Origin of the sequence: Pseudomonas sp. IT-P2, from assembly GCF_949767575.1 — a bacterium.
GTDB classification, from domain to species: domain Bacteria; phylum Pseudomonadota; class Gammaproteobacteria; order Pseudomonadales; family Pseudomonadaceae; genus Aquipseudomonas; species Aquipseudomonas pharyngis.
The window spans coordinates 115,344-171,026 of sequence record NZ_CATKQA010000022.1; the positions used below are offsets into that span (position 1 = coordinate 115,344).

The window sequence follows — 55,683 nt, forward strand, 5'->3', positions numbered from 1 at the left end:
CGTCTCAAGGGCGAAGCCATTCCCATGGGCTCGCGCCTGTTGAAACTGGCGGTGGATTTCGTCGAATTGCAGCGCGGGTTGATTCTCGAACGGCAGATGAACAGCGATGAAGCGCTGTTGTACCTGCGCCAGTACGCCGGCAAAGTCTATGATCCCGAGCTGATCGAGGACTTCGTCAAGGTGTGTGCGACGGTCAGCGATATCACGCTGACCGATCCGAGCGTCAGGGTGCTGGGCACCCGGGAGCTGGCGGCGGGGATGATCCTGGCGCGCAACCTCAATGCCGACAACGGCATGTTGCTGCTCAACGCCGGCAAAGTGCTGAGCGCTCCGCTGGTTGAAAAACTGATCAGTTTCGAGGCCATGGAGGGCGGCAAATACAAGGTATTCGTAAAGGTGCCGCAAGAGCCCGAGACGACGCTCGCGGCCCAGGGTGGATGACGCTGGCGCGGCCGGCATGGGATCCTTGCGGCTTTTCTCAAGGCCGGTGGCTGACCTATGACTTCTGTATCCGCAGTTTCCCCCCGCATCATCCGTATCGCCGCCGCGCTGCTGATCGGTCCCGACGGCCAGACCCTGCTGGTGCGCAAGCGCAATACCACGGCGTTCATGCAACCGGGCGGCAAGATTGAAGCCGATGAACTGCCGGTGCATGCACTGGCCCGTGAGCTGGAGGAAGAACTGGGACTGGTGATCGATCCGGCGCAGGCTAGCTTTCTCGGCCAGTTCTCGGCACCCGCTGCCAACGAGCCGGGATTCGTCGTGCAGGCCGACATCTTTCAACTGACCATCGACGCCAGGGTGTCTCCGGCCGCCGAGATCGAAGAGGTGATCTGGATCGACCCGGCCACCGACGGCGATGTGGTTCTCGCCCCATTGACACGTGACCTGATCCTGCCGTTTTATCGAGCCTCGCTGACTGCGATCGCCTGATCATTCGTGCAAAGGACTTCGTCATGATCCCGCTTCAAGACCTGCTGATTTTTGCCGCCGCCGCCCTGCTGATGGTACTGACGCCGGGGCCGAACATGATCTACCTGATCTCGCGGTCGATCTGCCAGGGACGTCGCGCCGGGGTGACCTCGCTGCTCGGCGTGGTGGCGGGGTTCTTCGTGCACCTGTTCGCGGCGGCCGCCGGTTTGACCGCGGTGTTTCTCGCCGTGCCGATGGCCTATGAAGTGTTGAAGTGGGCCGGCGCGCTGTACCTGTTGTGGCTGGCCTGGCAGGCGGTGAAACCCGGCGCCCGCTCGCCGTTCGAGGCGCAACAGTTGCCGGCGGATTCTTCGCGCAAACTGGTCACCATGGGTTTTCTCACCAGCGCACTGAACCCGAAAATCGCGGTGTTCTACCTCTCGGTATTCCCGCAGTTCATCACCCCCGAGCACGGCTCGGTGTTCACCCAGAGCCTCATCCTCGGCCTGACCCAGATCAGCGTCAGTTTCAGCGTCAACCTGTTGATCGCGCTGTTCGCAGCGGGGATCGCTTCGTGGTTCGTCAACAATCCGACCTGGCTGGCGGCGCAGCGTTATTTCATGGGCTTCGTGCTGGGCGGCCTGGCCGTGCGGCTGATGCTTGAACAGCGCAAGGCCGCCTGAACATGTGGATCGAGCGGCTGGACGCCAGTCATGCGCTGGCCTATCGCGAATTGATGCTGGAAGCCTATGACCGGCATCCGCAGGCGTTCACCTCCAGCGTGCGCGAACGTGCAGTGATGCCGTTGAGCTGGTGGGAATCACGCCTGACCAGCAAGCTCGACGCGGTGTTTGGCGCGTTCGAAGAGGGCCGGCTGGTGGGGATCGTCGGCCTGGCGTTCGAGCCTCGGGAGAAGGCCCGGCACAAGGCAACGGTGTTCGGCATGTATGTGTCGGCCGAGTTTCGTCAGCGCGGGCTGGGGCTGAAATTGATGGAGGCGGTGCTGGGGGAAGCGCAGCAGCATCCGGCGCTGAAAGTCATTCAATTGACCGTCACCGCCGGCAATGACGCGGCGTTTCATCTGTACCAGCGCTGCGGCTTCATCCAGTTCGGCCTCGAGCCGATGGCGGTGCGGGTCGGCGAGGACTACTTCGACAAGATCCACATGTGGTCCCAGCCTTTCGTGCCAACCGCCAGTCTCAACGAACCGCGCTGACCCCATCCAGGGTCGAGAATGAGGTGTCCTTGGCCGTCAGCAGGAAGTCGCGCATGTACGGCGCGTCGAGCATGTCGGCGCGGATCGCCGCGTACAGCGTCGCAAACAGACCTTTCTCGCCCAGCCGCTTGCCCTTCACGTAACCGCGCGAGCTGTATTCATGCAGCGCCCAGTGCGGCATGCCGCACACGCCACGGCCGCTGGCTACCAGTTGCATCATCATCACCGTCAGCTCTGAGGTGCGCACCTGCGCCGGTTCGATGTCGGCCGGTTCGAGGAAGCGGGTGAAGATGTCCAGCCGGTCGCGTTCGACCGGGTAGGTGATCAGGGTTTCGGTCAGCAGGTCTTCGGGGACGATGTACGGTTTGCTCGCCAGCGCATGCTGATTGGCGACCGCGAGCATGGCTTCGTATGTGAACAGCGGCACGTAGGTGATGCCGGCGATTTCCAGCGGGTCGGACGTCACCACCAGATCCAGGTCGCCGCGAGCCAGCGCCGGCAGCGGGGCAAACGAGAAACCCGAAGCGAGGTCGAGTTCGACTTCCGGCCAGGCATCGCGGAACTGGTCGATGGTCGGCATCAGCCACTGGAAGCAGCTGTGGCATTCGATGGCCATGTGCAGACGCCCGGCGGTGCCACCGGCCAGCCGTCCGATATCACGTTCGGCGGCGCGCAGCAGCGGCAGGGTCGCGTCGGCCAGTTGCAGCAGGCGCAGGCCGGCGCTGGTGAAGCGCACCGGTTTGGTCTTGCGCACGAACAACGGCATGCCCATGCGCTCTTCCAGCTCCTTGAACTGGTGGGACAACGCCGACTGGGTCAGGTGCAGGCGGTCGGCTGCATCGACCAGGCTGTCGGCTTCACGCAGGGCATGCAGGGTTTTCAGGTGACGGATCTCAAGCACCGCAGGCTCCATGAGGAAAATTTGTGATCAACACGAAAAGGTTGAGTTTGTCTCATGTTGCCCTGGCTGTCGACAATGGCGCCATCTTTTACGCAATGGAGAACACTCGACATGGCCGTGGCACACACCCTGGGTTTCCCGCGCATCGGCGCCGACCGCGAATTGAAAAAAGCCCTCGAAGCCTGCTGGAAAGGCGATCTCGATCAGGCCGCTCTGAATCAGGTCGGCCGCGAGCTGCGCGCCAGGCACTGGCAATTGCAGAAGGACGCCGGCATCGACCTGCTGCCGGTCGGCGACTTCGCCTGGTACGACCAGGTGCTGACCCACTCGCTGACCTTCGGTGTGATCCCCGAGCGCTTCGACGGTGTGCGTGACGAACGCGGTCTGCCGACCCTCGACACCTTGTTTGCCATGGCCCGTGGCGCCACGTCTTCCTGCTGCGGCGGTGAGCACGGCAAGACTCAATACGCCCAAGAGTTGACCAAGTGGTTCGACACCAACTACCACTACCTGGTCCCGGAATTTACCGCCGACCAGCCATTCAAGCTGAGCTGGGATCAGCTGTTCGATGAAGTCGAAGAAGCCAAAACCCTCGGTCACAACGTCAAACCGGTGATCATCGGCCCGCTGACTTATCTGTGGCTGGGCAAGGCGAAAGGCAACGATTTCGACAAGCTCGATCTGCTTGAGCGCCTGCTGCCGGTGTACAACCAAATCCTCGGTCGCCTCGCCGCCCAGGGCGTGGAGTGGGTGCAGATCGACGAGCCGATCCTCACTCTCGACCTGCCGCAGGCGTGGAAAAGTGCCTTCGAACGCGCCTATCACATCCTGCAGTACTCGCCGCTGAAGAAACTGGTGGCGACCTATTTCAGCGGTCTGCAAGACAACCTCGGCCTGGCCGTCGGTCTGCCGGTGCAAGGCCTGCACATCGACGCCGTACGTGCGCCCGATCAGCTCGGTCAGGTGCTTGATCGTCTGCCGACCTACAAGATTCTCTCGGTCGGCCTGGTCAACGGGCGCAACGTCTGGCGCTGCGAACTGGAGCAGGCGCTGGCGCGACTGCAACCGGCGCAGGAGCGTTTCGGCGACAACCTGTGGGTCAGCAGTTCCTGCTCGTTGCTGCACAGCCCGGTGGATGTCGAGCGTGAAGACAAGCTCGATCCGGAACTGAAAAGCTGGCTGGCATTCGCCGTGCAGAAGTGCAGCGAAATCTCGGTGTTGCGTGATGCGCTGAACGACCCGCAAGCGCCGAACGTGCAAAGCGCACTGGCCGAAAGCCGCGCGATTCAGGAGAGCCGCGCCCGCTCGCCGCGTATTCACAAGGCCGACGTGCAAGCGCGGATCGAGGCGATCAATGCCAGCGACAGCCAGCGGCATTCGCCGTTTGCCAAACGCATCGCCGCACAGCAGGCGCGTTTGAAATTGCCGACGTTCCCGACCACCACTATCGGTTCGTTCCCGCAGACCGGATCGATTCGTCTGGCCCGTCAGGCGTTCAAGCAGGGCAAGCTGTCGGTCAACGACTACCACGATGCCATGCGCAGCGAAATCCGCCACGCGGTGCAGGTGCAGGAACGTCTGGGCCTCGATGTACTGGTGCACGGTGAAGCCGAGCGCAACGACATGGTCGAGTACTTCGCCGAACAGCTCGACGGTTATCTGTTCACCCGTTTCGGCTGGGTCCAGAGCTACGGTTCCCGCTGCGTGAAACCGGCGGTGATTTATGGCGATCTGTCCCGTCCGAACGCCATGACCGTGGACTGGATCACCTATGCCCAGAGCCTGACGGACAAGGTGATGAAAGGCATGCTGACCGGTCCCGTGACCATGCTGATGTGGTCGTTCCCCCGCGAAGACGTGTCGCGCAAAGTCCAGGCGCAACAACTGGCGCTGGCCCTGCGGGACGAAGTGGTGGATCTGGAAAACGCCGGGATCAGGATCGTGCAGATCGACGAAGCGGCGTTCCGCGAAGGCCTGCCGCTGCGCCGTGAGCAATGGCAGGAATACCTCGACTGGGCGGTGCAAGCGTTCCGTCTGACTGCGTCGGGTGTGAAGGATGAAACCCAGATCCACACCCACATGTGCTACAGCGAATTCAACGATGTGATCAAGGCGATCGCCGACATGGATGCCGACGTGATCACCATCGAAACCTCGCGTTCGGACATGGAATTGCTCGAGGCCTTTGAAGCGTTCGACTACCCGAACGACATCGGCCCGGGTGTCTACGACATTCACTCGCCGCGCGTGCCGGATACCGCCGAGATGGTCAAACTGATGAGCAAAGCCGTGAAGCGCATTCCGGCGCAGCGTCTGTGGGTCAACCCCGATTGCGGCCTGAAAACCCGCGCCTGGCCCGAGACCGAAGCGGCACTGGTCAACATGGTCGCCGCGGCGCGGCAGTTGCGCAGTCAGTTGGCGTAATACCTCAGAACCGGCCCACATCGAAAAACCGCTGAGGCTATGCATTCAGCGGTTTTTTTCGCTCAGCTCCAGCGTTGGGGGAAAGTCTGCCCCGGTGTGTAATTCACATTGTTGATGTAAAGCGAACCTTTGTTTTTATAAGGATCTGAGGGACCCGAGAATCGAACTTCGACCCTCTTTACGTCAGCCGGCATATTGCCGCTGTAGTTAAAGACTGTATCCGTGGGTTGCAGCGGCGCCAGGCCAAAGTCCGCCTGAATCAATTGACCGCCTGCGTCGAAGCCCGAAATGAAATAAACCAGGAACGGGTGAGTAACGTAATCAAATGGAGGCAGGTAGTACTGGGCAGTGGGTGCGGATGCACTGAAACTCAGGGTAAAAGACCCGGAGGGGGCTTCGAACTGGGTATAGAGCAAGATGCCGTCATCCACTCCAGGGTGCAGTTGCGCCTGGAAGCTGCGGTTGTGATTGACCACGTCGGCTTTGCCCTGAAGAGCCTGTGCGATCCATGGGGTAAAACTGCCCGACTGGAAATCTCCGTTTGGAATGAGATTCGCGCTCATATTGCCTCCCTGATGCGTTGATGGCCGCCTGTCGGCCGAGAATTCATGCTGTGTCAAAGGCAGTTTTTTAACGACTGTCAGATCTGACAGTCCCGACAAGCGGTAGGTGGCACAGGCACTTGCTGGACTCTCGCCGATTCGACCGCTCGGCACTCTTCATCAAACTGTCATCGAACTGTGGCAGCGCGCTTGAACAAACTTCATCAGACTCGCGTTCTACTGGGGTTCTGCGTTTCGGTGTTTTTCATGTTCAAGGGATTTTTTGCAATCGCGGCGTTGTTGGCCGCGGTTTTTTGCGTTCCGGCGTCCTACGCGGCGTCGCGTTGCGACGTCAATGTACCGACCGAACGGGTCGATCTGGAGCAGGTGAGCCTGGCGTACCAGAGCATCGGCCGTGCGTCGGATCCGGCGCTGTTACTGGTGATGGGCCTGGGCGGCCAGTTGATCCACTGGCCGGATGAAGTGGTGGTTGCGCTGTGTCAGCAGGGCTTTCGGGTGATCCGTTATGACAACCGCGATGTCGGTCTGTCGACCTGGCGCCAGACGCCGGCCGAAGCCAACCTGACCTTTGAGGTGCTGCGCTACAAACTCGGCCTGCCGGTGGCGGCGCCTTACAGCCTGACCGACATGGCCGACGATGCGCTGGGCCTGATGGATGCGTTGCACGTCGAGCAATTCCACGTGCTCGGCGCGAGCATGGGCGGGATGATCGCCCAGCACATGGCGGCGATGGCGCCGCAACGGGTCGAAAGCCTGACGCTGATCATGACCAGCTCCGGTGCCGAAGGGTTGCCGGCGCCGAGCGCGGCGCTGGTGCAATTGCTGTCACGGCGCGGCGCGCCCAATCGCCAGATTGCCCTGGAGCAACAGGCCGATCTGCTGGCCGCACTGGGCAGCCCTTCGGTCAGCGATGACCGGCAGGCCTTGCTGCATCAGGCGGCGCTGTCCTATGACCGGGCGTTCAATCCCGAAGGCGTGAAGCGTCAGATCATGGCGATCCTTGCCGAACCGAGCCGGGTGGCGTTGCTCAATCAACTGCGCGTCCCGACCCTGGTGGTACACGGCACGGCTGATCCGTTATTGCCGGTGATGCACGGCGTGCACCTGGCGGCGCATATTCGCGGCAGTCAGCTGCGGCTGATTCCGGGGCTGGCGCACCGCTTTCAGGAAGCGTTCAAGGAACCTTTGCTGGCGGCGGTGTTGCCGTATCTGCGCGAGCATCGCGAAGACACGTCGCACTGGGCGCAGATCGAACCGGTGGCGGAACACAACCTGCTCTGACTCAGGCGTGCAGCCGCACCCACACCGACACCAGCACCGTCGCTGCCATCAACCACGCCACCGCCGCCACCGCCAGCGAAGCTTCGAGGCGCATGCGGTCGACCATCACGTACAGCGTCGCCAGATACACGAAGTACGGAATGATCGACCACATGCCGAAGACGATGGTGGTCTTCAGGTCGTCTATCGAACGGCCCTTGCCGACGATGTAGTGGGCGATCAGGGCGAAGGTCGGGAACAGCGGCACCAGCCCTGCGATGTAGTAGTTTTTGGTCTTGGCCAGCATGGCGAGGATCACCACCACGGCCGCGCCGAGCATTGCCTTGAAAATCAGATCCACATCGTTCTCGCTTAATGGCTCAAGCCGTATTTCTTCACTTTGTCGAACAGCGTGGTCTTGGCCATCCCCAGTTCCAGGCTGGCCTGGGTCAGGTTGCCGCCGCTGCGTTGCAGGGCATCGCTGAGCAGGTTGCGTTCGAACGCTTCCACTGCTTCGGCGAATGCCAGACCCTGGCCCGCGCTACCCGCGCCGGTTTTCTTGAACGCTGGCAGGCCGAGGGCAAAACGCTCGGCGACGTTACGCAGTTCGCGCACGTTGCCCGGCCAGTCATGGCTCATCAGGCTCGACAACGTCTGGTTGTCCAGCTCCGGCAGCGCCCGGTCGAAACGCAGGGCCGATTGCTGGGTGAAGTGTTCGAACAGTTGCAGGATGTCTTCGCGGCGCTCGCGCAGGGGCGGCAGTTCCAGCGTCACCACGTTGAGGCGGTAGTACAAGTCACTGCGGAATTCCCCGGCTTTGCTCGATTCGTCGAGGTCGGATTTGGTGGCCGCGATCACCCGGCAATCCACCGCCACGCTCTGGTTCGAGCCGAGGCGTTCGAGGGTGCGTTCCTGCAACACCCGCAGCAGTTTGATCTGCAACGGCAGCGGCATGCTTTCCACTTCATCGAGGAACAGCGTGCCGCCGTCGGCGTGTTCGATCTTGCCGATCCGCCGTTTGCCGGCGCCGGTGAAGGCATTGGCTTCGTGGCCGAAGATTTCGCTTTCGAACAGGTTTTCCGGCAGCCCGCCACAGTTCAGCGCAACGAACTGTTTGCTGTGACGGCGGCTGAAATCATGCAGGCAGCGGGCGACCAGTTCCTTGCCGGTGCCGGTTTCGCCTTCGATCAGCACATTAGCCGAGGTGTCGGCGACGTTGGCGATCAGTTCGCGCAGGTTCTGCATGGCCGGCGAGCGCCCGATGATCCGTCCTTCAAGTGAGTCGCGCTCGGCCAGTTGCCGGCGCAGGGACGAGACTTCGCGATTCAGGCTGCGTTGCTCCAGCGCACGACGGGCCACATCGACCAGACGCTCGGGGGAGAACGGTTTTTCCATGAAGTCGTAGGCGCCTTTCTGCATCGCGCCGACCGCCATGGAAATATCGCCGTGGCCGGTGATCAGCACCACCGGCAGGCTGCGGTCGCGTTGCTTGAGTCGGGTCAGCAGTTCCAGGCCGTCGATGCCCGGCAGGCGAATGTCGCTGATGACGATCCCGGCGAAATTGTCACCGACTTGCTCCAGCGCTTCTTCGGCACTGCCGACGCCGATGCAGGGAATGTCTTCCAGCGTCAGCGCCTGCTGGCAGCCGAGCAGGACATGGGGGTCGTCTTCGACGATCAATACACTGAGGTCGTTGTTCATATTGGCTCGGCAGGAGTAGGGCTTACCAACGGTAAACTGAGGACGAAAGTGGTACCACCGCTGGCCGGGTGTTCGACACCCAGATGCCCGCCGGTAGCGGCAGCGAGGCTGGCCGACAGGGTCAGGCCGAGGCCCAGGCCCTGTTCGCCGGGCTTGGTGGTGAAGAACGGTTCGAACAGATGCTTGCGCGCTTCGGCGTCGATGCCGTGGCCGTTGTCGCGCACGCGCAGGCGATATTTGCCGTTGAATTCTTCGCCTTCCAGCCACAGTTCCGGCAGCGGTTGCGCCTGCATGGCGTCGAGGGCGTTGCCGATCAGGTTGACCAGAATCTGTTCCAGGCGCGTCTGGTCGATCTGCACCTGCACATCGTCGAACTGGCGATGCACTTTCAGGGCGGCACTTTCCACACGGGCGCCGAGCACTTGCAGGGCGGCGTCCACTGCTTTGCCGAGGCTGGCGCGGCCCTTGTCGTCGCCACGTCGGGCAAAGGAGCGCAGGCTGGCGGTGATCCGGCCCATGCGGTCGATCAGGTCGTTGATGGTCTTGAGGTTGGTGCTGGCGACATCGAGCTGGCCGCGCTCAAGGAAGCGAATGGTGTTGCCCGACAGCGTGCGCATCGCCGCCAGCGGCTGGTTCAGTTCGTGGGCGATGCTGGTGGACATCTGGCCGATGGCGGCGAGTTTACCGGCCTGCACCAGTTCGTCCTGGGCACGGCGCAGGGTTTCTTCGGCCTGACGCCGTTCGCGGATCTGGCTCTTGAGCCGGTCGTTGCTGGCGCGCAGGTCGGCGGTGCGTTCGGTAATCCGACGCTCCAGCTGATTGTTGGCTTCCTGCAAGGCTTCGCGGGCGGCGAGGCGGGTGGCGATGACCTTGCGCCGTTCGTTCCAGGCGATCAGCAGGAATGCCACCAGGGCAAACGCCACGGCCACCAGAATCCCCTGATTGATTGCCTCGCGCCGCAGATCCTGCAACGGCGTTAGCAGGGTGAAATTCCACGGGGTATCGCTCAACGGCCGGGTTTGCGCCAGGTAGCTGATGTTTTCTTCATCGCCATCCTGTTGGCTCGGCACTTCGCTGTTGGCCGGGAAGGTGAGTTTTTCCACGCCTTCGGATAGGGTTTCCCGGGCCAGCGGTTGCAGCTCGTTCAGCGGGAACCAGTAGTACTGCAGGCTGCGGGCGAGTTTTTCCTTGGTCTCGTCGCTCAACGGTATGACCGATTTCAGGCGTCGGGCCGGATCGCTGGAGAGAATGATGATGCCGTTTTCATCGCTGACGAAGGCTTCGAGACGCGCCCGTTGCCAGCGTTCTTCCATGGCTTCCAGGCGTACCTTGACCACCGCGACGCCGATGATCTTGCCGTGTTCTTCGAGGCCGTGGGCCAGGTAATAACCGGGTTCGCCGTTGGTGCTGCCGATTCCGTAGAAACGTCCGGGCTGGCCGCGAATGGCGTTCTGGAAGTAGGCGCGGAACGACAGGTCTTCACCAAGGTAGCTGTCGACGTCGCGCCAGTTGCTGGTCGCCATGACGCGGCCGGTGGTGTCCATGACGTAGATGGCCCGACTGCGGCTGCGCCGGTTCAGGCCTTCAAGGTAATCGTTGACCGTTTGCCGGTGTTCCGGGGTCGGGTCGTCCAGCAGCTGCGAAACGCTCGATTCGAGCTCCAGCAGGCTGGGCAGGTAGGTGTATTTGCTGATCTCGCTTTCGACCGCGCGGGCGTGCAGTTCCAGTTGGCGCTGGCCGTTTTCGCCGAGGCTGCGGATGCCGAAATGTTCGCTGGTCCAGAAGCCGATGTAACCCAGTCCGATCATCAGGGCGATGACCAGCGGCGGCAGGAACAGGTGGCGGATCAGACGGGGTTTCACGGCAAGTGATGGCGGCGTGGCGCGATAGAGAGTGGGGTCGCATTTCATCACAGATGCCTTGGGTCAACCACCTGCATTCCCCGACAGTGGATGTCGGGGAATGCAGCCGTTTTTAGTGCTGCAGGATTTTCTCGAGGAAATGCTGCGCGCGTTCGGAGCGTTGGCTGATGTCGCCAAAGAACTCTTCTTTCTTGCAGTCTTCGATGATCTTGCCGGCGTCCATGAAGATCACGCGGTCGGCCACTTTACGGGCGAAGCCCATTTCGTGGGTCACGCACATCATGGTCATGCCTTCGTGGGCCAGCTGCACCATCACGTCGAGCACTTCGTTGACCATTTCCGGGTCCAGCGCCGAGGTCGGTTCGTCGAACAGCATGACGATCGGGTCCATCGCCAGCGCACGGGCAATCGCCACGCGCTGTTGCTGACCACCCGACAGTTGCCCCGGATGCTTGTGGGCATGAGCCGACAGGCCGACGCGCTCGAGCAGTTGCAGGCCTTTCTTGGTGGCTTCTTCCTTGCTGCGGCCCAGCACCTTGATCTGCGCGATGGTCAGGTTTTCGGTGATGGTCAGGTGCGGGAACAGTTCGAAATGCTGGAACACCATGCCGACGCGCGAGCGCAGTTTCGGCAGGTTGGTCTTCGGATCGGCAATCGACGTGCCGTCGACCACGATGTCGCCTTTCTGGAACGGCTCCAGTGCGTTGACGCACTTGATCAGGGTCGACTTGCCCGAACCGGACGGGCCGCAGACCACGATCACTTCACCCTTTTTGACCTCGGTGCTGCAATCGGTCAGCACCTGGAAGTCCCCATACCACTTGTTGATGTTCTTGATAGAGATCATACGGCGAACCTTTTTTGCAGACGCTTGACCAGCACCGAGGCGGCAAAGCTGATGGTGAAGTACACGAGACCTGCGAAGATCAGGAACTCATTCGAGCGGCCAATGATGTCGCCACTGGCGCGCGAGGCGTTGAGGAAGTCCACCAGGCCCACGGTGTAGACCAGCGAGGTGTCCTGGAACAGGATGATGCTCTGCTGCAGCAGCAGCGGGGTCATCTTGCGGAACGCCTGAGGCAGGATGATCAGGCGCATCATCTGGCCGTAGGTCATGCCCAGTGCCTGCGCCGCGCCCATCTGACCTTTCGGGATCGACTGCACGCCGGCCCGGACGATTTCGCAGAAGTACGCCGCTTCGAACATCATGAACGCCACGATGCACGAGGTGAACGCGCCGATCGGGGTGTCTTCGCCGGTGATCCAGCGCAGCACGAACGGCACTGCCAGATAGAACCAGGTGATCACCAGCAGCAGCGGGATCGAACGGAAATAGTTGACGTACGCACCGGCGATGCTCGACAGCAGTTTGCTGTGGGACAGGCGCATCAGCGCGAGGATGGTGCCGAGGATGATCCCGCCGACCACGCCCAGCGCCATCAGCTTGAGGGTCATCAGCATGCCGTTCCACAGGCCGGGAATGGCCGGAACGATGCCACTGAAATCGAATTCCATTATTTACCCCCCACGGAGATCAGGCCGGGCACGGCGACTTTCTTCTCGACCATGCGCATCAGCAGCATCAGGCTCATGTTGAGGGTGAAATAGATCAGGGTCGCCAGGGTGAAGGCTTCAAACAGGTTGGCCGAGAATTCGGCGGTCTGTTTGGTTTGCGCCAGCAGCTCCATCAGACCGATCAGGGACGCCACGGAGGAGTTCTTGAACACGTTCAGGAATTCCGAGGTGAGCGGCGGAATGATGATCCGGTAGGCCTGGGGCAGCAGCACGTTCCAGTAGATCTGCGGCAGCTTGAAACCCATGGCGCGGGCGGCGGATTCCTGGCCACGTGGCAGCGCCTGGATACCGGTGCGAACCTGTTCGCAGACACGGGCGGCGGTGAACAGGCCCAGGCACACGACAACGCTCAGGTAGGCCGAAGTGGTCGGGTTCAGGTCCTGCTTGTACCACTCCTGCAGATCCGGCGGCAGCAGATCGGGCACCAGGAAGTACCAGATGAACAGCTGAACCAGCAGCGGCACGTTACGGAACAGTTCGACGTAGCAGGTCGCGATGCCCGACACGATGCGGTTCGGCACGGTGCGCATGATGCCCAGCAGCGAGCCGAGCAGCAGGGCGATGATCCAGGCCACGATGGCGATGGCGATGGTCCAGCCCAGACCGGAAATGAACCAGTCGAGATAGGTCTCGCTGCCCACGCCGGTGGACTTGAAGAACACGCCCCAGTCCCAGTTGTAATTCATTAGGGTCTCCCCTCGATTCGATCGATGTACAAGTGCCCGCCTGGGGAAGCTCCGTTCCCGCCCTGATTGTGAAAATCAGGCACACGCGATCGGCTCGACAGCCACCGGTTCGAGTGTTTCCAATAAGTGCCAGCAGGGAGTGACCATCCCCTGAAAAGGCAGGCGCCTCCTCAGGGGATAAGGTTAGTCAGAAATCAGGATTTCTTGTCGTCAGCCGCTTTGTCGGTCGGATTGGCGATCAGGGCCTTGAGCTCGTCGCTCATCGGGAAGTTCAGGTTCAGGCCTTTTGGCGGAATCGGCTGCATGAACCATTTTTCGTAGATCTTGTTGATCTCGCCCGACGCGTAGGTCGCCTTGATGGCGTCGTCGACAGCCTTTTTGAACGGCGCATCGCCCTTGCGCATCATGCAGCCATAGATTTCGTACGACTGTGGAGTACCGGTCACGGCCCAGTCGGAGGCTTTCTTGGCTTTGGCGGCTTCGCCGGCCAGCAGGGCATCGTCCATCATGAACGCAACGGCACGACCCGATTCCAGCATCTGGAAGGACTCACCGTGGTCCTTGGCGGAAATCACGTTCATGCCCATCTGCTTGTCAGCGTTCATCGCCTTGAGGATACGCTCGGAAGTGGTGCCGGCGGTGGTCACGACGTTCTTGCCTTTCAGATCGTCGAAATCCTTGTACTTGGAGTCAGCCTTGGACAGCAGACGGGTACCGATTTCGAAGATGCCGACGGAGAAGTCGACCTGTTGCTGACGCTCGACGTTGTTGGTGGTGGAGCCGCACTCGACGTCCACGGTGCCGTTCTGCACCAGCGGGATACGGGTTTGCGAAGTGACGAGGTTGTATTTGACCTGCAGGTTTGGCAGGTCCAGGTCTTTCTTGATCGCTTCGACGATGGCCAGCTGGATATCGTGGGAGTAGCCGACCGGCTTGCCGGAAGCGTCAGCGATGTAGGAGAAAGGAATGGAAGCGTCACGGTGGCCCAGGGTGATGACGCCGGACTCTTTGATCTTCTTAAGGGTGCCGGTGAGTTCGGCAGCGAAAACTGGTGTGCTGATCAGAGCGGCAGCAATGGCTGCGCCCAGGATATGGGGAACGATGCGCATCAAATTTTCCTCGACATTGTTTTTTTTATGGAGCCGGTTGAGCGGGCCCTTTTGAGCTTCGAATGCCTGACGGCTCCTGTTGTGTTGGCGCAACAGGCATTCGTCGAAGGAGTGTAGAGCATGAGTCGTGCCAGACCAGTCGCTACACGTTAATGCATTGATTTATAACGTTATTAAAGTTTTGTGATGGTGTTTTTCCGTGGATCTGATCCGGTTAACCGAATTGACCGTCAGGTCGCGTTCGGAAAACCGAACGTCTGCGACACGCCTTGTTTCAGCCTGAATGCAAAAAGCCCCTGAATCTTTCGATTCAGGGGCTTTTTGTTCAGCGACGAACGAATCAGGCCGCTTCGATCTTGCTGCGGTTCTGTTCGACCTTGTTCAGGTACGCCGCCAGTCGCTCTTGCTCGGCCGGTGTGGTGAACAGGCCCAGTTTGCTGCGACGCCACAGGATGTCGTGCGCGGTGGTGGCCCATTCTTCGGTGCACAGGTAATCGACTTCACGGGTATAGAGGCCGCCGCCGATGTGTTCGCCCAGGTCGGCGAGGGTGTCCACGCCTTCGAGCATGCGCCAGGTGCGGCTGCCGTAGGTAGTGGCCCAGCGACGGGCAATTTCGGTCGGTACCCAGTCGAACTTGTCGCGGATCTGCGCGCTCAAGGCCTGTGGCGTGGTCATGTCTTCGCCGCCGGGCAGGGTGGCGGTGGCCGTCCAGCTCGGGCGCATCTGGGTGAAGAACGGCATCAACTGCGCCATCGCCGACTCGGCGAGCTTGCGGTAGGTGGTCAGCTTGCCGCCGAACACCGACAGCAGCGGCGCTTCTTCGGTACTGCCGGACAACGCCAGGGTGTAGTCGCGGGTCACGGCCGACGGGTTATCGGATTCGTCATTGCACAGCGGACGCACGCCTGAATAGGTGTGCAGGATGTCGTCACGGCTGATCTGCTTCTTGAAGTGGGCGTTGACTACTTTGAGCAGGTAATCGGTTTCGCCGTCGGTGATCGCCACTTTGGCCGGATCGCCGGTGTACTCGCGGTCGGTGGTGCCAATCAGAGTCAGGTTGTTCAGGTACGGAATGGTGAAAACGATGCGCTGATCTTCGTTTTGCAGGATGTGCGCGTGATCGCCTTCGTACAGTTTCGGCACGATGATGTGGCTGCCCTGGATCAGGCGGATGCCGTACGGCGATTCCATCTTCAGGTCATCACGGATGAACTTGGCGACCCACGGACCGGCGGCGTTCACCAGCGCTTTGGCGGTGATCGAAAACAGGCTGCCGTCGGCGCGTTCCAGGTTCAGGTGCCACAGGCCCTTAGCGCGGCGGGCACTGACGCAACGGGTCTGGGTGTGAATGTGCGCGCCCTTTTCACGGGCGGCCATGGCGTTGAGAACCACGAGGCGGGCGTCGTCGACCCAGCAGTCGGAGTATTCGAAGCCTTTGCTGATTTCGCTTTTCAGTGCGCTGTCGGCGCCGAACTTCAGGCTTTTCGAGCCCGCCAGTTTTTCGCGCTTGCCGAGGTGGTCATAAAGGAACAGGCCTGCGCGAATCATCCACGCCGGACGCAGGTGCGGGCGGTGCGGCAGCACGAAACGCATTGGCTTGACGATGTGCGGGGCCTTGGCCAGCAGCACTTCACGTTCGGCCAGGGCTTCGCGCACCAGACGGAATTCGTAATGTTCGAGGTAGCGCAGGCCACCGTGGATCAGCTTGCTGCTGGCCGACGAGGTGTGGCTGGCCAGATCGTCCTTTTCGCAAAGGAATACCGAAAGACCGCGACCAGCGGCATCCGCTGCGATCCCCACGCCATTGATCCCGCCGCCGATGACGGCGATGTCGTAGATCTCGGAGATAGGGGGCGTACGCAAGGTAGATGTGGACATCGGCTGGCCTCGGGCTCTTTTGATTTTCTGTCTTGGAAATCGAACATGAATGTTCATTTGCGAAAATGTTAGCCCATAAAGACGCGCGCAGCCAGTCGACTTCGATTGAAAAAACTCATCGAAGGGCCGAGAAAGGAAAATATTCGAACATGAAATGCGCGTTAGAGTACTGATCGTTCCCACGTCGAGGCGTCGAACCGTCTGCGTGGGAATGCATACATTGACGCTCTGCGTCGGCTTCTGAATGGGACGCAGAGCGTCCCGGGCGGCATTCCCACGCAGAGCGTGGGAACGAGAATTCGCCGGGAGGGAGTTATGCGGGAGAGGGTTAAACGACTTCCAGACGAATCTTGTGCTGGCTCAGCAGTTGCGCCAGCGCCGGCACCGGCTGCTGATCGGTCACCAGGCAATCGATCAGGCTGATCGGGCCGAGGCGGATCATCGCGTTACGCCCGAACTTGCTGGAGTCCGCCGCGAGGATCACCTGCCGGGCATTGGCGATGATCGCCTGGGACACCCGCACTTCCTGGTAATCGAAGTCGAGCAGGCTGCCGTCTTCGTCGATGCCGCTGATACCCACCAGCGCAAAGTCGACCTTGAACTGGTTGATGAAGTCCACGCTCGCCTGACCCACCACACCGCCGTCGCGACGCACGTTGCCGCCGGTCAGCAGCACATCGAAATCATCCTTGGCGCTGAGCATCGAAGCGACGTGCAGGTTGTTGGTGATGATCTTCAGGTGGCTGTGATTGAGCAGGGCGCGGGCAATCGATTCGGTCGTCGTACCTATATTGATGAACAGCGAGGCGTGATCGGGAATCTGTGCGGCGATGGCTTCGCCGATGCGTTGCTTTTCATCGCGCATCTGATCGGCGCGCATCGCGTAGGCGGTATTTTCGACGCTGGAATCATAGGCGGCGCCGCCGTGGTAGCGACGCAGCAGATTGGCTTCCGCCAGTTGATTGATATCGCGGCGGATGGTTTGCGGGGTAACAACGAACAGCGTGGCCATTTCCTCGATGCTCACATAGCCGCGTTCGCGGACCAGCTCGAGGATTTGCTGCTGACGGGGAGGCAGATTCATGGGGCTTCCTTTGGGCTGCCGTGCAAAATTTGCCCATGATGACGCAGGAATCCGCTCCCTACCAGTTTCCAAACAACGTGAAAGCTACTGCGCTCGGCAATCCTGCGTTAAAAACAGGCTCGGACTGCTCATTTACAAACCCGTAAACTCCGCGTCCTCGCCTGTTTTTGCCTTGTCTTGCCTTCGCTCGCTACGCTTTCACGCTGTTTGGACCAGCCTTAGTCAGTCCTCAGACTGGCTTATTCAGCGTCTTCACGTTCCCAATCACGGGTACGGCTGACGGCTTTTTTCCAGCCTTTATAGAGCTTCTCTTTGGCCGCTTCGTCCAGGCTCGGTTCGAACTCGCGCTCGATCACCGCTTTGCCGCGCAGTTCTTCCAGGCTGCCCCAGAAACCGCAAGCCAGGCCAGCCAGATAAGCTGCGCCGAGCGCCGTGGTTTCGCGCATTTTCGGACGTTCGACTTGAGTGCCGAGGATGTCGGCCTGGAACTGCATAAGGAAGTTGTTCGCCACCGCGCCGCCGTCCACACGCAGGGCCTTGAGGCGTTCGCCGGAGTCCTGTTGCATGGCGTCGAGGACGTCGCGGGTCTGGTAGGCAATCGATTCCAGTGCGGCGCGGATGATGTGATCCACACGCACGCCACGGGTCAGGCCGAACAGGGCGCCACGGGCATACGGATCCCAGTAGGGCGCGCCGAGGCCGGTGAAGGCTGGCACCAGATACACGCCGTTGCTGTCCTTCACTTTATTGGCGAAGTATTCGGTGTCGTGGGCGTCGTTGACGATTTTCAGTTCATCGCGCAGCCACTGCACGGTCGAACCGCCGTTGAATACCGCGCCTTCCAGGGCGTAAGCCACTTCGCCGCGCGGGCCGCAAGCGATGGTGGTGAGCATGCCGTGCTGGGATTTCACCGCTTTGTCGCCGGTGTTCATCAGCAGGAAGCAACCGGTGCCGTAGGTGTTTTTTGCCTGGCCCGGCTCGACGCACATCTGACCGAACAGCGCAGCCTGCTGGTCGCCGGCGATACCGCCGATGGCGATGCCGCTTTTGGTACGGCCGTAGATTTCCGAGGAGGCTTTGACTTCCGGCAGCATCTCGCGCGGGATGTCGAGGATCTCCAGCATCTTCGCGTCCCACTCCAGGGTGTGGATGTTGAAGAGCATGGTGCGCGAGGCGTTGGTGTAGTCGGTGACGTGAACCTTGCCGCCGGTGAATTTCCAGATCAGCCAGCTGTCGACGGTGCCGAACAGCAATTCGCCGTTGCGCGCGCGTTCACGGCTGCCTTCGACGTTGTCGAGGATCCACTTCAGTTTGGTGCCAGAGAAGTACGGGTCGGTGACCAGGCCGGTGGTGTCGCGGATGTAGTCTTCATGACCGTCGCGCTTGAGCTGCTGGCAGATCTCGGTGCTGCGGCGGCATTGCCAGACGATAGCGTTGTACACCGGACGGCCGGTGGTCTTGTCCCAGACCACGGTGGTTTCACGCTGGTTGGTGATGCCGATGGCTGCGACCTGGTCATGGTGCAGGCCGGCCTGGGCCAGTGCTTCGACCATCACCGCGCTCTGGGTGGCGAAGATTTCCATCGGGTCGTGTTCGACCCAACCGGCTTGCGGGTAATGCTGGGCGAATTCCCGTTGTGCGGTGCAGACCACGTTCGCGTCGCGGTCGAAAATGATCGCGCGGGAGCTGGTCGTACCCTGATCGAGGGCAATGATGTAGTTCTTGTTCTGAATGTCGGTCATGTCGATTGCCTTGGACGAAATAAGGGAGAGTGGGCCGTGGCGCGGGCTCTATAAGGGCAGGAGCCCGCGCCGACTGTTTCAAGAAGTTCTTGGTTTGCCGTCAATGGCCGGTTCTGCATCCTTTGTAGCAGGTGTGGCGCCGGTAAGGTGACGGGCAATCAGCCCGCGATACCCGGCAGCGCCGAGGCAGGCACCGACAATCGGTGCAAAAATCGGAATCAGGAAGTACGGGATTTCACGTGCGCCAGTGAAGGAAATTTCACCCCAGCCGGCGAAGAAAGTCATCAGTTTCGGACCGAAGTCCCGGGCCGGGTTCATCGCGAAACCGGTCAGCGGGCCCATCGAGCTGCCGATCACGGCAATCAGCAGACCGATCAGCAGCGGCGCCAGCGGGCCTTTCGGCAGGCCGTTGTTATCGTCGGTCAGGGACATGATCACGCCCATCAGGATCGCGGTGATGATCACCTCGACCAGGAACGCCTGGGCCGTCGACAGCGCAGGGTTCGGGAAGGTGGAGAACACCGACGCCAATTCCAGGCTGGCTTCAGTGCCACGAACCATATGGTGAGTTTGTTCGAAATCGAAGAACAGGTTGCTGTACAGCGTGTAAACCAGCAGCGCGCCGCAGAAGGCACCGGCGATCTGGGCCAGAATGTAGAACGGCAGTTTGCGCTTTTCGAAGTCGGCAAAAATGCTCAGAGCAATACTGACGGCGGGGTTCAGGTGCGCACCGGAAACGCCGGCGGTGAGGTAGATCGCCATGCTGACGCCGACGCCCCAGATGATGCTGATTTCCCAAAGACCGAAGCTGGCGCCCGCGACCTTGAGCGCGGCGACACAACCCGTGCCGAAAAAGATCAGGAGTGCAGTGCCCAGAAACTCGGCCAGGCACTGGCTCGAGAGCGATGGTTGCTGTAACGCAGTTGTCATTGAAAACCTCGGTTTTTGTTGTTGTCTGGCGCGTTGCCGACAGGGCAAGGCGCGATTTTCGCCGAGGCAGGATCCCCATCCTGTTCCCGGTTTACTGCTGGGTGCTGCGATGACGATAATTCTTACATTATTCAGATTCGAAAAAATATAGACAAGAAACAAACCTGTCAAAGGTCGAAAGTGAACCGCCAGTCACAAATAAACTATCAGTCACGTGAATGATCCTGCGGGTCACCCGGCCTGCGCGGTTGTTACTGGCCTGCAAACCCCGGGAAACGTGGCGCGTGGTAGAGCCTTTTGCCCAACGATGGCCTAAAATCCGCCGCAGGATTTTTTGCCACTGCCGAGCCCGGAGCTGCCATGACCCCTGCGTTGGACTTGTTGAAAAAAGTTCGTGCCGAACATCGCGTGCACAGTTACGAACATGACCCGAAGGCCGCGTCGTACGGCCTGGAGGCCGCGGAGAAACTGGGGCTCGATCCGGCGCAGGTGTTCAAGACGCTGCTGGCAGCCAGTGAGAAGGGAGAGTTGCTGGTGGCGGTGGTGCCGGTCGTCGGAAGTCTCGACCTCAAGGGGCTTGCCCACGCCGCCGGCGTGAAAAAAGTCGAAATGGCCGACCCGGCCGCCGCACAACGCTCCACCGGTTACCTGTTGGGCGGCATCAGCCCGCTGGGGCAGAAAAAACGCCTGCGTACCTTCATCGATAACTCGGCCCAGCCTTTTGCGACCATTTATGTCAGCGCCGGTCGGCGCGGGCTGGAGGTGGAACTGGCGCCGGCGGTATTGGCGGAACATACCCAGGCGAAATTTGCCGACATCGGTCGCCCTTGACGTCTGTATGAAGAAAATTGGCCGGCACTGTCACTGGCGCTGATCCGGCCGGCGCTGCATGCTCGTTCGACTGACACAGGGAGAAGGTTATGCAGCTCGAGTTTCATCAGGTCGACGCGTTCAGTGATCGGCCGTTCAGTGGCAACCCGGCAATGGTCTATCGGCTCGACGCGTGGCTCGCGGACGACCTGATGCAGAAGATCGCCGCCGAGCACAATCTGGCAGAAACCGCGTTTCTGGTGCGCGAGGGGCAGGCATGGCACATCCGCTGGTTCACGCCGACCACCGAGGTGCCGCTGTGCGGTCACGCGACCCTGGCCAGCGCCTATGTGCTGTTCGAGATCTATAAGGAAAACGCCGAGCGTCTGGACTTCACCTGCAAGTCCGGTCCGTTGAGCGTCAGCCGCGAAGGTGGCCGGTTGTGGCTGGATTTCCCGGCCATCGAAGCGGTAGAGAAAGGCGTCACCGTGGAGATTGAGCGGGCGCTGAATGTTCAGGCGGTGGACGTTCTGAGTTCCAACGAGCTGTTTGTGGTGCTGGAATCCGAGCAGGCGGTGCTCGATTGCACGCCGGACATGGTCGCCCTCGCCAAGCTGCCGTGGTTGGGTGCGATTGTCACCGCGCGGGGCAATCAGCATGACTTCGTCTCGCGCTATTTCGCTCCGGCCATCGGCATCAATGAAGACCCGGTGACCGGTTCGACCCACTGCAGCCTGATTCCGTACTGGTCGAAACGTCTGGGCAAATCCAGCCTCACTGCATGCCAGCGTTCGGCGCGGGGCGGCGAGCTGTTCTGTCGGCTGGAAGGTGAGCGGGTGAAGATCGGCGGCAATGCGACGCTGGTGGCCAGCGGCACATTGATGCTGGGCTGAAGCCAAAAAATAAGGGAGCCATCAGGCTCCCTCATTGTTTGTGTGCAGATCAGTGCGCGGTGCTGTAACGGCGAACGCCGTTTTCCGCCGCCGGAATCTGCGCAGCGGTGCTGCCGGAGGCCTGGAACAGCACCAGATGTTCCGCCGCCACACGAATCCCGACATCCGCCCCCACCTGATGGTCGGCATGGCTCGGGAAGATCGATTCCAGCTGTGCGCCGGTCGGCAGTTGCAGGCGATACAGGGTCGAAGCGCCGAGGAAGGTCTTGCCGACGATTCGCGCTTTCAACCCGCTGTCCGGCGCGTAAACGATGTCGTCCGGACGCAGCAGCACATCCACCGCGCCACCGATCGGCCAGGTGTAGGCGCGATTGCCGCGCAGTTCACCGAGTTCGGTCTGCACCGACTCCGGGCTGCCCAATTGGCCGCGAATGAAGTAACCCTGACCGATAAAACTGGCCACGTACGGCGTCGCCGGCTCGTGATAGAGGTTGTACGGCGTGTCCCACTGCTCCAGCCGGCCTTCCTTGAACACACCGACGTGATCGCTGACGGCGAAGGCTTCTTCCTGGTCATGAGTCACCAGAATTGCACTGGTGCCACGGGTCTTGAGGATGTCGCGCACTTCATGGCTGAGCTTGCGGCGCAATTCGCCATCGAGGTTGGAGAACGGCTCGTCGAGCAACAACAGTTGCGGCTCCGGCGCCAGGGCGCGGGCGAGGGCGACACGTTGTTGCTGGCCGCCGGACAACTCGTGGGGGAAACGCTTGCCGAGGTACTTCAGGTTGACCAGTTCCAGCAGCTCTTCGGTGACGCGCTCCTTGTTCGGGTGCTTGCGGATACCGAAAGCGATGTTGTCCGCGACACTCAGGTGCGGGAACAGCGCGTAGTCCTGGAACACCATGCCGATCCGGCGTTTTTCCGGGGCGAGGGTAAAACCGGCGCTGGAGATGACCTCACCGCCGAGAGAAATTTCCCCTTCGTGCACCGGTTCGAAACCGGCAATCGCACGCAGGGTGGTGGTCTTGCCGCAGCCGGAGGAGCCAAGCAGGCAGCCGATGTCACCGGCGTTGAGGTGCAGATTGAGGTTCTGCACCACACGTTGATCTTGATAGCCGCAAGCGAGGTTGCGCAGGTTCAGCAGTAATTCATGACTCATGCGTGGTGATATGCCGGTTCGACAAGGAACTCGAGCAGGGCCTTCTGTGCGTGGAGACGGTTTTCTGCCTGATCCCAGGCGACGGAGCGCGGGTCATCGAGCAGGTCGAGGCTGATTTCCTCACCGCGGTGAGCGGGCAGGCAGTGCATGAATAGCACGTCATCGGCTGCCAGGTCGAGCAGGGCACGGTTGACCTGAAACGGCGCAAACAGCTTCAGGCGCTTGGCGGTCTCCTCTTCCTGGCCCATGGAGGTCCAGACATCGGTGCTGACCAGGTGCGCGCCGCGCACGGCGTCTTTCGGGTCGCGGACGATGGTCACGCGGTCACCGGCCTTGGCCACGAATTCAGGATTCGGCTCATAGCCTTCAGGGCAGGCCACGCGCAACTGGAAGTCGAACTGGATCGCCGCTTCTATATAGCTGTTGCACATGTTGTTGCCGTCGCCGATCCAGGCCACAGTCTTGCCCTGGATCGAGCCGCGGTGTTCGAGGAACGTCTGCATGTCGGCCAGCAACTGACACGGATGCAGGTCATCGGACAGGCCGTTGATCACCGGCACGCGGGAGTTGGCGGCGAATTCGGTCAGGGTGCTGTGGGCAAAGGTACGGATCATCACCGCGTCGAGCATGCTCGACATGACGATGGCGCAGTCGCCGATCGGCTCGCCACGGCCCAGTTGGGTGTCGCGCGGCGACAGGAAGATCGCCTGGCCGCCGAGCTGGATCATGCCGGCTTCGAAGGAGATGCGTGTGCGCGTCGAGGACTTCTCGAAGATCATCCCCAGGACGCGGTTTTTCAGAGGCTCGAACAGTACGCCGCGGTTACGCAGGTCCTTGAGCTCAACGCCTCGACGGATCACGCTGACCAGCTCTTCGGGCGTGCAATCCATCAGGGAGAGAAAGTGCCTTGCGCTCATCATTGACTACCTTTTTGCTACAAACCGCAGATGCTCAAAGCCTTGTTTATCGGAACAACGGGCGAGACCTGCGGCGTAAGCCGCACGGGGGCGACGAAATAGGGGAAGGCGCGATATTGACACTAAATGTCGCGTTTTTCCAATAGGCTACGGTTTTTGCAGAAATGTGCCGGGGTGATAACAGTGCGAACACTGTGATTTCCGGTCAGTTTTCGAGAGGGCAGCGAGGTATTTGTACACTGGCCCCACCGGGCTTGGCAATCCGGCGCGGCGGGGATGGCAGCGCTCTGGTCGGTTTGCGACCGGTGAGCCACCGGTTCGCTTGGTCGGATGCGCAGGTTGAAACATTTGCTAAAGCAAAGTGCTGGGTTATAAATAAATCACGAGCGACGCAGGAAGCCTCCGCATGGAATCGAAAGAAAAACTGTTAATGGAACTGCTGGGCCACACGGCACGCTCATTGACCCACCTCACCGCCTCGATGACCTCGATGTCCTTCGAACTGATGCGCAGCGAAGACGACGTGGTCAAGGCCGCCAGTCGACAGATGATCGACCGTATGGCGACCATCAGCGCCGGGCTCGACGAGCATTGGCGACTGATCGGCGAACTCACCGGCGTCCACATCGCCCACGAGCAGATCGAGACCATCCAGGAAATCCAGCTGGCCGCGCCGCCACAGCTTCCGGCGAACTGACGCGGGTCTATCGGCCGGCCTGATGGCCGCCGATTCACAAGACGAACGTCGCTGGCGCTGCATCGGGCTGCGGGCCATAGTTTTGTTCCCGCAGGCGTGATTGCCTGCCCAGAACAAGACAGAGACTGGCCATGACCAAGACTCTCCATCACCGTGCCTGCCACCTGTGTGAAGCCATCTGCGGCTTGACCATCGAAACCACCGAAACTGACGGTCAGGTGCAAATCACCTCGATCAAGGGCGATGCTCAGGACACGTTCAGTCGTGGGCACATCTGCCCCAAGGCCGTGGCGCTGCAAGACATCCAGAACGATCCGGATCGCCTGCGCCAGCCGATGCGCCGGGTCGGCAGCGAATGGTTGCCCATCGAGTGGGACGAAGCGTTCGAGCTGGTCGCCGAAAAACTCTCGGCGATTCAGGAGCGTCATGGGCAGAACGCGGTCGCCGTGTATCAGGGCAATCCCAGCGTGCATAACTACGGGCTGATGACCCACAGCAATTACTTCCTCGGTCTGTTGAAAACCCGCAACCGCTATTCGGCGACGTCGGTCGATCAGCTGCCCCATCACCTGACCAGCTATCTGATGTACGGCCACGGCCTGCTGCTGCCGATTCCGGACATTGATCACACCGATTTCATGCTGATCCTGGGCGGCAATCCGCTGGCATCCAATGGCAGCATCATGACCGTGCCGGATGTCGAGAAGCGTCTGAAGGCGATTCAGGCCCGGGGCGGCAAAGTGGTGGTGGTCGATCCTCGGCGCAGCGAGACGGCGGCGATGGCTGATCAGCATCTGTTCGTGCGTCCGGGTGGCGACGCGGCGTTGCTGTTTGGTGTGCTCAATACTCTTTTCGCCGAGGGCCTGACTTCGGACAGTCATCTGCCGGTGGACGGTATGGACGAAGTCCGCGCGGCGGTAGCGGGTTTCACCGCCGAAGCCATGAGCCCGTTGTGCGCCGTTCCCGCCGAACAGATCCGCCAACTGGCCCGGGACTTCGCCGCCGCGCCAAGCGCTGTTTGTTATGGCCGGATGGGTGTTTCCACTCAGGCCTTCGGCACGCTGTGCCATTGGGTCGTGCAGTTGATCAATCTGGTCACCGGCAACCTCGACCGCGTCGGCGGTGCCTTGTGCACCGAGCCTGCGGTGGATCTGGTGGCGTCGACTTCGGGCGGGCACTTCAATAAATGGCAGAGCCGCGTGTCCGGGCGTCCTGAATACGGCGGCGAGTTGCCGGTCTCGGCGCTGGCCGAAGAGATGCTCACCGAAGGCGAGGGGCAGATTCGCGCGTTGATCACCGTGGCCGGTAACCCGGTGTTGTCCACGCCCAATGGCCGGCAGCTGGAGCAGGCGCTGGACGGGCTGGAGTTCATGGTCAGCGTCGACCTGTACATCAACGAAACCACGCGCTATGCCGACCTGATCCTGCCGTCGACCTCGGCGCTGGAAAACGATCACTACGACACCACCTTCAACCTGTTCGCCGTGCGCAACGTCAGCCGTTTCAATCGGGCGATCCTCGCCAAACCCGAAGGGGCGCTGCACGACTGGGAGATCTTCGTCGGCCTGGCCAAGGCCTTTGCCGCGAAGACCGGTAAAGAGCTGAAACCGACGATGCCGCCGGCGAAGATGATCGATATGGGATTACGCATGGGCGCCTATGGCGATGCGTCCGAACACAAATTGTCGCTGGCGACGCTGTTTGATCATCCGCACGGCGTTGATCTGGGAGCACTGAAGCCCAACCTGACACCGCGATTGAAGACCGCCAATCAACGAGTTCAGGCGGCGCCGCCGGAAATCCTCGCCGACCTGGCGCGCTTCGCCGCGTTGCAGGCGCCGGCCGCCGATGAGCTGTTGATGATCGGCCGCCGTCATGTGCGCAGCAACAATTCGTGGATGCACAATTACCATCGATTGGTGAAGGGCAAGCCGCGTCATCAGTTGCTGATGAACCCGGCCGATCTCGCCAGTCGCGGGCTAAGTGACGGGCAGCTCGTGCGGGTCAGTTCACGGGTCGGGCAGATCGAGGTCGAGGTGCTGGGCAGTGCCGACATGATGAAAGGCGTGGTCAGCCTGCCGCACGGATGGGGCCACGCCCGTCCGGGTGTGCAGATGGCGATTGCCAGCGGCCAACCCGGCTCCAGCGCCAATGACCTGACCGATGAATGCCAGCTCGACGAGCTGTCAGGCAATGCGGCGCTCAATGGTGTGCCGGTGACGGTGGCGGCGGCTTGAGCAAGTCTGTCGGGGAGACCGAGCAGGGCGCTCGGGATTCCGTTACAATGCGCCACCGTGCCGACCCATGAGTCGGAAAGTTCAGCCGAGGTGCTCCATGGATATCATCGAAACGATTAAAGAGCAGATTGCCAACAACACCATTCTGCTTTACATGAAAGGCTCGCCGAATGCCCCGCAGTGTGGCTTCTCCGCGAAAGCTGCGCAGGCTGTGATGGGCTGTGGCGAGAAGTTCGCCTACGTCGACATCCTGCAGAACCCGGAAATCCGCGCCAACCTGCCGAAGTACGCCAACTGGCCGACTTTCCCGCAGCTGTGGGTAGCCGGTGAACTGGTCGGCGGCAGCGACATCATGGCTGAAATGTTCGCCAACGGTGAGCTGCAGACTCTGGTCAAGGAAGCATCCGCCAAGGCTGCTGCGGCCAAGTCCGAAGCCTGATTGGCTTCTGCCCGGATTTCGGCGAGTCTGAAGTCCGGGCAATAAAAAGCCCCGCCTCTCGAAAGAGGGCGGGGCTTTTTAGTGTCTCGAGTTTAGCGCTGGCTGATTACTCGTCTTCGCCCATCTGCGATTGCAGATAGTTCTCAAGACCTACTTTATCGATCAGGCCCAGTTGGGTTTCCAGCCAGTCGATGTGTTCTTCTTCGGATTCGAGAATGTCTTCGAGCAGTTCGCGGCTGCCGAAGTCACCGACGGATTCGCAGTGGGCGATGGCGGCCTTGAGGTCGGCATGGCCGGTCTTCTCGATACGCAGGTCGCACTCCAGCATTTCCTTGGTGTGCTCGCCGATGTGCAGCTTGCCCAGATCCTGCACGTTCGGCAGGCCTTCAAGGAACAGGATGCGCTTGATCAGCTTGTCCGCGTGCTTCATCTCGTCGATTGATTCGTGGTACTCGTGTTTGCCGAGCTTGTTCAAGCCCCAATCTTCATACATGCGTGCATGCAGGAAGTACTGATTGATCGCGACCAGCTCATTGGCAAGGATCTTGTTGAGATGCTGGATGACTGTTACGTCGCCTTTCATGATGGGAGTCCTGCCCTAAGTAACGGTATATAAGGCAGAGTTTGAGCTTGGTATTTATAAGTGTCAAACCTAAGTTATTGAATAATAAATGAAAATTAATCGGAATAAGAATGTTTGTGTTCCGCGTCTGGGCGCTAAGCGGTTGATTTTCAGGCATAAAAAAACCGGACATAAGTCCGGTTCTTCAAATTCGGGATAATTACGCGGCGGTAAATTCTGCCGGGTAGGGGATCGCAGCCTGGGCGGTTTGCAGCTTGGTCAGGGTTTCGCGAACCACTTCCTTCGCCAGGCACGCGCATTTGCCGCATTGGCTGGCGACGCCGGTGGCCTGACGGACTTCTTTATAGCTGCAGCAACCTTCATAGATCGCTTCGCGGATTTGTCCGTCGGTGACGCCAGTGCAGAGGCAAACATACATAAGTGAGAACCGTCGCTGGTTGTGACTCAATTGCGATGGATCTTAATGTTAACGAGAATGATTGTCAAAGTGCTTTCCGAAGGGTTTTCATCGCCAACGGCTGTGACTGACGAACGGTGGTACATGGCTGAATGCCAGCCGGGATTTCGCGAAAAACCTTTAAGGACAGTCGAAAAACGCAGTGTATGATGGTCGGCCCTTGCGAAGGGGGTTCGTGTCACAGGGCTGTCGCCTGAGGGTGGCAGGCTGGCCCGAACCCTGAACTTCAAGTTTCTACACCAGGAGATATCAATGAGCGTACTCGTAGGCAAACAAGCCCCTGACTTCACCGTCCCGGCCGTACTCGGCAATGGCGAGATCGTTGACAGCTTCACCCTGTCCTCGGCCATCAAAGGCAAATACGGCCTGGTGTTCTTCTACCCGCTGGACTTCACCTTCGTCTGCCCGTCCGAGCTGATTGCTCTGGACAACCGCATGGCCGACTTCAAGGCTCGCAACGTTGAAGTGATTGCCGTGTCGATCGACTCGCACTTCACCCACAACGCCTGGCGCAACACCCCGGTCAACAATGGCGGCATCGGTCAGGTGAAATACACCATGGCTGCCGACATGAAGCACGACATCGCCAAGGCCTACGACGTTGAGTCCGAAGGCGGCGTGGCTTTCCGTGGCGCGTTCCTGATCGACGACAAAGGCGTTGTCCGCTCGCAGATCGTCAATGACCTGCCGCTGGGCCGTAACATGGAAGAGCTGATCCGTCTGGTTGACGCGCTGCAATTCCACGAAGAGCACGGCGAAGTCTGCCCTGCCAACTGGAAAAAAGGCGACAAAGGCATGAACGCTTCGCCAGAAGGCGTTGCGGCTTACCTGACCGAGAACGCTGCTGCCCTGTAAGGCGCATCGTCGAGGTACAAAAAAACCGGCTCTTGAGCCGGTTTTTTCATGCGGGGGATCCAACCCGACGACCCTCAGTCGTCGAAGTCTTCCCAGCCGCCCATCTGTTTCCAGCGGTTGACGATGCCGCAGAACAGCTCGGCCGTCTTCTCGGTGTCGTAACGCGCCGAATGCGCTTCACGGCCGTCGAAGTCGATGTCGGCGGCCTGACAGGCCTTGGCCAATACGGTTTGACCGTAGGCCAGGCCGGCGAGGGTCGCGGTGTCGAAGCTGGAGAACGGGTGGAACGGATTGCGCTTCATGTCCAGCCGCGCGACGGCGGCGTTGAGGAAACCGAGGTCGAAGCTGCTGTTGTGGCCGACCAGAATCGCCCGTTTGCAGCCGTTGGCCTTCAAGGCCTTGCGCACGCCACGGAAGATGTCGGTCAGCGCCGTTTCTTCGCTGACGGCCATGCGCAACGGGTGATCGAGCTTGATCCCGGTGAACTCCAGTGCCGCCGCTTCAACGTTGGCGCCTTCGAACGGCTCGACGCGGAAGAAGTAGGTGTGATCCGGGTAGACGAAACCCTTTTCATCCATGGCGATGGTGGTCGCGGCAATCTCCAGCAGAGCGTCGGTGGCCGAGTTGAAGCCACCGGTTTCTACGTCGACGACAACCGGCAGGTAGCCGCGAAAGCGTGCTGCCATTGGGTGGCGCGAACCGCCGCCACCTTGACCGTCCAGTTCGTCGTCGAAATGGTCTTCACTCACGCGTGTTCCTCCAGCAGGCGCCAGCGCAGTTTTTCACCGGCGCGCAGCGGAATAACGGTCAGCTCGCCGAAAGGCAGGCTGGTCGGGGCGGTCCATTCGTCACGAACCAGGGTGATGCGATCGGTGTTTGCCGGCAGGCCGTAGAAACGCGGGCCGTTGAGGCTGGCGAACGCTTCGAGCTTGTCCAGCGCATTGCGCTGTTCGAAGGCTTCGGCATACAGCTCGATGGCGGCGTACGCGGTGTAGCAGCCGGCGCAGCCGCAGGCGGCTTCCTTGGCGTGCTGGGCGTGCGGCGCCGAGTCGGTGCCGAGGAAGAACTTCGCACTGCCGCTGGTGGCGGCGTCGAGCAGGGCTTCCTGGTGTGTGTTGCGCTTGAGGATCGGCAGGCAATAGAAGTGCGGCCGGATCCCGCCCACCAGCATGTGGTTGCGGTTGTAGAGCAGGTGATGCGCGGTGATCGTTGCGCCGACGTTTGCGGACGCCTCGTTGACGAACTGCACGGCATCGCCGGTGGTGATGTGTTCGAACACCACTTTCAGTGTCGGGAAACGCTCGACCACGCGGCGCATGTGCTCGTCGATGAAGATTTTTTCGCGGTCGAACACGTCGACGTCGCCACGGGTGACTTCACCGTGGATCAACAGCGGCATGCCGACTTCGGCCATGGCTTCCAGCGCCGGGAAAATCTTGTCGATGCTGGTGACCCCGGAATCGGAGTTGGTGGTGGCGCCGGCCGGATAAAGCTTGGCGGCGTGCACGAAACCGCTGGCCTTGGCCTCACGGATTTCTTCGGGCTGGGTGCGGTCGGTGAGGTACAGCACCATCAGCGGCTCGAAACGACTGCCAGCCGGGCGGGCAGCGAGAATCCGCTGGCGATAGCCGTCGGCTTCAGCGGCGTTGCGCACCGGAGGTACCAGGTTGGGCATGATGATGGCGCGACCAAAGGTGCGCGCGACATCCGCAACGGTATTGGTCAACACGGCACCATCGCGAAGATGAATGTGCCAGTCGTCGGGACGCAGCAGGGTCAGGCGGTCGGACATGAGGGGATTCCAGGCGGGTCAAACTGAGGCGAATGCTACCGGAAAAGACTCTTGCAGGCACTCGCTATCAAGTTTTGCGACGAGCGTCCGATATCCCATAGGTATGCCGTAAAGATGTATGTCTCGGTCTTTTTCGTTGTAGAAGCCAATGGAGCCTCCCGTGCGCCAGCGATATTTAGCCTTGCTCAGTGTGTTTGCCAGCCTTCCCGCGATGGCACTGACCTACCAGACCCGTCTGGAGAACATTGAGTGGACGGTCGAGGGCGACAAGTTCGAGTGTCGTCTGACGCAGCCGATCACCGACTTCGGCTCGGGGCAATTCGTGCGCAAGGCCGGCGAGCAGGCGACCTTTCGCCTGAACGCCTACAACGCCATGCTTGGCGGTGGTTCGGCGACCTTGCTGGCGGCGGCTGCGCCGTGGCAGCCGGGTCGTGGCGATATCAATCTGGGCACGGTTCGACTGGGCAGCGGCAACGTGCTGTTCAACAGTTCTCAATCCCAGGCCGGGCAGCTGATCAGCGGTTTGATGGACGGTCGCAGCCCCGTGGTGCGCCGGGCCTCGGGCGATGGTCGGGTATCTGAAGTGCGCCTGCTGCCGGTCAAGTTCAGCAAGGCTTTTAATGACTACCAGACCTGCGTGGCGAAACTGCTCCCGCAGAATTTCGATCAGGTCAAACAATCGCAGATCGGCTTCCCCGGCGAAGGCATCGAACTGGACGCCGCCGCCAAGGCCAAGTTGCAAGTGATGCTCGAATACATGAAGGCCGATCCGACGGTCAATCACATTGAGCTCGATGGCCACTCCGACAACAGCGGCAATCGCCTGACCAATCGCGAGCTGTCGCGCCGCCGCGCGCTGGCCGTGGTCGACTTCTTCAAGGCCAATGGCATCCAGGAATCGCAGATCACCGTGCGTTTCCATGGCGAACGCTACCCGTTGGTGCCGAACACCAATGCCGCCAACCGGGCCAAGAACCGCCGGGTCAACGTGCACCTGGCGCGAGTGGCACCGACCACTGCTCCGGCGCCCCAGGCCAGCACGCCTGCCAACACGGCGGCGACTTCCTGACCTTCCGGTCATCGTCGCCCTCTCGACAGATTCTGTCGCTTTGTCGTCTTAAGCTGTCGCGCCTCTGTAAATTATCGCGTTTGAGCGGTAGACTCCTCGGCTTTCCGTAGAACCCCGTGGAGTGATGGCATGGCGGACGTAAACAAGGTCGTTCTGGCGTATTCCGGCGGCCTGGACACTTCGGTGATCCTCAAGTGGCTGCAGGATACTTATAACTGTGAAGTCGTGACCTTCACCGCTGACCTGGGTCAGGGCGAAGAGGTCGAGCCGGCTCGCGCCAAGGCGCAGGCCATGGGCGTCAAAGAAATCTACATCGACGACCTGCGCGAAGAATTCGTGCGTGACTTCGTGTTCCCGATGTTCCGCGCCAACACCGTTTACGAAGGCGAGTACCTGCTGGGTACTTCCATCGCGCGTCCGCTGATCGCCAAGCGTCTGATCGAAATCGCCAACGAAACCGGCGCCGACGCCATTTCCCACGGCGCCACCGGCAAAGGCAACGACCAGGTGCGTTTCGAACTGGGTGCCTACGCACTCAAGCCAGGCGTGAAAGTAATTGCTCCATGGCGCGAGTGGGACCTGCTGTCCCGCGAGAAGCTGATGGACTACGCCGAGAAGCACGCGATCCCGATCGAGCGTCACGGCAAGAAGAAATCCCCGTACTCGATGGACGCCAACCTGCTGCACATCTCCTATGAAGGCGGCGTTCTGGAAGACACCTGGACCGAGCACGAAGAAGACATGTGGCGCTGGACCGTCTCCCCGGAGAAGGCTCCCGACACCCCGCAATACCTGGAACTGACCTACCGCAACGGCGACATCGTCGCGCTGGACGGCGTCGAAATGACCCCGGCCACCGTACTGGCGACCCTGAACAAGATCGGTGGCGAGCACGGCATCGGCCGTCTCGACATCGTCGAGAACCGTTACGTCGGCATGAAGTCCCGTGGCTGCTACGAAACCCCGGGCGGCACCATCATGCTGCGCGCTCACCGCGCCATCGAATCGATCACCCTGGACCGCGAAGTCGCTCACCTCAAAGACGAGCTGATGCCGAAATACGCCAGCCTGATCTACACCGGCTACTGGTGGAGCCCTGAGCGTCTGATGTTGCAACAGATGATCGACGCTTCCCAGGTCAACGTGAACGGCGTTGTGCGCCTCAAGCTGTACAAGGGCAACGTGATCGTGACCGGTCGCAAGTCCGACGATTCGCTGTTCGACGCCAACATTGCGACCTTCGAAGAAGATGGCGGCGCCTACAACCAGGCCGATGCGGCGGGCTTCATCAAGCTCAACGCATTGCGCATGCGCATCGCAGCCAACAAGGGCCGCAAGCTGTTCTGAGTCATTCGGTCCGGATATGAAACAAAGGCCTTGTCGTAAGACAAGGCCTTTGTGTTTCTGGGTACTCCCTTCTTCAAACTGATCCGGATAAATATTATCGCTGCTTTTGCTGTGCCCGCTTCCTGCGGCGCGTTCAAACCTTTTCCACCTGGATCATGCTCATTGAATCCACGTCGTAAGAAATGCAGTAGGTAGTTCCGGCGCCTTTCTTTCCCTGTTTAAACGATTTGAAGACGTCTTCTGTTAATGGAGTGTCCGGTATCGAGTGGATCAGGAACAGGAATATTCTGAGTGAATGCTTGGAGGGGGGCGGGATTTTTTCCAATAGCGCGGCTATGTCAAGTTCGACATTTCCTCCCCTGATATCCAAGATATATAGCGTAGTGAACGACTTGTGTATTTTTACTGTGTGTAATTCTATACCGGGCTGTGTGGTTGTTCCCTGCAAGTGGGATGAAGTTTCCTCGAATGCCTTTAAAAAATTGTTGTCGTTTTCAAAGTCTGATGGTGCATAAAGGGAGCGATAGTTGAAGTTAAGAGTTATGAAGAACAGGAACGCCAGGAAGAAAGGAAAGCTGATCAGAAGCCAGATGTAGATCTTCCGCTCTTCGTTATCGAGAAAGGGCAGGGAGACCGCTGCCGAGGTCTCGGTTATCAATGCAAATATGGCAATGACGCTTATAGGGTTGGTGATCTTTCTTTTGGTTTTTAACATGTGTTCTACTCATGAAGTTGCTGTTCTCGTCGTGGGGGTTTCTAGTGGTTTGTATAGCTGGGTGTTAGATTGATGATGCTGCGCTAGTTAGCTGGTGTTTATCTGAAATATGGTTAAATTAATACAGGTATGTTGTTTCAGGTTTTTATTTTTTTGGTGGGTTGTTTTTGATAGCTTGTCAAAGTGTTGTCACGTTGCGAACGGTGGGTGGCGGGCTTTAGGTTCTCACCAGGCTGTAATTTTTTCCGGTGGTCCTTTTCTGTAGGAATAATCTTTATTGGCTGTAGGAGGTGTCTTTTGATGCCGGTGTGAATGAACTTCTCCATGCCATGAGTGAAATGACTGCGTTATTGTGCCGGTTCTAAAAATTCGAACAGCGAAACTGGACTTGCCCATGAATAAAGTGCTGATCGTGGATGATCACCCCGTCATTCGTCTTGCGGTGCGTATGCTGATGGAACGTCATGGCTACGAAGTCATTGCAGAAACCGACAATGGAGTGGATGCATTACAACTTGCCCGTGATCAGATGCCGGATATCGTAATACTGGATATCGGCATACCGAAACTGGATGGACTGGAAGTCATTGCGCGCCTTACGACAAGCGCGATGCCGTTGAAAGTACTTGTGCTGACATCCCAGTCGCCTGGGCACTTTTCCATGCGCTGCATGCAGTCGGGGGCGGCGGGTTATGTTTGCAAACAACAGGATCTGACAGAGTTGTTGAGCGCCATCAAGGCGGTTCTGTCCGGATACAGTTACTTTCCGAACCAGGCTTTGCATACCGTGCGGACTAGCCTGGGAAATGCCAGCGAGGCCGATATGGTCGATCGTCTGTCTGGGCGGGAAATGATGGTTTTGCAGCAACTGGCGCGCGGCAAGACCAACAAGGAAATTGCCGACGGGATGTTCCTCAGTAACAAGACCGTGAGTACCTACAAGACCCGATTGCTTTTAAAGCTCAATGCGCGCTCGCTGGTGGATCTGATCGAACTGGCGCAGCGCAACGGCCTGGTCTGAGGTTTTCAATGGCTGACGGATCATGGGCGGATCGGAATCAGCGAGTAGCAAAAAGAGAAAAGCCTCCGTTTCGGGAGGCTTTCAAATGTCAGAGATCAAAATCGTAATCGGCCAATTGCTTCTGCAGTCGGCGCTCCTCAAGCAGGTTGTCGATGGTTCGGCGCTTGCTGAGATTGGTCTTGGCAACTTCAACCACCGGTTCGGCGTCTTCGGCTTCGGCAGCGATGAAATCGTCGTCTACATCCAGTTGTTCTTTGCTGTCAGTCATAAGGTCAACTCCAGGCTAAGACTGCCTTTGGCGCCCCTTATATCGATATTCCAGCAGATGGTAAAAAAGATTTTTTCAATCGATAAATCAATAACTCCAATAGCCGCTCAATCGTCGGAAGTCTTGTGCTTGTACTCGCACAAATCTTCGATCCGACAGCTGCCACAGCGGGGCTTGCGTGCCAGACACACATAGCGTCCGTGAAGAATGAGCCAGTGGTGCGAGTCGAGCAGGTATTCCTTTGGCACGAACTTCATCAGCTTCTTTTCCACCTCGACCACATTTTTTCCCGGTGCAATGCCGGTGCGGTTGCTGACCCGGAAAATGTGGGTGTCAACGGCCATGGTCAACTGTCGGAACGCAGTGTTGAGCACGACATTGGCGGTTTTGCGGCCAACGCCCGGCAAGGCTTCCAGTTCTCCGCGAGTCTGCGGGACTTCGCCATTGTGCAGCTCGACCAGCAGGCGGCAGGTCTCGATCACGTTTTTGGCCTTGCTGTTATAGAGGCCGATGGTCTTGATGTATTCGGACAGACCTTCAACGCCTAACGCGTGAATGGCCGCCGGCGTATTCGCCACCGGGAACAGTTTGGCCGTCGCCTTGTTCACCCCGACGTCAGTCGATTGCGCGGACAGAATCACTGCGATCAACAGTTCGAAAGGCGAAGAATAGGCCAGCTCGGTCTTGGGTTCGGGGTTGTCCTCGTGAAACCGGCGGAAGATCTCCAGACGTTTTGCGGCATTCATGGGTGATGCGTTTCCTCGGGTAGGTCGGCAGGGCGAGCCCAGGCCTGACGGGCAGCCAGTAACAGTCCAAGCAATATGAAGGCGCCGGGCGCCAGCGTCGTGAAATGCAGACCGTCGCCGAACAGAATCAAACCTTGCCAGTGTTCCGACAAATGATGGCCGATGCTGCCCTGACCGATCAGCTCACGCAACATCGCAAGCGCAATCATCAGCGCGACAAACAGCCCGCACTGTTTCAGACGTTCACGTACAGGCTGGCGAAAAAATCCATTGTGCTCCAGCACAACGCACTGCAAGCCAATCAACCCGGCATAAAGACTGATCAATTGATGCCACTGCAGCGCAACGCGTTGCAGAACAATATCGGCGCAGCCCGCCAGGGTCGCGGCCAGCACCAGGCTGACCGGCAACAGGCTCTCGCTGCTCAGGCGCGAGCGCAGCGGTGCCATGCACAAACCGTAAACGCCCACGATAACGGTGAACATCAACAGAGTCGCCAGCGCAGCCGCCACGGAGTCGGTGGTGCCGATCAACAGCACCAGCATCATTGAGTTCGACAGAGTCGCTGACGTATTCATGGCGCGCTCCCGAGCAGAGTCGTCCGGTGTTCATCGAAGTAACGCAGGGCATCGTGGATGGCATTGATCGCCGCGCGAGACGTAATGGTTGCGCCCGCGATCTGGTCGAATTGCCCCTGATCCTTCTTCAAGGCCCATCCGGCGTCCGTCGGTTGGTTGCTCGACTTTCCGCCAAAGGTCTGAAGCCAGCTATTTGGCCAGTCGCCGATATGCCCACCCAGAGAAGGTGTTTCGTTTTGCTCGAGGGTTTTGACACCGAGCAATCGGCCGTTGGCGTCGATGGCAATCAGCAACTCGATATTGCCGGCATAACCTTGGGTCTGGCTGCGCAACAGCACCGCTACAGGTTGGCCGCTTTTGCTCGCCCGATAACCGCCCAGCAACAGACTGTGGCTCAGGTTGATGTCGGTCAGCGTCAGAGGTTGTTCAAGCGGCAGATTGTCGTAAGTGTCGACCGGCAGCACGTCCAGCAACTTGCGACTCTCAAGCAGCCGCTGTTCGGCGGCGATCTGCGGCGCGTTGCTGCGCTGCACCAGCCATGTCAAGCCGATACCAAGCGCGCCAATCAACGCCAGTGTGATCAGGCTGCTCGTTCGGTTCATGGCGTCACCTGCGTCTGACGGGCCATCGCGAAGCGCTCCAGCGCCGGCACGCACAGGTTCATCAACAGCACCGCAAACGCCACGCCGTCGGGGTAACCACCCCAGGTGCGAATCACGTACGTCAGCAGCCCCACGCCGATGCCGAACAGCAGGCGGGCGAGCGGACTCTTCGCCCCCGACACCGGTTCAGTGATGATGAAGAACGCCCCGAGCATGGTCGCGCCGCTCAGCAGGTGAAACAGTGGCGAGCCGTGGGAGTCCGATCCCGAACCGTTCCAGCACAACAGGCTGATCACGAACAGGCTGGCGAGCATGCCAACCGGCGCGTGCCAGCCAAACACTCGACGCTGCAACAAAAACAGTCCACCGGCGAGGAACGCCAGATTGATCCATTCAACGCCGTGCCCGCCAAAGCGACCGAATGCCGGATTACCGGCAAACAATTCATCCATGGTCAGGCTTTTATTGATGCGCACACTGTCCAGCGCGGTGGCCTGAACCCAGGCATCCGGCTGGGCGCCAAGATTGAACACCTGGCCAAAAGCCGCCGTCAGATCCATGCCATGGGCCGGCCAATGGGTCATCGGCTGAGGAAATGTCACCATGGCCAGCGCGAAGCCGAGCATGGCCGGATTAAATGGATTTCGGCCAACACCACCGTAGAGATGTTTGCCCAGCAGCAGGCCTGAGGCGATGGCCGTGACCGTCAGCCACCACGGGCAATAGGGCGGCAGCGCGATCGCCAGCAGCGTGGCGCTGACCACCGCGCTGCCATCGGTCAAGGTGGACTGCAGCGGTTGTCGGCGCAGATGAGCCACAGCGGCTTCGACACCCAATGCCGTGACGACGGAAAGGACCAGGTTGATCAACACGCCCCAACCGTAAAACCAAAACAGCGCCAGCAACCCCGGCAATGTCGCCAGCAAAACCAGCTTCATTGCCTGTTGCAGGCGTTCGTCTCTGGTTTCAAGGGATGACATGGGCTTGTACCTGCCGCTCTGCTTCTTGCAGGCGGGCGCGGGCCTTTTCGAGGATGTCGGCGGGCGTGCCGTCGCGCCGTTGCAGTTTGTTCAGGTCGGCGCGAGCGTAGGCCAGTTCGGTTTTCAGCTGACGCAGCTGATCGTCGATCGGACGTTTCTCGACACGCACAAGCTCGGGCGCCGGTTGATCGCTGGCGGCTTCGGCGCTGTGCAGGGCCTGTTCAGCGTCACGCAGCGCTCGCTCCAGCGCGGCGATCTCGGCTGGCGGGGCCTCTGCGGTTTGTGCCTTTTTCAGCTCGGCGCGGCGCATCGCCAGCTGGATTTTTGCCCGTTTCAGATCGGCGTCCTTTGCCGGGGCGGCCACGACGGGTGCAGGTGCCGCGTTGCTTTCCAGCTTCGCCAGTGCCTGTTCGGCCGCTTCGAATTGCTGTTGCAGGACGATCAATTGCGATTGCTGATCGAAGGTCGGCGGATGACCGAATGCCTTGAGCGACTTGTTCAATTGCGCCCGGCTCATGGCCACGTCGATCTTGGCTTTTTTCAGCGCAGCATCGGCGGTCGCGGCTTTTTGTGCGCGGACCCGTTCCAGCGCCGCCTGCACCGGATCGAGCGTGGTGGCGGCGACTTCGACCTGGGCCGCGCGCTGCGCCCGGGCTTCGCGTTCGGCCTGCTTCTGCTGTTCTTCGCGTTGCAGGCGAGCGTTGCGCCGTTCGAAGCGCTGGCGGGCGTGATCACGTTTGGCTGCACGAGCCTGTTGTTCTTCAAGGCTGGTGGCCAGGCCACCCACTACCGGCAGCGTGCCCAGCGGCAGTGGATGCATCTCGATGCAGTCGACCGGGCATGGCGCCACGCATAGATCGCAGCCGGTGCATTCGTCGATGATGACCGTGTGCATCAGCTTCGCTGCGCCGACGATGGCGTCGATCGGGCAGGCCTGGATGCACTTGGTGCAGCCGATGCATTCGGCCTCGCGGATATAGGCCACTTGCGGTGGCGCCGCGCCACGACTGATATCCAGCTCCAGCACCGGGATTTTCAACAGTTCGGCCAGCGCCGCGATGGTTTCGTCGCCACCCGGCGGGCACTTGTTGATCGGCTCGCCGTTGGCGATGCCCTCAGCGTAGGGTTTGCATCCGGGATGGCCGCACTTGCCGCATTGGGTCTGCGGCAGCAAGGCATCGATGCGTTGAATCAGACTCATGTTTTGATCAGTCCACTGAATCCGAGAAAAGCCACGGCCATCAGTCCGGCGCCGATCAACAGGATCGGCAGGCCACGAAAGGGCAGGGGAATATCGTTGTCGGCCGTGCGCTCGCGCAAATCGTTGAACAGGCTCAACACCAGCCAGAAACCCAGACCGGCGCCAAGGCTCAGCGCTGTCGCATGCAACAGACCCGTGTCCGCTTGCGCGTTGATCAGCGTCAGTCCCAGCACTCCGGCATTGCCCAGCAGCAGCGGCCACAAACCATCGAATGGCAGCGCGGGGAGCCAATACGCCAACAGCTTCAGCAACGGCGTGATCAGCAAGATGCTCAACGGCATAAACACAAACAGGCGCAGGAATTCCAGTTGCAACGGCACCAGCAGCCAATGCCAGAGCACGTAACCCGCCACACCGACAAGCAGCATCAGACACAACGTCGCCAGCCCCAGCGCGTGCACTTGTCGACGCTCACTGCCCAGCAGCGGATCGACGCCCAGCGGCCAGTGCAACACTAAGTTGTTGATCAGCGCAGCACTGAAGAGCGTAAGCACGAGTTCGGTCATGGGTCTGCCGGTGGAAGCGGGCGTGTGTCACTTAAGGTTAGGCATTATCCGGCAGCCGTGGAGGGCGGGCCAGATATGAAAAATCCCACAGGCGCACGGAGCACGCCTGTGGGATTTGTCAGGGCAGAATCTTACTTGATGCGCTGACCCGGTTTGGCGCCGCTGTCCGGGCTCAGCAGGTAAATTTCTTCACCGCCAGGGCCGGCCGCCATCACCATGCCTTCGGAGATGCCGAACTTCATTTTCCGTGGCTTGAGGTTGGCGATCATCATGGTCAGGCGGCCGTCGAGCTTCGACGGATCCGGGTAAGCGCTCTTGATCCCCGAGAACACGTTGCGTTGCTCGTCACCGATATCCAATGTCAGGCGCAGCAGCTTGTCTGCCCCTTCAACGTGTTCGGCCTTGACGATCAGCGCGACGCGCAGGTCGACGGCGGCGAAGGTGTCGAAGTCGATTTCCGGCGACAGCGGATCCTTGGCCAGTTCGCCATTGCCGGCAGGTGCGGCGGCACCGGTGTCGGTTTGGCTGGCGGTCAGGTCTTCTTTCGAGGCGTCGGTCATGGCTTGCACTTTTACCGGGTCGATGCGGGTCATCAACGGTTTGAATTCGTTCAGCTGGTGGTTGCCCAGCAGCGTGGTGTGGTCGTTCCAGGTCAGCGGGGCGACGTTGAGGAACGCCTCGGCATCGGCGGCCAGCACTGGCAGCACCGGTTTGAGGAAGATCACCAGCTGGCGGAACAGGTTGATCGCCGTGGCGCAGACCGCCTGGACTTCATCCTGCTTGCCTTCCTGCTTGTTCAGTGACCATGGTGCCTTGTCGGCGATCCAGGCGTTGGCGCGGTCGGCCAAAGCCATGGTTTCGCGCATGGCACGGGCGAAGTCGCGCGCCTCATAGGCGTCGGCGATGCTCGGCGCGGCAGCCAGGAAGGCTTCGGTCAGTTCCGGTGCGGCGTTGGTGTCCACCAGCAGACCGGCGTTGCCCTTCTGGATGAAACCGGCGCAACGGCTGGCGATGTTGACGACTTTACCGACCAGGTCGGAGTTGACCTTCTGCACGAAGTCTTCGAGGTTCAGGTCGAGGTCGTCCACGCCACGGCCCAGTTTAGCCGCGTAGTAATAGCGCAGGTATTCCGGCGACAGGTGATCCAGGTAGGTACGGGCCTTGATGAAGGTGCCGCGGGACTTGGACATCTTCTGACCGTTGACGGTCAGGTAGCCGTGCACGTTGATCCCGGTCGGCTTGCGCAAACCCGCACCTTCGAGCATCGCCGGCCAGAACAGGGCGTGGAAGTTGACGATGTCCTTGCCGATGAAGTGGTACAGCTCGGCGGTGGAGTCCTTGCCCCAGAACGCGTCGAAGTCCAGCTCCGGCGTGCGGTTGCACAGGTTCTTGAAGCTGGCCATGTAGCCGATCGGCGCGTCCAGCCACACGTAGAAGTACTTGCCCGGCTCGCCCGGGATCTCGAAACCGAAGTACGGCGCATCGCGGGAGATGTCCCACTGTTGCAGGCCGGCGTCCAGCCATTCGGCGATCTTGTTGGCCACGGCGTCCTGCAGGGTGCCGCTGCGGGTCCAGGCCTGGAGCATTTCCTGGAAGTCCGGCAGCTTGAAGAAGAAGTGCTGGGAATCCTTGAGCACCGGGGTGGCGCCGGAGATGGCCGACTTCGGATCCTTCAGGTCGGTCGGCGCGTAGGTTGCACCGCATTTTTCGCAGTTGTCGCCGTACTGGTCTTCGGTGCCGCATTTCGGGCAGGTGCCCTTGATGAAGCGGTCGGCCAGGAACATTTTCTTTTCCGGGTCGAAATACTGGGTGATCGAACGTTGGGCGATGTGCCCGGCGTCACGCAGCTTCAGGTAGATCTGGCTCGACAGCTCACGGTTTTCTTCGGCGTGAGTGGAGTGGAAGTTGTCGAAGTCCACCAGGAACTCGGCAAAGTCGGCGCTGTGTTCAGCCTGGACGTTGGCGATCAGTTGTTCCGGGGTGATGCCTTCCTTTTCCGCGCGCAACATGATCGCCGAACCGTGGGCGTCGTCGGCGCAGACATAAATGCACTGATTGCCGCGATGCTTCTGGAAGCGCACCCACATATCGGTCTGGATGTATTCCAGCATATGGCCAAGGTGGATCGAACCGTTGGCGTAGGGCAGGGCGCTGGTGACGAGAATCTTGCGTGGTTCGGACATGTGGGGCTTCGCTACTTGATGAAACGGAGGTCGGCCACTATAAAGCGCCGGGAAAGATATTTCACCTCTGCAAATCGTTGCCGGGCATGCCGTCCGGAGGACAGAAGGGGTAGGATACCCGCCATCTTTTCCCAGTCTTGTTATCGGAGTTGCCCATGAGTGCCGTCACTCGCGCAGCGGTGGAAGCCGTCCTCAGCCAATACACCGACCCTTACCTGAACCAGGATCCGGTCAGCGCCGGTTGCGTGCGCAACATCGAAATCACCGGCGATCGCGTCAGCGTACAGCTGGAAATCGGTTATGCCGCCGGTCTGTTCAAGAGCGGCTGGGCGCAATTGCTGCAACTGGCCATCGAAAACCTCGACGGCGTGGTGACTGCCAAGGTCGAGGTCAACAGCGTGATCGCCGCGCACAAGGCCCAGGCGCAGATTCCGGGGCTGGCCAATGTCAAGAACGTGGTCGCCGTGGCATCGGGCAAGGGCGGGGTGGGCAAATCCACCACCGCCGCCAACCTGGCACTGGCGCTGGCCCGTGAGGGCGCGAAGGTCGGGATTCTCGACGCCGATATCTACGGCCCGAGCCAGGGCATCATGTTCGGCATTCCCGAGGGCACCCGCCCGCAGGTCAAGGATCAGAAATGGTTCGTGCCGCTGCAGGCCCACGGTGTGGAAGTGATGTCGATGGCGTTCCTGACCGACGACAACACGCCGATGGTCTGGCGCGGGCCGATGGTCTCCGGCGCGCTGCTGCAACTGGTCACGCAAACCGCCTGGGGCGACCTGGATTATCTGGTGATCGACATGCCGCCAGGCACCGGCGACATCCAGCTGACCCTGGCGCAGAAAGTCCCGGTGGCCGGTGCCGTGATCGTCACCACGCCGCAGGATCTGGCGCTGCTCGATGCGCGTAAAGGCGTGGAGATGTTCCGCAAGGTCAACATTCCGGTGCTGGGCGTGGTGGAAAACATGGCCGTGCACATCTGCTCGAACTGCGGTCATGCCGAGCATCTGTTCGGTGAGGGCGGTGGCGAGAAGCTGGCGACCCAGTTCGGCGTCGAGCTGCTGGCTTCGTTGCCGCTGTCGATGCTGATCCGCGAACAGGCCGATGGCGGCAAACCGACGGTGATTTCCGAGCCGGACAGCCAGATCGCCATGGTTTACCAGGAACTGGCCCGCCACGTCGGCGCGCGGATCGTGCTGCAGGAAGCGGCGTCGCCGGCAATGCCGAACATCACCATCAGCGACGATTGATGGCTGTGGTTTAAACAAAAACGCCCCGGTGCCTGTGCACCGGGGCGTTTTTCATTGCGCGACAGAGGTCAGATGCGCAACCCGCCGTCCATCTCCAGAATCCGGCCGGTGTAGTAGTCGTTCTCGAAGATGTACGCCGCCGAATGGGCGATCTCTTCCGGTTTGCCCATGCGCTTGAGCGGAATGCCCGAGGTCATTTTTTCCAGCGCTTCTGGCTTCATGCCCAGGGTCATCTCGGTTTCGATGAAGCCCGGCGCGATGCCCGCCACGCGAATGCCGTAGCGCGCCAGTTCCTTGGCCCAGGTCACGGTCGCCGCAGCGACGCCGGCCTTGGCGGCGGAGTAGTTGGTCTGGCCGACGTTGCCCGCGCGGGAGATCGACGAGATGTTGATGATCGCGCCGCTGTTCTTCAGCTCGACCATTTTCGCCGCCACTTCACGGGTGCAGAGGAACACGCCGGTCAGGTTGACGTCGATCACCGCCTGCCACTGGGCCAGGCTCATCCTGGTCATCTCGCCGTCCTTGACCTTGAGCAGCAGGCCGTCGCGCAGGATCCCGGCGTTGTTGATCAGGCCGTGGATCGCGCCGAAGTCTTCGGCGACCTGGGCAACCATGTGCGTCACCTGCTCTTCGTTGGCGACGTTGCACAGATAGCTGCGCGCCTCGACACCCTTGGCCTTGCAGGCCGCGACCGCGTCGTCGAGTTTTTCCTGGTTCAGGTCGACCAGCGCCAGCTTCGCGCCCTTGCCCGCGAAATACTCGGCCATCGAGCGGCCCAAGCCTTGGCAACCGCCAGTGATAATGATTACTTTGTCGTTGAGTTGCATTCGCATGCCCCCGAGAGCAGGTCAGAGTGGTCCTTACAGGTAGCCTCTCGATCTGCACCGGCCAGCAGCCTGTTGCACATGAGAACTGCCCGATGGCGAGTGGGACAAAACCCATGCGCCTGTCCGTTTTGTCGACGGATTCTATTTAAGGAGTCATAAATTGAGCGTTGAAGCGGCTAAGAATGCCCGAGAATTGCTTCTCAAGGAATACCGTGGCGTGCTGTCGACCCACTCCAAATCAATGCCCGGTTTTCCATTCGGCTCTGTGGTTCCCTACTGCCTGGACGACCAGGGCCGGCCGCTGATCCTGATCAGCCGCATCGCCCAGCACACTCACAATCTGCAGAAAGATCCGAAATGTTCGCTGCTGGTGGGCGAGCGCGAGGCTGACGATGTGCAAGCCGTTGGTCGCCTGACCTATCTGGCCGAGGCGGAAAAACTCGAAGACGCTGCCGCCATCGAAGCCGCCGCCGAGCGCTACTACCGTTATTTCCCCGATTCGCAGAATTACCACAAGGCCCACGATTTCGATTTCTGGGTGCTCAAACCGGTGCGTCATCGCTACATCGGCGGTTTTGGCGCGATCCATTGGATCGACCAACTGACCCTGGCCAACCCGTTCGCCGGCAAGGCCGAAATCAGCATGGTCGAGCACATGAACAGCGACCACGCCAAGGCCATCGCGCATTACGTGGACCTCGCCGGTCTGCCGAAAACCGTACCGGCGCAACTGGCCGGGATCGACACCGAAGGCATGCACCTGCGCATCGGTCAGGCGCTGTACTGGCTGCCGTTTCAAGCGCCCTGTCATACGCCGATACAAGTGCGCGAGGCCTTGGTTTCTCTGGCTCACGCCGAGGTCTGGCCAAAAAATGCGCTGGCCGACGCTTGAATTCACGAAAGGGCGACGTCATCTAAGGCTTACTGCAAGGCATTTCTTGCGTTGAGGAAACTTTGATGCGCCCTTTTTTGTTGCTCTTTCTGCTGTTCCCGGTGTTGGAGCTGTTCGTATTCGTCAAAGTGGCAGGGGCTATCGGGTTTTTCCCGGCCCTGCTGCTGATCATTCTCGGCTCGATGTTCGGCGTGATCGTGCTGCGCGTCGCCGGGCTGGCCACCGCACTGCGTGCCCGTGAAAGCCTGAACCGCGGCGAACTGCCTGCGCAAACCATGCTCGAAGGCCTGATGCTGGCCCTGGCCGGTGGTCTGTTGATCCTGCCTGGCTTCATCAGCGACGTAATCGGTCTGGTACTGCTGTTGCCGTTCAGTCGTCGGCTGGTCGCCAACAAGATGCGCCAGCGCGCTGAAGAGCAGGCGATGCGCCAGCGAGCGTTCGCCGATGACCTGCAACCTCGCGGCGGTCCTGCACCGCGCCAGCCTCTTGGCCGCGAAGGCGATGTGATCGAAGGCGAGTTCGAACACCGCGACAGCAAGTAAATTCCGCATCGACACGGCACCTTCGGGTGCCGTGTTCGTTTATGGCACGAATTCATGCAGCCGCATGAAAATTTTTTGTCTCCAGCCCTTGTAATAAGCTTATGCGCCCTTATGTATCGGTCACCGCAAGGTTCCGGCATATGAGTCGGACAGACTTTCGCGGCTCGCTCGACGAGCCGCAACCGGCGCAGGCCGGATTCGTTAAACCCGCCGGGACTACACCGGCCGATGAAAACCACAATTAGGAGAGATCGACAATGAAGCTTCGTCCTCTGCATGACCGCGTCGTCATCCGTCGCAGCGAAGAAGAAAAGAAAACCGCTGGCGGTATCGTCCTGCCAGGTTCGGCTGCTGAAAAGGCCAACCACGGTGTGATCGTCGCTGCAGGTCCAGGCAAGACTCTGGAAAACGGTGAAGTGCGTGCGCTGGCCGTTAAAGTCGGCGACAAGGTTGTGTTCGGTCCTTACTCCGGCAGCAACACTGTGAAAGTCGACGGCGAAGACCTGCTGGTAATGGCTGAGAACGAGATTCTCGCTGTACTGGAAGGCTGATACCCCGCTCATTTTCCCGCTACTACAAAGTATTTAAGGAATATCGATCATGGCTGCTAAAGAAGTTAAGTTCGGCGATGCCGCTCGCTCCAAGATGCTCAAAGGCGTCAACGTTCTGGCTGACGCGGTAAAAGCGACCCTGGGCCCGAAAGGCCGTAACGTGATCCTCGAGAAGAGCTTCGGCGCTCCGACCATCACCAAGGACGGCGTTTCCGTCGCCAAGGAAATCGAACTCGAAGATCGCTTCGAAAACATGGGCGCGCAGCTGGTCAAAGACGTTGCCTCCCGTGCCAACGATGACGCCGGTGACGGTACTACCACCGCTACCGTTCTGGCTCAGTCGATCGTCAACGAAGGCCTGAAAGCCGTCGCTGCCGGCATGAACCCGATGGACCTGAAGCGCGGTATCGACAAAGCGACCATCGCGATCGTCAAAGAACTGAAAGCCCTGTCCAAGCCATGCGCTGACACCAAGGCCATCGCTCAGGTCGGCACCATCTCCGCCAACTCCGACAACTCCATCGGCGACATCATTGCCGAAGCCATGGAGAAAGTCGGTAAAGAAGGCGTGATCACCGTTGAGGAAGGCTCGGGCCTGGAAAACGAACTGTCGGTTGTAGAAGGCATGCAGTTCGACCGTGGCTACCTGTCCCCGTACTTCGTCAACAAGCCGGACACCATGGTCGCCGAGCTCGACGGCCCGCTGATCCTGCTGGTCGACAAGAAGATCTCGAACATCCGCGAAATGCTGCCAGTGCTGGAAGCCGTAGCCAAAGCCGGCCGTCCACTGCTGATCGTGGCCGAAGACGTTGAAGGCGAAGCCTTGGCGACTCTGGTTGTGAACAACATGCGTGGCATCGTTAAAGTCGCAGCCGTCAAGGCTCCAGGCTTCGGCGACCGTCGCAAGGCCATGCTGCAGGACATCGCCGTTCTGACCGGCGGTACCGTGATCTCCGAAGAGATCGGCCTGAGCCTGGAAAGCACCACCCTGGAACACCTGGGCAACGCCAAGCGCGTCACCCTGTCCAAGGAAAACACCATCATCGTTGACGGTGCTGGCGTTCAAGGCGACATCGAAGCCCGCATCGCTCAGATCCGTGCCCAGGTTGCCGAGACTTCCTCGGACTACGACCGTGAAAAACTGCAAGAGCGTCTGGCCAAGCTGTCCGGCGGCGTTGCAGTGATCAAGGTTGGTGCTGGTTCCGAAGTCGAAATGAAAGAGAAGAAAGCCCGCGTTGAAGACGCCCTGCACGCAACTCGTGCAGCCGTTGAAGAAGGCGTGGTACCTGGCGGTGGCGTTGCGCTGATCCGTGCTCTGGAAGCCCTGACCGAACTGACCGGCGACAACGCTGACCAGAACGTCGGTATCGCTGTGCTGCGTCGCGCTGTTGAAGCGCCGCTGCGTCAGATCGCTGCCAACTCCGGTGACGAGCCAAGCGTAGTCGTCAACGAAGTCAAGAACGGCAAAGGTAACTTCGGTTACAACGCTGCTTCCGGCGAATACGGCGACATGATCGAAATGGGCATCCTGGACCCAACCAAGGTCACCCGTTCGGCTCTGCAAGCTGCAGCCTCCATCGGCGGTCTGATCCTGACCACCGAAGCAGCTGTTGCTGACGCACCGAAGAAAGAAGGTGCAGCTGGCGGCGGTATGCCAGACATGGGCGGCATGGGTGGCATGGGCGGCATGATGTAAGCCAGCCTTACCCCTGTAACGAAAAACCCCGTCTGCGTGAGCAGACGGGGTTTTTTATTGCCCGCGTTCCAGGATTCAGGCGTTGACCGGCCGGGCCTGTGTTGCTGTTTCAGCCTTTACTGCCGGTCGATACAGAATCCAGTAATACGACCCCAGACAGATCAGCCAGCAGAAGATCGCCGTCCACACGTTGTGGGAAAAGAAGTGCGCGCCCTGCATCATCCGGCTGATCGAAAACACCGAACCCAGTGCGAAGGCAAAGATGAATGCCTGGCGTGCCAACCGTGGGCGACGATCACGCAGCACGAAGAACAGCGCAAACAACGTAAAACCGGTGGCCGCATGACCGCCGGGCCAGCAACGACCGGGCTTGTCGGTCGGCGGGCGATGCTCCAGCAGTTTGCTGTAGGTTTCGTGGCCGCCGAATTGTTCGAGACTCCAAGGGCATTGCACCGCTGTCACCGCTTTCACCGGCGTGACGAAAGAGGTGGCCAGACCCAGCGACAACACCAGGCAGCCCAGCTCACGCTTGAACGGTTTGAGCCGCTCGATGAAAAACGCGCCGATGAACCCGAGGATGGCAAACACCGAAAAGGCGATCACCACTTGTTTGGCGCGGTCGTGGAGGATGTTTTCCAGGAAGTAGCTGTGGCGGCCAATGAAGTCACCGGCAGCCGGGTCATAGAAAAGCCGGGCTAGATCCATGTCCAGATCGGTCAGCTCCAGCAACACCAGAATGACGGCCGCCACGGCGGGAATCCCCAGGCACAACCAGAAATTCAGTGGGCGAGGGGCAGGGCGTACAACGCTTGATGACATGACATATCCAGAGCGGGAAACGCCCCGGGGCATCAGCCCGGGGCGCTTCGATTAACGTTCGCTGACTTGCTCGGCACCCTCCTTGGGCGCTTTCCAGCCAAGTAGCTGTTGCTTGAAGCCATAACTGGCCGTTTGGTAATAGGTGATGGCGCGGCTGATCAGCGGGTCGTCGCTGCCGGCCCTGGACTCGCGACTTTCGGTCAGCGCATCGTCATGCCGGCGCAGGCCCTGGCGCGGGCTGAGGATCGCCAGATCCTTCCCATCGAACAGTCCCAGATGTTGATAGTTGCCGACCACGACTCGCGGTGGCAGCGGGTTGTCCTGCAGCAGGTTGCGACCGAAGAACGTCGATTGGTAATCCAGGTTCAGCAACCCCAGCAGGGTTGGCGCTAGATCGATCTGGCTGGCCAGTTGCGCGTTTTCCCGTGGTTCGATCAGCTTCGGTGCATAGATGAACAGCGGGATCTGGTAGTTGCTGATCGGCAAGTCTTCCTTGCCCGCGCTGCCGGCGGTGTGATCGGCTACAAAGATGAAGATCGTATTGTCGAACCACGGTTTCTGTCGCGCCTGCTCCAGGAACTGGCCGATGGCGTAGTCGGTGTATTTCACCGCGCCATCGCGACCGTTGCCGGACTTGATGTCGATCCGATTGTCCGGATAGGTGTAAGGGCGGTGGTTGGAGGTGGTCATCAGTTGCAACAGGAAAGGCTGCTGCCTGGCGTAATCGGCATCGGCCAGCTTCAGGGTCTGCTTGTACAGATCCTCGTCGGCCATGCCCCAGGCATTCTTGAAGTGAATTTCCGATTCATCGACGCTGCTCTGATCGACCACGCGGTAGCCGTTGCCGCTGAAGAACGCGTTCATGTTGTCGAAATAGCCGCGTCCGCCGTAGACGAACACGCTGTCGTAGCCGACGGCGCTGAGTTGCTGGCCGAGGCTGGCGAAGCCGCTTTCGCGGCCGATGCGCTTGACGATTGAACGGCCCGGCGTCGGCGGAATGGCCAGAGTGATGGCTTCCAGGCCGCGATCGGTGCGGGTGCCGGTGGCGTAGAAATTGTTGAAGTACAGACTCTGCTTGCGCAAGGCATCCAGATTCGGTGTCAGGTTGCGCTCATCGCCATTGCTGCCCAGATACTTGGCACTGAGGCTTTCGATGGTGACCAGTACGATGTTCGGTTTACGCTCGGTGCCCGGATTGTCGATCACCCGGCGGATGTCCTGTGGATCCTGGCCGATGAAGCGCGCGTTGGGTTCGCTCAATTCAGCACGTATCTGGCCGGCGACTTTTTCCGGTGACAGACTGCTGTAGAACTGGCCATAGTCCAGTTCGTTGTTACGGAACGCGGCGAAGAATTGATACGGGCCATTGCTCGCCAGTTCATTCTGATAGGCATTGCCGCCCTGAGCGCGCGGCGAGTCCTGACTGAGCAGTTGCAGGCTCAGTCCCGCGACGACCAACAGGCCGAGGGCATTGAACAGGCGACCGCGCAGTGGCGGCAGCGGGGTGTCCAGCGCCGCGTTGAAAGGTTTGCGCAACGCGAAACTCAATGCGACGGCGAGCAGCGCAAGGATGCTCAGCAACATGCCGATGGGATACGACTCCAGCACGTTGTTCAGGACTTCATCGGAATACACCAGATAGTCGACGGCGATGAAATTGAAGCGCACGCCGAACTCGTCCCAGAACAGCCATTCGGCCACTGAGGTGAACAGCATGGCGAACAGACTGATGGTCAGCAGTCCTTGAAGGAACCAGCGATGACCGCGCCGACGCCACAGGGCCGGCGGACACAGCAACAGGTACAGCCCCATCGGCAGCGCGGCATAGGCGAGGAAGCCCAAGTCATACAACAAACCAATGCCGAACATGGAAAGTGCTACGCCGCCGGCCTCATCCAGGTGAGTCAGCAACAACACGGTTCGGGTCAGGAGAAACACCACCAGCCAGGCGCCGGTGACCAGCAGCAGAAAGCGCATGGGCGCCGTCTTGAAGAAGTCCATTGTCTACATTCCTTATATCTAATGGCGCGAGAGTTTCACTGGGTCACTGTAGTCAGGTTGTGAACCGATAGTGAAAAACTTGTTAACGAATGAATTTGGTTGAAAGACTGGATTTGTGCTGCTTGCCGCCCTAGCCGTGAGTCGGCGATGGCCGTAAGCTGCGCGGGCCAAGACGGCCGCTACCGTGTACGGAGGAGGTGCCCATGCGAATTCTATTGGTCGAAGACAACCGCGATATCCTGGCCAATCTGGCCGATTACCTGGGGCTCAAAGGCTACACCGTCGACTGCGCCCAGGACGGTCTGTCGGGCCTGCATCTGGCCGCCACCGAGCATTACGACCTGATCGTGCTCGACATCATGCTGCCGGGCATCGACGGCTACACCCTGTGCAAGCGCTTGCGCGAAGACGCCCGTCGCGATACGCCGGTGATCATGCTCACCGCCCGGGATCAACTCGATGACCGTTTGCAGGGCTTCAAGTCCGGGGCCGACGATTATCTGGTCAAGCCGTTTGCGCTGTCGGAACTGGCGGCCCGGGTCGAAGCCGTGATGCGCCGCACCCAGGGCGGCGGCCGTCGTGCCCTGCAGGTCGGTGATCTGAGCTACGACCTCGATACCCTCGAGGTGACCCGCGAAGGCAAATTGCTCAAGCTCAACCCGGTCGGCCTCAAACTGCTGGCGGTGCTGATGCAAAAGAGCCCGCATGTCCTGCGCCGGGAAATTCTCGAAGAAGCGCTGTGGGGCGATGACTGCCCGGACAGCGACAGCCTGCGCAGCCACGTCCACCAATTGCGTCAGGTAATCGACAAACCGTTCGCCAAGCCATTGCTGCACACCGTGCATGGCGTGGGCTATCGCCTGGCCGAGGGCCGCGATGGAGTTTAAGCAAAGCCTTGCCCAGCGGATCATCATCGCCTTTGCGCTGATGAGCGCGCTGGTAGCCGGGGCGTTCGCCATGGGCATCGTCGCGACCGTGCACCTGGTCGAGGAAAAACTGATTTCCGCCGGGCTGGGGGGCGACCTGCAACGCCTGCTGTTGATGGACAACGTCTCGGACTGGAGCCATCGACCAGAACCGGATCAGTTGTTTTATTTCAGTGGCGGGCCGGGCGATTTCGAGCTGCCCAAGGACCTGCGACACCTGGATTCAGGTTTCCATGAAGTCTTTCGCGAGCAGCTGTCGTATCACGCAATGGTCGAGATCGTTGATGGTCGGCGTTATGTGCTGCTGCAGGATCAAAGCGATTTTGAAGAGCGTGAGCGAGTGCTGTTCGCCGTGGTGCTGGTGGGCTTCGTGCTCAGTCTGGCGCTGGCAGTGTTCCTTGGCTGGGTGCTGGCCCGCAAGGTGATGGCCCCGGTGGTGCGGCTGGCCCGCCAGGTACGTCATCGCGATCAGTTGCTCGGACTGGCGCCTCCCCTGGCGCCGGACTACGCGGCGGACGAGGTGGGCGAGCTTGCGGTGGCGTTCGATGCGACCCTTGGACGATTGCGACAGGCGCTGACGCGGGAGCGACTGTTCACCAGCGACGTCAGCCACGAATTGCGTACACCGCTGATGGTGTTGGCCAGCTCCTGTGAACTGCTGCTGGAAAACCCGGGTATCGATCAGCGCGGCAAGGCTCAGGTTCAGCGCATTGCGCGGGCCAGTGAGGAAATGCGTGAACTGGTGCAGACCTTCCTGATGCTGGCACGGGCCCAGCGTGAAGATGCAGGCGCAGCCCCTCAGCAAAACCTGTCGCAGGTGGCCGACAGCTTGCTGTGCCTGTGGCGCGAACCCATCGAATCCAAGGGTTTGCAGCTGATTTTCGAGCCGGGAAATCCGCCCGACACCCGTTATAACGCGACGTTGCTCAATGCCGTGATGGGCAACTTGTTGCGTAACGCCTTGCACTACACCGAACAGGGATTCATTCGCTTGACCCTCAATGCCAACGGATTCGTGGTCGAGGATTCGGGCGTGGGCATTCCCGAGGAAAAGCGCGAAGCCATGTTCCAGCCTTTCGTGCGCGGCAACGAAAAGCGCGGCGAGGGCCTTGGTTTGGGCCTCTCACTGGTTCAACGCATTTGCGAGAACCAGGGCTGGAGTGTCACTTTGAGCACGATGGAACCCAATGGCTGCCGTTTCGAGGTGGATCTGGGCAAGCGCTAAGAGCGTTGCATCTGACGCGAGAGTGCCTCCAATCTGTCTAAATCCTGTATAACCTTGAAATAGTTTGCCGATTTACATGACGTTTTTTTCACAAAGGGATGACCTGACGCTGACACGCCGCTGCTTAAGGTGGCGTCATCAGTAATTCAGGAGTTCTGGTGATGGCCGGCCCGATCAAGCTCGATTTTTCCGAAAAGTACGACGACAAGCATGCGCAGAAGTACCTGCGTAAACATCAGGACGGTTTGGGGCGTCGTTTGTCCAATTGGCGAGATCAGCAGTTGGCCCGCAAGGCATTGACCCTTGTTGGCGAGCCGGGCCTGGTGCTGGACCTGCCCTGCGGCGCAGGACGTTTCTGGCCATTGCTGGCGGAAAAGCCCAACCGGGTGATCATCGGGGCGGACAACTCCGAGTCGATGATCAAGACCGCCATGCAGGCACAACCGGCGGATGTGGTGAAACGGGTACAACCCTTGCACACGTCTGCGTTCGACATTGCCTTGCCTGATAACGCCGTCGACAGCATTTTTTGCATGCGACTGCTGCATCACATCGGCGAAGCCGAGCACCGCCGGGCGATTCTGCGCGAGTTCGAGCGTGTCACCCGGGACAGCGTGATCATTTCGCTGTGGGTGGATGGCAATTTCAAGGCCTGGAAACGCAAGCGCGCCGAGCGCAAGCGTGGGCAGGAGGGTTACCAGAACCGGTTTGTGTTACCGGCAGCAACAGTTGAAAAGGAATTCGAAGAAGCAGGATTTCGGATCCAGGAACAACTGGACTTTATTCCGCTCTATGCCATGTGGCGAGTTTACGTATTACGCAAGAGGTAAGAGGATGGCAGTGCAATTTGCAGTAGAAGGGGAAGTCGCTCCCGAGGATCGCTTCGACTACTACTGGAACCAGCGTGGCGAGTGGGTCGAGGAACCCAATGTACGCCGTGGTGGCGAAAGTGGTGTGCAACGGGTCGTGGGGCGCGATGGCCAGCTGCTGTATGCCAAACGCCAGATCGGACATATTTATCGCAGTTGGCTGCACCCGTTCGGGCGGCCGACCGTGTTGCGCGAGCTGGATGCATTGACCGGGGTTTCCCGTCTCGGTGTCCGGGTGCCCGAAATCGTGTTCTGCGGTGCCCAGCCCGATCCGAAATTCAAATGGCGTGCGCTGTTGGTGACCAAGTCCCTCGATGGCTTTCAGGAGCTTGAACATTGGGAAGCCGGTGGCGGTCGCGAGCAATATGGCGAAGCAGTCTATGAGCGCGTGCTCAAGGACCTCGCCGAAAATCTGGCACGCATGCACAAGGGCCGTTGGCAGCACAGCTGCATCTACATCAAACACGTGTTTGTGCGGGTGACGGGCGAAGGTGAATCGGCGAAGGTCGAAGTCGCCCTGATCGATCTGGAAAAATGCCGTCAGCGTCTGACCGCTCATCGCGCGGCCGCCCATGACATGAAGCAACTGCGCCGCCACTCGTCGTTCAGCGCTACCGACTGGAAAAAACTCGTCTACTTTTATGAGACGGCGTTTGGCAGCGCTATCAAAGGTTTATAGCGATGAAACTAGAAATTGCACGAGGTTTGTTTCTGGTAGGAGCCTTGGCAGTTGCATCATTGGCGGTGGCGGCCTGGGAACAGCCACGCATGCAGGTCATTGGCGCATCGGCCAGTGATCCGCATTGCCCGATGCCACGGGTGGCGAAAGCTGCCGTGGCCACACAACCCGATCATGATCTGTTGCTGTTCATGTTCGGACTTTCTCAAGGGATGAGGCCGCAGAGTTGAATCGATTGAAATCTCTTTCACAAGAGCCAAAGGCCTCGTTGATGCGAGGCCTTTTTTATTGCGTCATTCCTTGGGGTCGGGTTTCGCCAGCACGGTGTAAACGCACGGCAGGACAAACAGCGTAAACAGCGTCCCGATCGACATGCCGGTTGCAATTACCGTCCCGATGTCGAAGCGGCTGACGGCACCGGCGCCGGTGGCCACGATCAGCGGCACCATGCCGAACACCATAGCCGCCGTGGTCATCAATACCGGGCGCAGACGAATCGCTGCCGCCTCTTCCACCGCCTCGCGAGGTGTCAGGCCTTTCTCCTTGCGTAACTGGTTGGCGAACTCGACGATCAGGATCCCGTGCTTGCTGATCAGCCCGATCAGCGTCACCAGCCCGACCTGGGTGTAGATGTTCATGCTCGACCAGCCGAGAAACAGCGGAATCAGCGCCCCGCAGATCGACAGCGGCACGGTCACCAGAATCACCAATGGATCGCGGAAGCTTTCGAACTGCGCCGCCAGCACCAGGAAAATGATCGCCAGGGCCAAGGCAAAAGTTACCCACAGCGCACTGCCTTCCTGGACGAACTGCCGCGATGCGCCGCCGTAATCGAAAGCAAAACCGGCCGGGGCTTCTTCCCGGGCGATCTGCAACACGCTGTCGATGGCTTCGCCCATGCTCACCAGCGGGAACCCGGACAGCTTGGCCGCGTTGAGTTGCTGGAACTGGTTGAGCTGTCGCGGTCGCGCACGGTCGGTCACGGTGATCAGGGTCGACAGCGGCAGCAGTTCGCCCTGGGTGTTTTTCACGTAGTAGTTGTTCAGCCAGTCCGGGTTGTCGCGGTAGGCCCGTTCGACCTGGGCGATGACCTTGTAGCTGCGGCCTTCGATGGTGAACCGGTTGATCTCGGCTTCGCCGAGCAAGGTCGCGAGGGTGCCGCCCAGATCCTGCATCGACACGCCCATCTGCGCAGCCTTGGCGCGGTCGATGTCGACCACGACTTCGGGTTTGTCGAAAGCAAGATCAAGGTCGACGAAGGCGAACTTGCCCGACTCCATGGCGCGCTTCTTGATCCGGTCGGCCACCTGCAGCAACAACTCGTAGTCATTGGCGGTGTTGATCACGAATTCGAACGGCAGACCTTCACCGGTGCCGGGCAGGGATGGCAGGTTGAAGCCGAAGATCTGCAGGCCCGGAATGCCCTCGAGTTTGCCTTGCACCTCGG

The 55,683-nt window shown here is 60.0% G+C and carries 57 protein-coding genes (2 of these 57 running past the window's edge); 25 read left to right on the plus strand and 32 right to left on the minus strand.

Features of this window, described 5'->3' with window-relative positions; all coding sequences use genetic code 11:
- The 4 genes in view from ACM6JM_RS13150 to ACM6JM_RS13165 are tightly spaced (at most 57 nt apart) and all read left to right on the plus strand, a layout consistent with a single transcriptional unit that may run on beyond the window.
- On the plus strand, window positions 1-441 hold the 3' portion of the coding sequence (locus tag ACM6JM_RS13150) for an HD domain-containing phosphohydrolase (protein ID WP_039765807.1). It extends 918 nt beyond the left edge of the window; the window shows 441 of its 1,359 coding nt (coding positions 919-1,359); its start codon lies off the left edge, out of view; the stop codon is at window positions 439-441.
- Window positions 442-498: 57 nt separating this feature from the next.
- Complete coding sequence (locus tag ACM6JM_RS13155; RefSeq protein WP_414882033.1) at window positions 499-933, plus strand: NUDIX hydrolase; 435 nt, start codon at window positions 499-501, stop codon at window positions 931-933.
- A gap of 23 nt (window positions 934-956) precedes the next feature.
- The gene (locus ACM6JM_RS13160) at window positions 957-1,595 is read left to right on the plus strand and encodes a LysE family translocator (RefSeq protein WP_039765811.1); all 639 of its coding nucleotides are present in this window, start codon (window positions 957-959) and stop codon (window positions 1,593-1,595) included.
- 2 nt (window positions 1,596-1,597) lie between these two features.
- The gene (locus ACM6JM_RS13165) at window positions 1,598-2,128 is read left to right on the plus strand and encodes a GNAT family N-acetyltransferase (RefSeq protein WP_039765813.1); all 531 of its coding nucleotides are present in this window, start codon (window positions 1,598-1,600) and stop codon (window positions 2,126-2,128) included.
- On the opposite strand, the gene metR is transcribed toward ACM6JM_RS13165, so the two are convergent.
- Window positions 2,112-3,029, minus strand: a complete 918-nt coding sequence (gene metR / locus ACM6JM_RS13170; RefSeq protein WP_007953158.1) for a transcriptional regulator MetR — start codon at window positions 3,027-3,029, stop codon at window positions 2,112-2,114. The two genes, ACM6JM_RS13165 and metR, sit on opposite strands and share 17 nt — an antisense overlap.
- A gap of 111 nt (window positions 3,030-3,140) precedes the next feature.
- On the opposite strand from metR, the gene metE reads away from it, so the two are divergent.
- Window positions 3,141-5,453: a 5-methyltetrahydropteroyltriglutamate--homocysteine S-methyltransferase gene (gene metE, locus ACM6JM_RS13175; RefSeq protein ID WP_414882034.1), complete on the plus strand. Its 2,313-nt coding sequence runs from the start codon at window positions 3,141-3,143 to the stop codon at window positions 5,451-5,453.
- A gap of 62 nt (window positions 5,454-5,515) precedes the next feature.
- On the opposite strand, the gene ACM6JM_RS13180 is transcribed toward metE, so the two are convergent.
- Entirely contained in the window at window positions 5,516-6,016 is a 501-nt protein-coding gene (locus ACM6JM_RS13180) for a hypothetical protein (protein ID WP_039765818.1), read from the minus strand.
- Between the two features lie 246 nt (window positions 6,017-6,262).
- On the opposite strand from ACM6JM_RS13180, the gene ACM6JM_RS13185 reads away from it, so the two are divergent.
- Window positions 6,263-7,297 (plus strand): alpha/beta fold hydrolase, encoded by a 1,035-nt coding sequence (locus ACM6JM_RS13185; protein WP_039765820.1) that lies wholly within the window; start codon window positions 6,263-6,265, stop codon window positions 7,295-7,297.
- Window position 7,298: 1 nt separating this feature from the next.
- Here ACM6JM_RS13185 and ACM6JM_RS13190 read toward each other — a convergent pair whose 3' ends face one another.
- From ACM6JM_RS13190 to ACM6JM_RS13240, 11 genes are all read right to left on the minus strand, one after another.
- Window positions 7,299-7,628 carry a GlpM family protein gene (locus tag ACM6JM_RS13190; protein ID WP_162831789.1) on the minus strand — a complete coding sequence of 110 codons (330 nt, stop codon included), beginning with the start codon at window positions 7,626-7,628 and terminating at the stop codon, window positions 7,299-7,301.
- Between the two features lie 20 nt (window positions 7,629-7,648).
- Window positions 7,649-8,929, minus strand: a complete 1,281-nt coding sequence (locus ACM6JM_RS13195) for a sigma-54-dependent transcriptional regulator (protein ID WP_235375867.1) — start codon at window positions 8,927-8,929, stop codon at window positions 7,649-7,651.
- A gap of 44 nt (window positions 8,930-8,973) precedes the next feature.
- On the minus strand, window positions 8,974-10,887 hold the full coding sequence (locus tag ACM6JM_RS13200) for a sensor histidine kinase (RefSeq protein ID WP_039765823.1): 1,914 nt from the start codon (window positions 10,885-10,887) through the stop codon (window positions 8,974-8,976).
- A 64-nt stretch (window positions 10,888-10,951) separates the two neighbouring features.
- Window positions 10,952-11,686 (minus strand): amino acid ABC transporter ATP-binding protein, encoded by a 735-nt coding sequence (locus ACM6JM_RS13205; protein ID WP_007953170.1) that lies wholly within the window; start codon window positions 11,684-11,686, stop codon window positions 10,952-10,954.
- A complete protein-coding gene (locus ACM6JM_RS13210) occupies window positions 11,683-12,354 on the minus strand; it encodes an amino acid ABC transporter permease (RefSeq protein ID WP_007953172.1) in 672 nt (223 codons plus the stop codon). Before ACM6JM_RS13210 ends, ACM6JM_RS13205 begins: the two co-directional genes overlap by 4 nt.
- Window positions 12,354-13,100: an amino acid ABC transporter permease gene (locus ACM6JM_RS13215; RefSeq protein ID WP_007953174.1), complete on the minus strand. Its 747-nt coding sequence runs from the start codon at window positions 13,098-13,100 to the stop codon at window positions 12,354-12,356. The genes ACM6JM_RS13210 and ACM6JM_RS13215 overlap by 1 nt, the downstream gene beginning before the upstream one ends.
- Window positions 13,101-13,294: 194 nt before the next feature.
- Window positions 13,295-14,209, minus strand: a complete 915-nt coding sequence (locus ACM6JM_RS13220) for a glutamate/aspartate ABC transporter substrate-binding protein (protein ID WP_039765825.1) — start codon at window positions 14,207-14,209, stop codon at window positions 13,295-13,297.
- A 340-nt stretch (window positions 14,210-14,549) separates the two neighbouring features.
- Window positions 14,550-16,088 (minus strand): glycerol-3-phosphate dehydrogenase, encoded by a 1,539-nt coding sequence (glpD, locus tag ACM6JM_RS13225; RefSeq protein WP_039765826.1) that lies wholly within the window; start codon window positions 16,086-16,088, stop codon window positions 14,550-14,552.
- 328 nt (window positions 16,089-16,416) lie between these two features.
- Window positions 16,417-17,172: a DeoR/GlpR family transcriptional regulator gene (locus tag ACM6JM_RS13230; RefSeq protein WP_007953179.1), complete on the minus strand. Its 756-nt coding sequence runs from the start codon at window positions 17,170-17,172 to the stop codon at window positions 16,417-16,419.
- Window positions 17,173-17,411: 239 nt separating this feature from the next.
- Complete coding sequence (gene glpK, locus ACM6JM_RS13235) at window positions 17,412-18,914, minus strand: glycerol kinase GlpK (protein ID WP_039765827.1); 1,503 nt, start codon at window positions 18,912-18,914, stop codon at window positions 17,412-17,414.
- A gap of 78 nt (window positions 18,915-18,992) precedes the next feature.
- A complete protein-coding gene (locus ACM6JM_RS13240; protein ID WP_064599156.1) occupies window positions 18,993-19,844 on the minus strand; it encodes an MIP/aquaporin family protein in 852 nt (283 codons plus the stop codon).
- A 360-nt stretch (window positions 19,845-20,204) separates the two neighbouring features.
- On the opposite strand from ACM6JM_RS13240, the gene ybaK reads away from it, so the two are divergent.
- Together ybaK and ACM6JM_RS13250 are read left to right on the plus strand one after the other, a co-directional pair.
- Window positions 20,205-20,675: a Cys-tRNA(Pro) deacylase gene (gene ybaK, locus ACM6JM_RS13245; protein ID WP_007953184.1), complete on the plus strand. Its 471-nt coding sequence runs from the start codon at window positions 20,205-20,207 to the stop codon at window positions 20,673-20,675.
- Window positions 20,676-20,764: 89 nt separating this feature from the next.
- Window positions 20,765-21,547 (plus strand): PhzF family phenazine biosynthesis protein, encoded by a 783-nt coding sequence (locus ACM6JM_RS13250; protein WP_163976342.1) that lies wholly within the window; start codon window positions 20,765-20,767, stop codon window positions 21,545-21,547.
- Window positions 21,548-21,596: 49 nt separating this feature from the next.
- Here ACM6JM_RS13250 and ACM6JM_RS13255 read toward each other — a convergent pair whose 3' ends face one another.
- Entirely contained in the window at window positions 21,597-22,706 is a 1,110-nt protein-coding gene (locus ACM6JM_RS13255) for an ABC transporter ATP-binding protein (protein ID WP_414882035.1), read from the minus strand.
- Window positions 22,703-23,623, minus strand: coding sequence for an ornithine carbamoyltransferase (gene argF / locus ACM6JM_RS13260; RefSeq protein ID WP_039765834.1), 921 nt, complete (start codon window positions 23,621-23,623; stop codon window positions 22,703-22,705). Before argF ends, ACM6JM_RS13255 begins: the two co-directional genes overlap by 4 nt.
- A gap of 406 nt (window positions 23,624-24,029) precedes the next feature.
- On the opposite strand from argF, the gene ACM6JM_RS13265 reads away from it, so the two are divergent.
- From ACM6JM_RS13265 to grxD, 3 genes are all read left to right on the plus strand, one after another.
- Window positions 24,030-24,320: a hypothetical protein gene (locus tag ACM6JM_RS13265; protein ID WP_039765836.1), complete on the plus strand. Its 291-nt coding sequence runs from the start codon at window positions 24,030-24,032 to the stop codon at window positions 24,318-24,320.
- A gap of 131 nt (window positions 24,321-24,451) precedes the next feature.
- Entirely contained in the window at window positions 24,452-26,557 is a 2,106-nt protein-coding gene (locus ACM6JM_RS13270) for a molybdopterin oxidoreductase family protein (protein ID WP_414882036.1), read from the plus strand.
- Window positions 26,558-26,654: 97 nt separating this feature from the next.
- On the plus strand, window positions 26,655-26,996 hold the full coding sequence (grxD, locus tag ACM6JM_RS13275; RefSeq protein ID WP_039765841.1) for a Grx4 family monothiol glutaredoxin: 342 nt from the start codon (window positions 26,655-26,657) through the stop codon (window positions 26,994-26,996).
- A 106-nt stretch (window positions 26,997-27,102) separates the two neighbouring features.
- Here grxD and bfr read toward each other — a convergent pair whose 3' ends face one another.
- Together bfr and ACM6JM_RS13285 are read right to left on the minus strand one after the other, a co-directional pair.
- On the minus strand, window positions 27,103-27,579 hold the full coding sequence (gene bfr / locus ACM6JM_RS13280) for a bacterioferritin (RefSeq protein ID WP_011335740.1): 477 nt from the start codon (window positions 27,577-27,579) through the stop codon (window positions 27,103-27,105).
- A gap of 199 nt (window positions 27,580-27,778) precedes the next feature.
- Window positions 27,779-27,997 carry a bacterioferritin-associated ferredoxin gene (locus ACM6JM_RS13285; protein ID WP_007953193.1) on the minus strand — a complete coding sequence of 73 codons (219 nt, stop codon included), beginning with the start codon at window positions 27,995-27,997 and terminating at the stop codon, window positions 27,779-27,781.
- Between the two features lie 291 nt (window positions 27,998-28,288).
- Here ACM6JM_RS13285 and ACM6JM_RS13290 point away from each other — a divergent pair, with 291 nt between their 5' ends.
- Window positions 28,289-28,891 carry a peroxiredoxin gene (locus tag ACM6JM_RS13290; protein ID WP_007953195.1) on the plus strand — a complete coding sequence of 201 codons (603 nt, stop codon included), beginning with the start codon at window positions 28,289-28,291 and terminating at the stop codon, window positions 28,889-28,891.
- Window positions 28,892-28,965: 74 nt separating this feature from the next.
- Here the strand turns inward: ACM6JM_RS13290 and rnt are convergent, their stop codons facing one another.
- Both rnt and pyrC read right to left on the minus strand, forming a co-directional pair.
- Window positions 28,966-29,640, minus strand: coding sequence for a ribonuclease T (gene rnt / locus ACM6JM_RS13295; protein WP_007953196.1), 675 nt, complete (start codon window positions 29,638-29,640; stop codon window positions 28,966-28,968).
- On the minus strand, window positions 29,637-30,683 hold the full coding sequence (gene pyrC / locus ACM6JM_RS13300; protein ID WP_039765844.1) for a dihydroorotase: 1,047 nt from the start codon (window positions 30,681-30,683) through the stop codon (window positions 29,637-29,639). Before pyrC ends, rnt begins: the two co-directional genes overlap by 4 nt.
- A 160-nt stretch (window positions 30,684-30,843) precedes the next feature.
- On the opposite strand from pyrC, the gene ACM6JM_RS13305 reads away from it, so the two are divergent.
- Both ACM6JM_RS13305 and ACM6JM_RS13310 read left to right on the plus strand, forming a co-directional pair.
- Window positions 30,844-31,752 carry a flagellar protein MotY gene (locus tag ACM6JM_RS13305; RefSeq protein WP_007953200.1) on the plus strand — a complete coding sequence of 303 codons (909 nt, stop codon included), beginning with the start codon at window positions 30,844-30,846 and terminating at the stop codon, window positions 31,750-31,752.
- Window positions 31,753-31,881: 129 nt separating this feature from the next.
- Window positions 31,882-33,099, plus strand: a complete 1,218-nt coding sequence (locus ACM6JM_RS13310; RefSeq protein ID WP_007953201.1) for an argininosuccinate synthase — start codon at window positions 31,882-31,884, stop codon at window positions 33,097-33,099.
- A 133-nt stretch (window positions 33,100-33,232) separates the two neighbouring features.
- On the opposite strand, the gene ACM6JM_RS13315 is transcribed toward ACM6JM_RS13310, so the two are convergent.
- The gene (locus ACM6JM_RS13315; protein WP_039765847.1) at window positions 33,233-33,814 is read right to left on the minus strand and encodes a hypothetical protein; all 582 of its coding nucleotides are present in this window, start codon (window positions 33,812-33,814) and stop codon (window positions 33,233-33,235) included.
- 394 nt (window positions 33,815-34,208) lie between these two features.
- On the opposite strand from ACM6JM_RS13315, the gene ACM6JM_RS13320 reads away from it, so the two are divergent.
- Entirely contained in the window at window positions 34,209-34,835 is a 627-nt protein-coding gene (locus ACM6JM_RS13320; RefSeq protein ID WP_007953203.1) for a response regulator transcription factor, read from the plus strand.
- 88 nt (window positions 34,836-34,923) lie between these two features.
- Here the strand turns inward: ACM6JM_RS13320 and ACM6JM_RS13325 are convergent, their stop codons facing one another.
- The 8 genes from ACM6JM_RS13325 to metG form a co-directional block, all read right to left on the minus strand.
- Entirely contained in the window at window positions 34,924-35,103 is a 180-nt protein-coding gene (locus ACM6JM_RS13325; protein ID WP_039765850.1) for a PA3496 family putative envelope integrity protein, read from the minus strand.
- Window positions 35,104-35,210: 107 nt separating this feature from the next.
- Complete coding sequence (nth, locus tag ACM6JM_RS13330) at window positions 35,211-35,849, minus strand: endonuclease III (RefSeq protein WP_074688465.1); 639 nt, start codon at window positions 35,847-35,849, stop codon at window positions 35,211-35,213.
- Window positions 35,846-36,427 (minus strand): Rnf-Nqr domain containing protein, encoded by a 582-nt coding sequence (locus ACM6JM_RS13335; RefSeq protein WP_074688463.1) that lies wholly within the window; start codon window positions 36,425-36,427, stop codon window positions 35,846-35,848. The genes nth and ACM6JM_RS13335 overlap by 4 nt, the downstream gene beginning before the upstream one ends.
- On the minus strand, window positions 36,424-37,029 hold the full coding sequence (locus tag ACM6JM_RS13340) for an RnfABCDGE type electron transport complex subunit G (protein WP_414882037.1): 606 nt from the start codon (window positions 37,027-37,029) through the stop codon (window positions 36,424-36,426). Before ACM6JM_RS13340 ends, ACM6JM_RS13335 begins: the two co-directional genes overlap by 4 nt.
- Entirely contained in the window at window positions 37,026-38,009 is a 984-nt protein-coding gene (locus ACM6JM_RS13345; RefSeq protein ID WP_414882038.1) for an RnfABCDGE type electron transport complex subunit D, read from the minus strand. The genes ACM6JM_RS13340 and ACM6JM_RS13345 overlap by 4 nt, the downstream gene beginning before the upstream one ends.
- Window positions 37,996-39,210 carry an electron transport complex subunit RsxB gene (gene rsxB / locus ACM6JM_RS13350; RefSeq protein WP_414882039.1) on the minus strand — a complete coding sequence of 405 codons (1,215 nt, stop codon included), beginning with the start codon at window positions 39,208-39,210 and terminating at the stop codon, window positions 37,996-37,998. Before rsxB ends, ACM6JM_RS13345 begins: the two co-directional genes overlap by 14 nt.
- Window positions 39,207-39,776 (minus strand): electron transport complex protein RnfA, encoded by a 570-nt coding sequence (locus tag ACM6JM_RS13355; protein ID WP_414882040.1) that lies wholly within the window; start codon window positions 39,774-39,776, stop codon window positions 39,207-39,209. The genes rsxB and ACM6JM_RS13355 overlap by 4 nt, the downstream gene beginning before the upstream one ends.
- Before the next feature lie 131 nt (window positions 39,777-39,907).
- Window positions 39,908-41,959, minus strand: a complete 2,052-nt coding sequence (metG, locus tag ACM6JM_RS13360; protein ID WP_414882042.1) for a methionine--tRNA ligase — start codon at window positions 41,957-41,959, stop codon at window positions 39,908-39,910.
- A gap of 155 nt (window positions 41,960-42,114) precedes the next feature.
- Between metG and apbC the strand changes: the two genes are divergently transcribed.
- Complete coding sequence (gene apbC / locus ACM6JM_RS13365) at window positions 42,115-43,209, plus strand: iron-sulfur cluster carrier protein ApbC (RefSeq protein WP_064383825.1); 1,095 nt, start codon at window positions 42,115-42,117, stop codon at window positions 43,207-43,209.
- 68 nt (window positions 43,210-43,277) lie between these two features.
- Here the strand turns inward: apbC and ACM6JM_RS13370 are convergent, their stop codons facing one another.
- Complete coding sequence (locus ACM6JM_RS13370; RefSeq protein ID WP_085654774.1) at window positions 43,278-44,036, minus strand: SDR family oxidoreductase; 759 nt, start codon at window positions 44,034-44,036, stop codon at window positions 43,278-43,280.
- A 160-nt stretch (window positions 44,037-44,196) separates the two neighbouring features.
- Between ACM6JM_RS13370 and ACM6JM_RS13375 the strand changes: the two genes are divergently transcribed.
- The 4 genes from ACM6JM_RS13375 (at window position 44,197) to groL (ending at window position 47,717) form a co-directional block, all read left to right on the plus strand.
- On the plus strand, window positions 44,197-44,928 hold the full coding sequence (locus ACM6JM_RS13375) for a HugZ family protein (protein ID WP_414882043.1): 732 nt from the start codon (window positions 44,197-44,199) through the stop codon (window positions 44,926-44,928).
- Between the two features lie 65 nt (window positions 44,929-44,993).
- On the plus strand, window positions 44,994-45,470 hold the full coding sequence (locus tag ACM6JM_RS13380; RefSeq protein ID WP_414882044.1) for an FxsA family protein: 477 nt from the start codon (window positions 44,994-44,996) through the stop codon (window positions 45,468-45,470).
- 257 nt (window positions 45,471-45,727) lie between these two features.
- A complete protein-coding gene (locus ACM6JM_RS13385) occupies window positions 45,728-46,021 on the plus strand; it encodes a co-chaperone GroES (RefSeq protein ID WP_003227685.1) in 294 nt (97 codons plus the stop codon).
- A gap of 49 nt (window positions 46,022-46,070) precedes the next feature.
- Window positions 46,071-47,717, plus strand: coding sequence for a chaperonin GroEL (groL, locus tag ACM6JM_RS13390; RefSeq protein ID WP_039765873.1), 1,647 nt, complete (start codon window positions 46,071-46,073; stop codon window positions 47,715-47,717).
- Between the two features lie 75 nt (window positions 47,718-47,792).
- On the opposite strand, the gene ACM6JM_RS13395 is transcribed toward groL, so the two are convergent.
- Together ACM6JM_RS13395 and ACM6JM_RS13400 are read right to left on the minus strand one after the other, a co-directional pair.
- Complete coding sequence (locus ACM6JM_RS13395) at window positions 47,793-48,536, minus strand: phosphatase PAP2 family protein (protein WP_103387006.1); 744 nt, start codon at window positions 48,534-48,536, stop codon at window positions 47,793-47,795.
- A gap of 51 nt (window positions 48,537-48,587) precedes the next feature.
- On the minus strand, window positions 48,588-50,537 hold the full coding sequence (locus ACM6JM_RS13400) for an LTA synthase family protein (RefSeq protein ID WP_103387005.1): 1,950 nt from the start codon (window positions 50,535-50,537) through the stop codon (window positions 48,588-48,590).
- Window positions 50,538-50,740: 203 nt separating this feature from the next.
- Here ACM6JM_RS13400 and colR point away from each other — a divergent pair, with 203 nt between their 5' ends.
- From colR to ACM6JM_RS13425, 5 genes are all read left to right on the plus strand, one after another.
- A complete protein-coding gene (gene colR, locus ACM6JM_RS13405; RefSeq protein ID WP_007953224.1) occupies window positions 50,741-51,424 on the plus strand; it encodes a two-component system response regulator ColR in 684 nt (227 codons plus the stop codon).
- Entirely contained in the window at window positions 51,414-52,688 is a 1,275-nt protein-coding gene (locus tag ACM6JM_RS13410; RefSeq protein ID WP_039765878.1) for a sensor histidine kinase, read from the plus strand. The genes colR and ACM6JM_RS13410 overlap by 11 nt, the downstream gene beginning before the upstream one ends.
- Window positions 52,689-52,849: 161 nt before the next feature.
- On the plus strand, window positions 52,850-53,518 hold the full coding sequence (locus ACM6JM_RS13415) for a class I SAM-dependent methyltransferase (RefSeq protein WP_039765880.1): 669 nt from the start codon (window positions 52,850-52,852) through the stop codon (window positions 53,516-53,518).
- A 4-nt stretch (window positions 53,519-53,522) separates the two neighbouring features.
- Window positions 53,523-54,236, plus strand: a complete 714-nt coding sequence (locus tag ACM6JM_RS13420) for a lipopolysaccharide kinase InaA family protein (protein WP_103387004.1) — start codon at window positions 53,523-53,525, stop codon at window positions 54,234-54,236.
- A 2-nt stretch (window positions 54,237-54,238) separates the two neighbouring features.
- Window positions 54,239-54,466 (plus strand): hypothetical protein, encoded by a 228-nt coding sequence (locus ACM6JM_RS13425; RefSeq protein ID WP_011335717.1) that lies wholly within the window; start codon window positions 54,239-54,241, stop codon window positions 54,464-54,466.
- Between the two features lie 63 nt (window positions 54,467-54,529).
- Here the strand turns inward: ACM6JM_RS13425 and ACM6JM_RS13430 are convergent, their stop codons facing one another.
- On the minus strand, window positions 54,530-55,683 hold the final stretch of the coding sequence (locus ACM6JM_RS13430) for a multidrug efflux RND transporter permease subunit (RefSeq protein WP_163976330.1). The gene runs 1,876 nt beyond the window's last position; 1,154 of the gene's 3,030 nt are visible here — the last part of the coding sequence; its start codon lies off the right edge, out of view; the stop codon is at window positions 54,530-54,532.

Coding starts and splice junctions, on each gene's coding strand:
- ACM6JM_RS13155 (WP_414882033.1), top strand. CDS start 499: ATGACTTCTGTATCCGCAGTTTCCCCCCGCATCATCCGTATCGCCGCC.
- ACM6JM_RS13160 (WP_039765811.1), top strand. CDS start 957: ATGATCCCGCTTCAAGACCTGCTGATTTTTGCCGCCGCCGCCCTGCTG.
- ACM6JM_RS13165 (WP_039765813.1), top strand. CDS start 1,598: ATGTGGATCGAGCGGCTGGACGCCAGTCATGCGCTGGCCTATCGCGAA.
- metE (WP_414882034.1), top strand. CDS start 3,141: ATGGCCGTGGCACACACCCTGGGTTTCCCGCGCATCGGCGCCGACCGC.
- ACM6JM_RS13180 (WP_039765818.1), bottom strand. CDS start 6,016: ATGAGCGCGAATCTCATTCCAAACGGAGATTTCCAGTCGGGCAGTTTT.
- ACM6JM_RS13185 (WP_039765820.1), top strand. CDS start 6,263: ATGTTCAAGGGATTTTTTGCAATCGCGGCGTTGTTGGCCGCGGTTTTT.
- ACM6JM_RS13200 (WP_039765823.1), bottom strand. CDS start 10,887: ATGAAATGCGACCCCACTCTCTATCGCGCCACGCCGCCATCACTTGCC.
- ACM6JM_RS13205 (WP_007953170.1), bottom strand. CDS start 11,686: ATGATCTCTATCAAGAACATCAACAAGTGGTATGGGGACTTCCAGGTG.
- ACM6JM_RS13210 (WP_007953172.1), bottom strand. CDS start 12,354: ATGGAATTCGATTTCAGTGGCATCGTTCCGGCCATTCCCGGCCTGTGG.
- ACM6JM_RS13215 (WP_007953174.1), bottom strand. CDS start 13,100: ATGAATTACAACTGGGACTGGGGCGTGTTCTTCAAGTCCACCGGCGTG.
- ACM6JM_RS13220 (WP_039765825.1), bottom strand. CDS start 14,209: ATGCGCATCGTTCCCCATATCCTGGGCGCAGCCATTGCTGCCGCTCTG.
- glpD (WP_039765826.1), bottom strand. CDS start 16,088: ATGTCCACATCTACCTTGCGTACGCCCCCTATCTCCGAGATCTACGAC.
- ACM6JM_RS13230 (WP_007953179.1), bottom strand. CDS start 17,172: ATGAATCTGCCTCCCCGTCAGCAGCAAATCCTCGAGCTGGTCCGCGAA.
- glpK (WP_039765827.1), bottom strand. CDS start 18,914: ATGACCGACATTCAGAACAAGAACTACATCATTGCCCTCGATCAGGGT.
- ACM6JM_RS13240 (WP_064599156.1), bottom strand. CDS start 19,844: ATGACAACTGCGTTACAGCAACCATCGCTCTCGAGCCAGTGCCTGGCC.
- ybaK (WP_007953184.1), top strand. CDS start 20,205: ATGACCCCTGCGTTGGACTTGTTGAAAAAAGTTCGTGCCGAACATCGC.
- ACM6JM_RS13250 (WP_163976342.1), top strand. CDS start 20,765: ATGCAGCTCGAGTTTCATCAGGTCGACGCGTTCAGTGATCGGCCGTTC.
- ACM6JM_RS13255 (WP_414882035.1), bottom strand. CDS start 22,706: ATGAGTCATGAATTACTGCTGAACCTGCGCAACCTCGCTTGCGGCTAT.
- argF (WP_039765834.1), bottom strand. CDS start 23,623: ATGAGCGCAAGGCACTTTCTCTCCCTGATGGATTGCACGCCCGAAGAG.
- ACM6JM_RS13265 (WP_039765836.1), top strand. CDS start 24,030: ATGGAATCGAAAGAAAAACTGTTAATGGAACTGCTGGGCCACACGGCA.
- ACM6JM_RS13270 (WP_414882036.1), top strand. CDS start 24,452: ATGACCAAGACTCTCCATCACCGTGCCTGCCACCTGTGTGAAGCCATC.
- grxD (WP_039765841.1), top strand. CDS start 26,655: ATGGATATCATCGAAACGATTAAAGAGCAGATTGCCAACAACACCATT.
- bfr (WP_011335740.1), bottom strand. CDS start 27,579: ATGAAAGGCGACGTAACAGTCATCCAGCATCTCAACAAGATCCTTGCC.
- ACM6JM_RS13285 (WP_007953193.1), bottom strand. CDS start 27,997: ATGTATGTTTGCCTCTGCACTGGCGTCACCGACGGACAAATCCGCGAA.
- ACM6JM_RS13290 (WP_007953195.1), top strand. CDS start 28,289: ATGAGCGTACTCGTAGGCAAACAAGCCCCTGACTTCACCGTCCCGGCC.
- pyrC (WP_039765844.1), bottom strand. CDS start 30,683: ATGTCCGACCGCCTGACCCTGCTGCGTCCCGACGACTGGCACATTCAT.
- ACM6JM_RS13310 (WP_007953201.1), top strand. CDS start 31,882: ATGGCGGACGTAAACAAGGTCGTTCTGGCGTATTCCGGCGGCCTGGAC.
- ACM6JM_RS13315 (WP_039765847.1), bottom strand. CDS start 33,814: ATGTTAAAAACCAAAAGAAAGATCACCAACCCTATAAGCGTCATTGCC.
- ACM6JM_RS13320 (WP_007953203.1), top strand. CDS start 34,209: ATGAATAAAGTGCTGATCGTGGATGATCACCCCGTCATTCGTCTTGCG.
- ACM6JM_RS13325 (WP_039765850.1), bottom strand. CDS start 35,103: ATGACTGACAGCAAAGAACAACTGGATGTAGACGACGATTTCATCGCT.
- nth (WP_074688465.1), bottom strand. CDS start 35,849: ATGAATGCCGCAAAACGTCTGGAGATCTTCCGCCGGTTTCACGAGGAC.
- ACM6JM_RS13335 (WP_074688463.1), bottom strand. CDS start 36,427: ATGAATACGTCAGCGACTCTGTCGAACTCAATGATGCTGGTGCTGTTG.
- ACM6JM_RS13340 (WP_414882037.1), bottom strand. CDS start 37,029: ATGAACCGAACGAGCAGCCTGATCACACTGGCGTTGATTGGCGCGCTT.
- ACM6JM_RS13345 (WP_414882038.1), bottom strand. CDS start 38,009: ATGTCATCCCTTGAAACCAGAGACGAACGCCTGCAACAGGCAATGAAG.
- rsxB (WP_414882039.1), bottom strand. CDS start 39,210: ATGAGTCTGATTCAACGCATCGATGCCTTGCTGCCGCAGACCCAATGC.
- ACM6JM_RS13355 (WP_414882040.1), bottom strand. CDS start 39,776: ATGACCGAACTCGTGCTTACGCTCTTCAGTGCTGCGCTGATCAACAAC.
- metG (WP_414882042.1), bottom strand. CDS start 41,959: ATGTCCGAACCACGCAAGATTCTCGTCACCAGCGCCCTGCCCTACGCC.
- apbC (WP_064383825.1), top strand. CDS start 42,115: ATGAGTGCCGTCACTCGCGCAGCGGTGGAAGCCGTCCTCAGCCAATAC.
- ACM6JM_RS13370 (WP_085654774.1), bottom strand. CDS start 44,036: ATGCAACTCAACGACAAAGTAATCATTATCACTGGCGGTTGCCAAGGC.
- ACM6JM_RS13380 (WP_414882044.1), top strand. CDS start 44,994: ATGCGCCCTTTTTTGTTGCTCTTTCTGCTGTTCCCGGTGTTGGAGCTG.
- ACM6JM_RS13385 (WP_003227685.1), top strand. CDS start 45,728: ATGAAGCTTCGTCCTCTGCATGACCGCGTCGTCATCCGTCGCAGCGAA.
- groL (WP_039765873.1), top strand. CDS start 46,071: ATGGCTGCTAAAGAAGTTAAGTTCGGCGATGCCGCTCGCTCCAAGATG.
- ACM6JM_RS13395 (WP_103387006.1), bottom strand. CDS start 48,536: ATGTCATCAAGCGTTGTACGCCCTGCCCCTCGCCCACTGAATTTCTGG.
- ACM6JM_RS13400 (WP_103387005.1), bottom strand. CDS start 50,537: ATGGACTTCTTCAAGACGGCGCCCATGCGCTTTCTGCTGCTGGTCACC.
- colR (WP_007953224.1), top strand. CDS start 50,741: ATGCGAATTCTATTGGTCGAAGACAACCGCGATATCCTGGCCAATCTG.
- ACM6JM_RS13410 (WP_039765878.1), top strand. CDS start 51,414: ATGGAGTTTAAGCAAAGCCTTGCCCAGCGGATCATCATCGCCTTTGCG.
- ACM6JM_RS13415 (WP_039765880.1), top strand. CDS start 52,850: ATGGCCGGCCCGATCAAGCTCGATTTTTCCGAAAAGTACGACGACAAG.
- ACM6JM_RS13420 (WP_103387004.1), top strand. CDS start 53,523: ATGGCAGTGCAATTTGCAGTAGAAGGGGAAGTCGCTCCCGAGGATCGC.
- ACM6JM_RS13425 (WP_011335717.1), top strand. CDS start 54,239: ATGAAACTAGAAATTGCACGAGGTTTGTTTCTGGTAGGAGCCTTGGCA.